Consider the following 56,688-nt stretch of genomic DNA (forward strand, 5'->3'; position numbering starts at 1 on the left):
GGAGCTGTGCCCGCACTGCCGTACGCCCCGCGAGGCGCAGGCCCCCTTCTGCGAGGAGTGCCGCTACAACTTCCTCACCCAGGCGACGAACCCGTACGCGACCCCGCCCTCGCAGGTCCAGGGCTTCCAGTCGGCACCACCGCCGCCGTCGCGGCCGGCACCGCCGCCGCAGAGCTTCGAGTACCACGGTTCACGCCCGTCCCAGATCAACCGTCCCGCCGAGCCGCTCACCCCGCAGCCGCAGCCGCAGGTCCACACGTTCGGTGAGGACGACTGGGTGCTGTCGCCGCCGAGCGCCCCGTCCGCCGGGCCCTACCGGTACGAGCCGCAGCCGCAGTCCCCGGCCGCCGTCGCCGAGGAGGCTCCGCCGCCGCTGCCGTCGCAGGCATCGCCGCTCGCACCGCCCGCGGGCTGGGTCGCAGTCATCGCGCCGGACCGCGAGTACTTCCGGTCGATGATGAACCGCAGCGGGCCCGAGGCCTCCGGGCTGAACCTCCCCGCGTACTCCCCCGAGCTGCGCCTCCAGCTCAGCGGCCACCAGGTCACCATCGGCCGCCGCCGGCACAGCACCGGCGAGTCGCCCGACATCGATCTGTCCCGGCCGCCGGAGGACCCGGGCGTCTCGCACCAGCACGCCATGTTCGTCCAGCAGCCGGACGGCAGTTGGGCGGTCGTCGACCAGGACTCGACCAACGGCACGACGATCAACGGCTCCGAGGACTCGATCCAGCCCTACGTCCCCGTCCCCCTCCGGGACGGCGACCGGGTACACGTCGGGGCGTGGACCACGATCACGGTCCGGCGGGGCTGACGTCACGTCGACCGGCGAAGGGGCGACGGCGGCCCGGCACCAGGGGGCTGAAACGTTCCTGTAGGGCCCCTTCCGCTACTTGCGGGTAGGGGCCGGTGGTCCTACATCGCCGGTCCTCGGCCGGGCGGTCTGAGACCATGGGAGCGTGAACAAGATTCCACGCGGCACGCTTCAGGAGCAGACCTTCTACGAGCAGGTCGGCGGCGAGGAGACCTTCCGGCGCCTGGTCCACCGCTTCTACCGGGGCGTCGCGGAGGACCCGCTGCTGCGGCCGATGTACCCGGAGGAGGACCTCGGCCCGGCCGAGGAGCGCCTGGTGCTGTTCCTCATCCAGTACTGGGGCGGGCCCCGCACCTACAGCGACAACCGCGGCCATCCGCGGCTGCGCATGCGGCACGCCCCCTTCACCGTGGACCGGGCCGCGCACGACGCGTGGCTGCGGCACATGCGGGACGCGGTGGACGAGCTGGAACTCGCGCCCGCCCACGCCGAGCAGCTGTGGAACTACCTGACCTACGCCGCCGCGTCGATGGTCAACACCGAGGGCTGAGCCCTCAGGCGGGGGTGACGGCGAGGCCGGGAAGGCCACCCGTCCGGACGGCTATCGAGCCGTAGGGGGTGCGCAGCCGCAGCCAGCCGCCCGCCGCGAAGAGGGCCAGCGGCTCCGGATCCAGGACCGTGACCGCACCCGCGCGGGACGTGGCGCCCCGCCCCTGTGCGGCTTCGGCCGCCCCCTGCCGCGCGCTCGGCACGGGCGCGGTGCGCGGGGGCCGCAGGAACCCCAGCGACTGGGCGGCGTGGACCGCGCGCAGCGGCAGCCGGGTGTCGCCGAGGGTGCGGGACCAGATCTCCCGGCCGATGCGGTCCCGCTCGGCACGGGTCCGGTGCTGCTCGGGGAGCGCCTCGTCACGGGCCCGGAACTCGGTGACCGCGGCGGCGACCGCCGCCCGCACGGCGGCCACGTCCGGCAGGCCCGCCACCCGCTGCCAGCCGCCGCGCGGCGGCAGCAGACCGGCCCACGGCGGGCCGGTGACGGCCTCGGGCACGGTGATCTCCGGGCCCTCGGCCACGGCGGCGCGGCCGGCGCCGGCCGCGTCGAGGGCGTCGGCCAGCTGACCGGCCGACACGGTGACGTCCAGCGGGACGTCCTCCGTCAGCCGGGCGGTGCGGATCGCGAGCACCTCGAAGGACGGCGGACGCCCGAAGACGCCGAGCACCCCGCCGCCCGCCTGGAGACGGACGGCGGCGGCACGGTCGTAGTGGATCAGCCGGCCGAGGAAGGCGGCCAGGTCGGCCGCCTCCCCGGCGTCGGCGAAACGCAGCCGCTGACCGTGCCGGTGCTGGGACGCCGTCATACCGCGACGGCCTCCTTCGCGGGGGTGTCCCGCCGCCCGCCCGCCGCGGAAGCCGCCGGCTCCTCGCCCTGGAACTCCGCCAGGAACGCCTTCTCCTCGGCGGTGATCCGCCGCGGCCTGCCCCGCTCGAAGTCGAACGGGACGACGACGGTGGAGGCCCGGACGTACACCTGGTCCGCGTCCTTGACCTCATAGGCGACGGTCAGGGACGCGGCGCCCACCTTGGTCACCCACGTCTCGATGGTCACCGGCTCGTGCCGGTGGACCAGGGGCCGCAGATAGTCGATCTCGTGCCGGGCCACGACGGACCCGCCCTGGAAGGACTCGCTGCCCTCCCCCGGCGCCAGCCGGAACATGAAGTCGATGCGCGCCTCTTCGAGATAGCGCACGAAGACCGCGTTGTTCACGTGGCCGAACGCGTCCATGTCCGACCAGCGCAGGGGGCAGGAGTACAGGTGGCGCGCCACGGTCAGCCCCGGGTCAGCTTCTTGTACGTGGCACGGTGCGGACGGGTCGCGTCCGCGCCGAGCCGCTCGACCTTGTTCTTCTCGTACGACTCGAAGTTGCCCTCGAACCAGTACCACTTGGAGTTGCCCTCGTAGGCGAGGATGTGCGTCGCGACCCGGTCGAGGAACCAGCGGTCGTGGGAGATGACCACGGCCGCACCGGGGAACTCCAGCAGCGCGTTCTCGAGCGAGGACAGGGTCTCGACGTCGAGGTCGTTCGTCGGCTCGTCGAGGAGCAGCAGGTTGCCGCCGACCTTGAGCGTGAGCGCCAGGTTCAGGCGGTTGCGCTCACCGCCGGAGAGGACACCGGCGGGCTTCTGCTGGTCCGGGCCCTTGAAGCCGAAGGCGCTGACGTACGCGCGGGAGGGCATCTCGACCTGGCCGACGTTGATGTAGTCCAGCTCGTCGGAGACGACGGCCCACAGCGTCTTCTTGGGGTCGATGTTGGCGCGGCTCTGGTCGACGTAGGAGATCTTGACGGTCTCGCCGATTTTGATCGAGCCGGAGTCCGGGGTCTCCAGGCCCTGGATCATCTTGAAGAGGGTCGTCTTGCCGGCGCCGTTCGGGCCGATGATGCCGACGATGCCGTTTCGCGGGAGCGAGAAGGAGAGGTCGTCGACGAGCAGCTTGTCGCCGAAGCTCTTGGAGAGGTTGTTGACCTCGACGACGACGGAGCCCAGACGCGGGCCCGGCGGGATCTGGATCTCCTCGAAGTCCAGCTTCCGCATCTTGTCGGCCTCGGCCGCCATCTCCTCATAGCGAGCGAGACGGGCCTTGGACTTGGTCTGGCGGCCCTTGGCGTTGGAGCGGACCCACTCCAGCTCCTCCTTGAGCCGCTTGGCGCGCTTGGCGTCCTTCTGGCCCTCCACCTTCAGACGGGTGGCCTTCTTCTCGAGGTACGTCGAGTAGTTGCCCTCGTAGGGAAGCGCCCGGCCGCGGTCCAGCTCCAGGATCCACTCGGCGACGTTGTTGAGGAAGTAGCGGTCGTGGGTGACGGCGACAACGGCGCCCGCGTACTTCGAGAGGTGCTGCTCCAGCCAGTTCACCGACTCGGCGTCGAGGTGGTTGGTGGGCTCGTCGAGGAGCAGCAGGTCGGGGGCCTCGAGCAGCAGCTTGCAGAGCGCGACACGGCGCTTCTCGCCACCGGAGAGGTTGACGACCGGCCAGTCGCCGGGCGGGCAGCCCAGCGCGTCCATGGCCTGCTCGAGCTGCGCGTCGAGGTCCCAGGCGTTGGCGTGGTCCAAGTCCTCCTGGAGCTTGCCCATCTCATCGAGCAGCGCGTCGGAGTAGTCGGTCGCCATCAGCTCGGCGATCTCGTTGAAGCGGTTGAGCTTCCCCTTGATCTCGGCGACACCGTCCTCGACGTTCTCCAGGACCGTCTTGGCCTCGTCGAGCTTCGGCTCCTGCATCAGGATGCCGACGCTGTAGCCCGGCGAGAGGAACGCGTCGCCGTTGGAGGGCTGCTCCAGCCCGGCCATGATCTTGAGGACGGTGGACTTACCGGCGCCGTTGGGGCCGACCACACCGATCTTCGCACCGGGCAGGAAGCTCAGCGTCACGTCATCGAGGATGACCTTGTCGCCGTGCGCCTTGCGCGTCTTGCGCATGGTGTAGATGTACTCAGCCAAGAGAAACCGTCCGGCAATCGATGAGTGGGCAGATACAACCCATCTTGCCGCACCGGGCGCCCCGGGCGGAAACGGGTTGCGGGCGCGGCCCTCACCTCGGTGCTTACCGCGGTCCTTACCTCGGTCCTGGCCGCAGTCCTCACCTCGACCGGGGCCCGTGCGGCCCGGTCGCCGCCGGGGCCGCCGCCCCGGCCCCAGCGCCGTCACCGGCCCGTCGGCTTGTTCCTGCGGAGGAGGTAGACCGCGCCGCTGCCGACCACGACCAGGGCGATCGCCACGCCCGCGATCTTGGGGGTGGCGGTGCTACCGCCGGTGCTCGCCAGATCACCGGCGGTGGTGCCCTTGCCGCCGGAGCCGTGGGAGCCGCCGGTGGTGCCGGCCGGGGTCCCGCTCGGGCGGGGGGAGGGGGCGGCGGCGGCCGGGCCGCTGTGGGTGCCGATCCGCGACGCCCGGGCGTTCTGCGCGGTCTCGCAGTCCAGGATCCCGGCGAAGGTCTTGGAGGAGCCGTCGGGTCCCTTGATCGTGAACTTGTAGGCCTGGTCCTCGGCCACCTTCACGAGCGTGGTCTCGGAGCCGCCGGGCTTGACGGTGTGCTTCTTGCCTTCGAGCTCGAAGGTGAACGCCTGGTCGCCCCTGTTGTCCGCGGTGATCTCGACACCACCCTTGGCGCAGTTTTTCCTGGCCGACAGCGCGGGTATGGCGCCCTTCTTCGCCCAGTTCGCGGTGGCGGTGGCGGAGACGGTGCTCTCGCTCGAACCGGCCAGGATCTGCGTCTGGGTCTTGGTGTGGTCCCCGAGGAAGACGCGGCCGACCGGGACCTTGGTGGCGGCCGTGGCCTTGAGCGCGATGGTGCCGTCGGCCGCGCCGGAGGGCACGTCGAGGAAGAGCCGGCCGCCGTTGCGGGTGGTGGTGACCGGTTTACCGGCCTTGTCCACGAGTTTCACGCCCTTGCCCGCGGCGTCACCGGCGAGGGCCACGGAGACGCTGCCGGCGTTGGTGTGCACGGTGACGGGGCCGAGCTTCTGCCCGCTCTTCCCGGAGACGGCCGACGGGGAGAGCGTGAGGGACGCCTTGGGCTCCTCGACGTCCTCGGCGCTCTTGTGGAGGTAGTCGGCGAGCTTCTGCGCCGCCGGGTTCTTGGCGTCGACCTTGACGTGGTCCGAGTAGCGCCAGATCGCGACCTGGGTGCCCGCCGCGGCGGTGTTCGCGTCGAGGGGGCCGGTCCCGGCGTCCTTGGCGAGGGCGGCGAGGTCGTTCACCTGGGGGTAGGAGTGCTGCAGGATCCAGCGGATCCGGCCCGCGTCCTTGTTGCCGTGCAGGGACGACTCGCTCCAGCCCGTCTCCTTGTACCGCGCGCCCTCCACCGTGTTGGTGCGGATGTCGACGCAGTAGGTCTGCAGCGTGCCGCCGCCGTCGACCTTCATCTCGAACAGGCCGGCCTGGACGCTCCCGGTCTTGCGGGCGTCGCGCACGACGGCTTCGGAGCCGGCCGTGATCCGGCCGAGCGAGGCGCTGACGCCGCCCGCGTTCTGTGGCACGTCGTCCGCCGCGGCGGGGATCGCGACGGCTATCGCCCCCGTCACCGCCATTCCGGAGGCCAGGACCACTGCGGTGAGGCGGGCAGCTCCGCGCCTCATGACAGAAATCATCGATTTCCCTTCAGGCGAGCGTGGATCGACCCAGATCGGTGCGGCTCGCCGGCGAACTCAAAACTCAGAAGCCCTCGTTGATACGAACGGGATCCTAAGGAGCGGCCGCGGGCCGATGCCCACCCATGCGTGCGCTCAACCGATCCGAATCGGAATCGTTACCGGGAAGGCTCATTCGTCCCGGCATTATCGATAAATCACCGGGACAAAGCCCGCATTTCACAGGGCGGTTACCGCCCCCGCGGGTTCGCGCGCGGCGAGGGGTTCGCCGGTGTCGGCCGGGCTCGCCGGCCCGGTCATCCGCACGGGTTCGAGCGGCAGCGGCCGGGCGGGCGAGACCCGCCGGAACGCGGAGGTGCCGCGCGCGAGATCGTGCCCGATCGACGTGGCGTCAATGTCCGCCGACAGCCACCGTTTCCCCTCACGCTCCCGTTCCCGGATTCTCAACCGCCCCTGTACGACGAGCGGTTCGCCGATGGTCACCGAGGCGACGACATTGGCCGCCAGGGTTCTCCACGCCCACACGGTGTAAAAGCTCGTGTAGGCGTCCGCCCATTCCTCGCGCCCGCGGTCCCAACGGCGTACCGTCGCCGCGAGCCGGAACCGTGAGAGTGCCGCCCCGTTCGCCGACTCCCTGAAGTCCGGCTGCGTCGCGACGTTCCCCACGACCGTCACCAGCGTCTCGTTCATACCGACCGCCCCCGAATTCGTTCGTCAGCCCTGTCCTGACCGGTGGTCTCATGGTGCCCCGGCGCGGCGGAGCCCGCCGGGGCCTGTGGACGACCGGCCCGTTGTGGACAAAGCCGTCCCCCACAGGGGTACGGCCGGGCCTCGCCCGTCTACGTCGGCATCTCTCCCGCCACAATCACGAACTGTGTCCGTACCTCCCGGTACCGCAGCAGCTCGGCGACCACCGGTTCCAGCACCCGGGCCCGGCCGCAGCCCGCCGCCGCGCCCCGCAGCCGGCGTTCGGTCTCCGCCCCGTGCCCGCGGGCGGGGCCGCGCGCCGCCAGCCGGCAGGCCCACGCGAGGATCGGACCGCCCACCCCACCAGCCGTGATCAGTAGCCCCGGGGCCCACCACTCCCCGCCGAAGGCCCCCGCGATCGCTCCCACCAGCCACATCACTCCTGCCAGTTGCACGGCCAGCAGCGCGGCCTGGACGACCGCCACCACCGCCCACCACCGGGGTCGCGGGGGGCGGGCCGCTCCGGCCGCCGCCGAAGCCGCCTCGTCCAGCGCCTGGGCCACGCCCTCGGTCCCGCGCCCCGCCGCCTCGCGCACGGCCTGCGCCCAGGGGCCGGGCAGCCCGGCGGAGGCCTCGTAGGCGAGCGTCCGCACGGCCTGCTCGACGAGTGGCCGGGAGGCTGTACGGCGGGGCGGGCCCGGGGTGCCGGGGGCGGCGGAAGTACCGGCCGGGGCGCCGGACGGGGGTCTCCCGCCTCCCGGCGACCCGAAGCCGGGAGCTGGACCGGGACCGGGACCGGGAACAGAGCCCGGCGCGAATCCCGCGGCGGAACCTGACATGACACCTGACACGGCACCAGGGACGGACCCCGGGGCTGAACCCGGGGCGGAGCCATAAACGGAACCCGAAGCGGAACCTGACGCTGGTTCAGCGTCCCAGCCGGGCCCCGGGAACGGGACGGAAACCGGATCCTTGCCCTCCATTCCGGCGCCGGCACCTCGGCGGCTCGCTCCGACCGCCCGCGCCATCGCGTCCGTCCGCGCGGCGCGTGGCACCCGGGTGCCGGCGCCCGCCGCCCCGGCCACGCCCGCCACCCCCGTCGTCCCGGTCTCCACGCCCCGGTCGGCGCCACCCTTGGCCACCGACCGCTTCCGCTCGTACCAGCGGCGCACCGGCGCCCACGCCGTCCCGCACGCCCGCTCCGCGTCCCGCAGCCAAGCCCGTTCCGCCGCCAGACCGGCCGCCTGCGCGCCCACCGCCTCAGCCAACCGGTCCTCGAACTCCTGCCGCGCCCGTTCCGTGAGCCCAGGCCGCCCCTCGGCCATGTACGCCGGGCGCAACCGCGCCGACGCACCGTCCACGTCCGCGGCCAGTCGTAGCTCCGCCGCGCTGCGCCGCGCCGTGAACTGCCCCAGCATCTGCCGCAGCTCGCCGACCCCCTCACCGGTCAGGGCCGAGAGGGCGAGCACCACCGCCCCCGGCTCACCGTGCTCGCCGAGCGCGAGACCGTCCTCGTCCAGCAGCCGCCGCAGATCGTCCAGTACCTGGTCGGCGGCGTCCCCCGACAGCCGGTCCACCTGGTTGAGCACCACGAAGGTCACCTCGGCATAGCCCGCCAGAGGCCGCAGATAGCGCTCGTGCAGCACCGCGTCCGCGTACTTCTCCGGGTCCACCACCCAGATCACCGCGTCCACCAGCCCCAGCAACCGGTCCACCTGCTCCCGGTGGCCCTGCGCCGCCGAGTCGTGGTCGGGCAGATCGAGCAGGACGAGACCGCTCAACCCCGGGTCGTACGGGCGGGACGGCAGTCTGCGCGCCTTCGGGGAGATGCCGAGCCGGTCCAACAGGCCGTCCGCGCGGTCCGTCCACGTACAGGCGACCGGCGCGGCGGTGGTCGGCCGGCGCACCCCGGCCTCCGAGAGCGGCGCCCGGGCGAGCGTGTTGAACAACGTCGACTTGCCACTGCCCGTCGCCCCGGCGAGCGCCACCACCGTCAGATCCAGCGAGTGCCGCTGCCGTGCCTCTGCCTCCTCCAGCACCCGGCCCGCCTCGGCCAGCGTCCGCCGGTCCAGCCGGGCCCGCGACAGGCCGACCAGTTCCCGCAACGCGTCCAGCCGGGGCCGCAAGGCATTGCCGGTAGGGGTCGCGACGCGGCGTTCGGCCGCGACCGGGGGCCGCACGGGCGGCCGGGCGGCCCCCGGTTCGGGACCGCTGTCACCACCGCCGCGCCGCGAGCGCTCCGGCTGCGCACGGCGCGCGATCAATCCGTCGTCCCAGGTTTGCGGCGAACGGTCGGGAAACTGTCGCCGCCCTTGCTCGCGACGCCCTTCCCGCTCGTTACCCCTCTCCCGCTCGTTACCTCGTGCGGTGCGGACTTCGGGTTCGTCGCGGCTGTCGGCGGAGTGCACGGCCGTCACCTTTCCTTCTGCAGTAGGGACAGCGCGGCGATCAGTTCGACCTGGGAGTCGGGGGTCACGTCGAGGGCGTCGAGGGGGGCGGACCGCCGGTCGCGCTCGGCTTCGAGCACCTGCTCCAGACAGCCGGCCAGCAACTGTCCGCCCCGGTCGCGCAGGCGCAACGCGCCCTGCGCCCCCAGCGTCTCGGCGAGCGTCTCCCCGGCCGTACGGGCACGCCGGCCGCCCAACAGCCCCGCGGCGAGGAGGGCCGTGATCCGTTCGGCGTCGAGCGCCGCGCCGCGCTCGAGGGCCCGTACCTCCTCGTCCACGATCTCCTCCAGACAGCGCCGCCAGCGGCGCACGGCCACACCGATCCGGCCGGCGGCGCCGTCCGGGTCACGCGGTGCGAGGACGGCCGCGGCGGCGGGGTCGGGACCACAGGCCGCGGCGATGGCCTCGTCGGCGGCGTCGGCGGCGCAGCACAGGAGGGCGGTGAGGGAGTGGGTGAGGGCGGTGAGCAGCTCGTCCGGGGTGCTGTCGAGCGGCTGGCCGCGCCAATGGGTGAGGGCGTCACCCGCGAGCGCCTCGCCGGCGGCGGTCTCCCGGCGTACGCGCTCGACGGCCCGCCCGTAGGCCTCCTCCACCCGCTGGAGCAGCCGCACGGCCGCCGCGTGCTGCACGGCCGACGCCCCGGCGAGGCCCGGCAGCCGCGACTGGAGCGACGCGAGGACGCCGCAGACGGTGCGGGCGGTGGCCACGGTCCGCGCCGCCGGGTCCTGGGCCCGCTGGGCGAGCCAGGCCCGCAGGCCCTCGACGGCGGTGGCGGGCAGCAGTCCGCTGCCCCCGCCCGCCGACTCGGGCAGCTCCGGGATGGTGAAGTGGGGGACGTCTCCGAGCCCCGCGGCCCCCAGCAGGGCCGCGTACTGCCGGGACACCTCCGCGGACACCTGGTGGGGCACCCGGTCCAGCACGGTGACGAGCGTGACGTCGTACTCCTTGGCGGTCCGCAACAGGTGCCAGGGCACCGCGTCGGCGTACCGGGTCGCGGTGGTGACGAGTACCCAGATGTCGGCGGCGCAGATCAGCTCGGCGGCGAGTTCGCGGTTGCGCGCGACGAGGGAGTCGATGTCCGGCGCGTCGAGAAGGGCGAGACCGCGCGGGAGGGACCGGTCGGTCTCGATCCGCAGAGCGGCCGGTTCGTCGGCCCCGCCGCCGGGGTCGTCCGCCGCCTCCTCGATCCCGTCCGGCCCGTCCCCCTCGAACACGCTGAACGCCTCCCGCACCACGTTGTCCTGGGCCGGCACCCACACCCGGCGCAGCTCCGGCAGGATCCGGGGCCCGGCGAACCAGTGGTGGTCCTCGGGATGACAGACGAGCACTGGCGTACGAGTTGTCGGCCGCAGGACCCCGGCCTCAGTGACCCGACGGCCCACCAGGGAGTTGACCAGAGTGGACTTGCCGGCCCCGGTGGACCCCCCGACGACCGCGAGCAGCGGCGCTTCGGGGGCGCACAGGCGGGGCACGAGGTAATCGTCGAGCTGCGCCAGGAGTTCGGCACGGTTCCGACGGGCGCGGGCCGCGCCGGGAAGGGGGAGCGGGAAGCGTGCGGCGTCGACACGGTCACGCAGTGCGGACAGCGCGTCGAGCAGTCGGGGCCGTACGTCCAAGGTCGCCACACGTGCAGAATGCCCAATTCTGTTGTGTTTTTGAAGCGTATAACCCATGGCGCGCGAGGCGTGGCGAATGAGGCCCAGGCATAACGAGTACACAACACCCGGCGCGTGAGGCGTCAAAAGCGATGCAAAATTCGCACCTGCCTGCGATTATCAGGACCGCTTCACCGAACCTCCACATCGTGTCACGGAGGTGAAGCAACCGGGACGAGGTACGCGGAGCCCTATCCTTGTCCCCGGCAAGGTCACGGCACCACCGAGCCCGGGGCTTCAGCCGTCCGCGACCGCCGCACACACCGGCCCCCGTAGCTCAGTGGATAGAGCAGGCGCCTTCTAAGCGCTTGGCCGCAGGTTCGAGTCCTGCCGGGGGCGCTCCGTTTCCACCGCACGCCCCTCCCCTCGGGAGGGGCGTTCTTGCTGACCGGGGCGGGGGCTAGCTCGGGGTGCGGGCACGGCCCCGCAGGCGCGGGGAGCACTTCGGAGGTTCAAGGTCGTCGTCCGACGTGGAGGGGCCATCCCCGCTGGCGCGGGGAGCACTCTTCTCCGGTCCAGTCTCACGCCCGTGTCATGGGGCCATCCCCGCAGGCGCGGGGAGCACGCTTGATGTCACCGTAGGTGAGGGCCACAGGGGGGGCCACCCCCGCAGGCGCGGGGAGCACCGTCTTCGGCCTCGCACTCTAGCCCCGGCGTCGGCCGCTTTCGCTCACTTCCCGAGGTTCCGGCAAAAGCGCTCTTTTCTGGGTGATCGCCGCAAGCGGCCAGCGAGGTGCAGGGCCAGCCGCAGCCCTTCCGGAGCTTCGGCAGATGCGCGGGCGGGCGCACAACGTGAGCGCACAACGTGAAACGGGCAAATGCCCATGCGGGTTGAAGCAGGGGTGACAGCGGATCATTCTTGTCGCCATGACTCTCGCCTCCACCTCCGTCAACGCGCCCGACTCGCGCGACTACGCCTTCGACTGGGCGTTGGTGGACGTGGAGACATCGGGGCTGGTGGCGCGGCAGCATCGGGTGCTGTCCGTCGCCGTGGTGACGGTGGGGCCGGACGGTGAGCAGACCGGGGAGTTCTCGACCCTGCTGAACCCCGGCTGCGACCCCGGGCCGGTGCACGTGCACGGGCTGACGGCGGACCGGCTGGCGGGTGCCCCGACGTTTGCGCAGGTGGCCGGGCGGATCGGGGCCATGCTGCAGGACCGCGTACTGGTCGCCCACAACGCGCAGTTCGACTACGACTTCCTCGCCCACGAGTTCGCCCGCGCGCGGATGTGGCTCCCCGTCTCCCAGCGGCTGTGCACCCTGGCCCTGAACCGCCGGGTGGACCCGGCGACCGACGATCTGAAGCTCGGCACGCTGGCCGCCCACTACGGCGTTCCCCAGCTCCGCGCGCACGACGCGCTGGACGACACGCGCGTGCTGGCCGGGGTGCTGCGCGCCTCCTTGCGGGAAGCGGCCCGGCTCGATCTGCCGCTGCCCCTGGTGACCTGCCCGCCCCGGCAGGACGCGCAGTTCACCCCCAAGCCGCCCAAGTCACCGTGCGCCTTCCGCAACCCCGGGCCGCTGCCCGCCGGGGGCTCGTTGGCCCAGGGCATGAAGGTCGCCATCACCGGGGAGACGGCCACGTCCCGCGCCGAGCTGGTCGCCCGGTCGGTCGCCGCCGGGTTGAACGTGATGTCCTCCGTCAGCCGGCACACCAGCGTCCTCGTCACCAACGACCAGGCGTCGGGATCCGCCAAGGCGCGGCGTGCCGTCGCCGAAGGGGTGCCCGTCGTCGACGAGCACACCTTCCTGCGCCTGCTGGGCGACGTACGGCCCGGAACGCCGCACGAGCGCCAGGCCGTGGCCGCTCCCCCGGCCGAGCCCGCCGAACCCGCCGAACCCGCCATGGCGCCGGCCGTTCCCCTTCCCGCCGCCCGGGAGCCGGAGGCCACGGCGGCGGATCCGGGCAAGCCGCTGGCGGGGCGGCGTGTGCTCGTGCTGGGCGGTACCCACCCGGCCGCGGCGGCGGCCCGCCTTCGGATCGTCGAGCTGGGCGGGGCCGCGGCGATCAACCTGTCCGCCGGCGTGACCGACGTGGTGCTGCTCGACGGCGGTGACACCGACCGCCGCATGCGCCGGATCACCGCGCTCGAGATCCCCGCCCACGAGTCCGGCTGGCTCGACGAGCCCACCTGCGAGCCCCTCGCGCGGGCCACCGCCCGGCGGCGGGCCCCGCGGGTCCTGCCGAGGGGAGGCGTCATCGATTTGCCGGGCCGTTCGACGGCATCCGCGTGGGCCGTCACCGCCTCCTGGGCCCAGGGGACGACGTCCGAGATCGACCTGGTCGTCCTCGTCGACGAGGACGACCAGGTCTCCCGCGACGAGAACTTCGTCTTCTTCGGCGCGCCGGAGAGCCCCTGCGGGGGCGTGCGGCTCCTCACCGACGGGCCGACGGAGCAGACCATCACCACCGACCTCGCCGCGCTGCCCCCGGCCGTCCGCAAGGTGGTGGTCGCGGCCGCCATCGACGGCGCCCCGACGTTCGGCGACGTGGGCGCGATCCAGGTCACCACCGGCCCCGGCGGCAGCGGCGCGCCCCTCGCCCAGACTGCCCTGGACGCGGCCACCACCGAGCGGACGATGCTCCTCGCGGAGATCTACCGCCGGGGCCCGGTCTGGCGCTTCCGGGCCGTCGGGCAGGGCTACGACCACGGGCTCGCCGCGCTCGCCCGCAGCTACGGCGTCGACGTCGAGGACTGACCGCGGTCACGAGGCGCCGCCCTCCTCATTCCGACGGGCGGTCCTACCGCGGTTCGAGCGGTCCTCCAGGGGCAGCCGCGCATGATGGGCCCCAGGTGCCGGGCCGCCCCGCGGGGCCCGGCGAGCGAGGGAGTGGGGGCAGTGATGAGCAACGATTACCTCGTCCGTGTCGAGCGGGGCCGGGCCAGCGAGGAGGAGGTCGCCGCCCTCACGGCCGTGTTGCTGGCCCGCGCCGCCATAGCCGGGGACGGTGGCCGGGGCGACGGGGGCGGCGGCCACCACGCCCCCTCGGCGCGCTGGCGGCGGCTCGAACGGACGCAGCGCTTCCGCGCCCCGCACAGCTGGCAGCGCTGACGGCGGCTCAGCCGCCTGCCCGGGCGGCGGTGGTGGCGGCGGGCGCGCCGGCCGGGGGCGCACATGCGTGTGGCGCCCGCCGACGAGGTCGGGGGCGCCACACGAAGCGTTCCGGGGCCGGGGCGAAGGGATCGAAGAGAGCGAGCCCCGCCCGGAGCCGCCGGGATCGCTCCCGGCCCGCTTCCGAATCAGGCGTTGACGCAGGTGTTGCCCGACGTCGGGTTCAGCAGGGCGATGATGTCGACGGTGTTGCCGCAGAGGTTGATCGGCACGTGGATGGGCACCTGGATGACGTTGCCCGAGATGATGCCCGGGGACCCGGCGGCGACACCCTTGGCGCCCGAGTCGGCGACGGCGCTGCCGCCGCTGAAGCCAGCGAGAGCGGCGCCCATGGTGGCGGTCAGGACTGCTGCCTTGGCGATACGTGACATGGGGAGACACCTTTGCTTGGTCGTACGGGGAGGAGCTCCCGGCCGGTGACGGTCGGGAGTCGGTAAAACGCCCAAACCTCGCAAAGGTTTCGTACAACGCGCGGACGGGTGACCGAGCCGGGGGCACGCCGCGTGTCGTGACGGCGGCGGACCGGGGCGCGCGCCATCTGTACAGCGCGCGCCGGGCCCCGCTACAACGGGATGCGGGCGAGGCCCCACGGGTCACGGGCGGGGCATCTGACCGGCGGTGCGACCGGAGAAAGCACCGGCAACAGGACCGGCAACGGAGGCAGCGATGCGCAAGATCGCGATCGTCGGAGCGGGGCAGGCGGGACTGCAACTGGCCCTGGGGCTGCGGGCCGAAGGGGCCTACGAGGTGACGGTGGTCTCCGACCGGACGCCGGAGCGGATCCGGGCCGGGCGGGTCATGTCCACGCAGTTGATGTTCGGGCCCGCGCTCGCCCTGGAGCGGGCGGCGGGTCTGAATCTGTGGGACGGCGCGGCCCCGGCCCTGGTGGGCCTGTCGATGGCGTCGATCGACCCGCCGGGCGCCCGGGTCCGCGCCCTGGCCGCGGCCCTCGACGAGCCGGCCCGGTCCGTCGACCAGCGGGTCAAGACGGCACGCTGGCTGGAGTTGTTCGAGGAGCGCGGGGGCCGGGTGGAGTACCGGGCGGTCACCCCGGCGGACCTCGCGGACCTGGCCTCGGCCCATGATCTGACGGTCGTCGCCTCGGGGCGCGGCGCGCTGGCCGAGGTCTTCCCGCGCGACGACCGTCACAGCCCGTTCGACCGCCCCCAGCGCGTCCTGGCCTGCGTCTATCTGCACGGCGTGGGGCACGGACCGGACCTGCCCGGCCCGCACGGGCGGCTGTATTCCGCCGGGGAGGCGGGCGAGTTCTTCGTGCTGCCCGCGCTGGTCGCCGAGGGCCCGTGTCACATCCTCTTCTGGGAGGGGCTTCCCGGCGGGCCGCTGGACTGCTGGCAGGACCGCCCGGATCCGGAGTCGGCGCTGAAACGGTCGCTGGAGCTGCTCCGGCGGTACGCGCCCTGGGAGTACGAGCTGTGTGCGGACGCGGAGCCGACGGACGCGGGCGCGGCGCTCTTCGGTGCCGTCACCCCGACGGTCCGCCGGCCGGTGGCCGAGGTCGCCCCGGGCCGGCTCGTGCTCGGCATGGCCGACGCGGTGGTCCTCAACGACCCGATCACCGGGCAGGGCTCGAACAGCGCGGCCCGCTGCGCGGCGGGCTACCTCCGGTCGGTCGTGGAGCGGGGCGAGGGGGTCTTCGACCGGGCGTGGATGAGCGGCACGTTCGCGGCGTTCTGGGAGCACGCGCGGCACGTCACCGCCTTCACCAATCTGATGCTGGGCCCCCGGCCCGAGCACGTGCGCCGGGTACTGGACGCGGCGGCCGACCACCCGGAGATCGCCCACCGTTATGTGAACGGCTACGCGGACCCGGCCGGGTTGCAGGACTGGCTGACGGACGCCGACCGCGCCGATGCCTATCTGGCGGCCGTCGGGGCCACCGTGGTGCGGCGGTAGCCTGGGCCGCCTGTACCAAGACGGCGGCGCCTGTACCAAGACGGCGGCGCAGAGGGCGGCGAAGGAGGCGGCGGCGGACGTGGACCGGCCCGGACCAGCGGAAACGATCGAGCCGATCGACCCCGACGTCGAAGAGGAAGACCTGCGCGGCACGCTCCGCGAGCACTGGCCGGTGCTCTGCGCGGTGTCGGCGGGTGGTGGGCTGGGAGCCGCCGCGCGCTACGGCGCGGGCCTGTTGTGGCCGACCGCGGGCGACGCCTTCCCGTGGACGACGTTCCTGGTCAACATCGTCGGCTGCGCGCTGATCGGTGTCGTCCTGAGCGTGGTGACCCACCTCGCCGCGCCCCACCCGTTGCTGCGGCCGTTCCTCGCCACGGGGATCCTGGGCGGCTTCACCACGTTCTCCACGTACGCGGTGGACGTGCGGCACCTGCTGGCGGACGACCGCGCGGCGACCGCTCTGGCGTATCTGGCCGCCACGCCCCTCGCCGCGCTGGCGGCGGTCTGGGCGACGGCCACGGCGACGCGGCGGCTGCTCGGCCGGGAGGCGGCGTCATGACGTGGCTGCTGGTCGTCGCGGGTGCCATGGTGGGCGCCCCGCTGCGCTACCTCACCGACCGTGCCGTGCAGTCCCGCCACGCCTCCGCCTTCCCCTGGGGCACGTTCACGGTCAACGTCACCGGCTGCCTGTTCCTCGGCGTCCTCACCGGCGCGACGGCCGATGTCCATCTGGCCCTGGGCACGGGTCTGTGCGGTGCGCTCACGACGTACTCGACGTTCTCCTACGAGACGCTGCGCCTGGCGGAGGAGGGCAAGCGCGCGTACGCGGCGGCGAACGTCGCCGCAAGCGTGGTCTGCGGCCTGGGCGCGGCCTTCGCGGGGGCGGCGCTGGTGGGTGCGGGCTGAGCCCCTCGTCACGCCTCCGGATTCGTCCCCAGGTGCTCCAGCAGCACCCGCCGTAGCTCGCGTGCGGCCCGGGGCGGTGGGGCGTCCTTGCGGTGGGCGATGGCGATCGTGCGGCGCATGCGCGGGTCGTCGAAGGGGGTGACGCGCAGTCCGGAGCGGGCCGCGACCATGCCGGGGACCACGGCGAGGCCGAGGCCCGCGCGGACGAAGCCGAGGACCGCGTCCATCTCGCCGCCCTCGACCGTGAACGACGGCTCGAAGCCGGCCGCGCGGCACGCCGCGGTGGTGATCTCCCGCAGGTCGTAACCGCGGCGGAACATCACCATCGGCAGCCCCCGCAGATCCGCCACCCGCAGCGCCCGGCGCCGGGTGGGGGCGGGTGCGGTGGGGTCGGAGACGGCGACCAGGTCCTCGTGGAGGAGTTCGGTGGTCGCCAGCGCCGGGGCGCCGACGGCCAGCGGGGTGATGATCAGGGCCAGATCGAGGCCGCCGGTGGCGAGGGTACGGACGAGGTCCTGCGAGCCGCCCTCGTCGATGTGGAGTTCGATGCCCGGATAGCGGGCGTGGTAGGTGCGCAGCACGTCCGGCACCAGGCTCGCGCACAGGCTCGGCGGCGCGCCGAGACGTACCCGGCCCCGGCGCAGCTGGGCGACCTCCTGGACCTCGCGGTGCGCGGTCTCCGTGTCGGCGAGGATCCGCCGGGCGAGCGGCAGCAGGGCCTCCCCCGCGTCGGTGAGCGTGATGTTGCCCCGGGCCCGGTGGAAGAGTTCGGCGCCCATTTCCCGTTCGAGGGAGCGGATCTGCTGGGAGAGCGACGGCTGGGCGATGTGCAGCACCTCCGCGGCCCGGGTGAAGTGCCGGACTTCGGCGACGGTGGCGAAGTAGCGGAGCTGCTGGAGTTGCACCCCTCCAGCATAGATAGGCGTTTCCTATGGAAACCAGCTCCATCATGTCTTGGACGGATGGAGCGCGGCTGCCTAGCGTCACACCCATGGCACTGGCGACCCGGGCGGAACGACCCCCGTCCCTCATCGGCACCGTGTGGCACTCGACCGTCGGCAAGAAGGCGGTCATGGCCGTCACCGGTTTGATCATGCTGGCGTATCTGGTGGCCCACATGATGGGCAACCTCAAGGTGTTCTTCGGGGCCGGGGAGTTCAACCACTACGGGCACTGGATCCGCACCGTCGGCGAACCCTTCCTGCACCGGGAGTGGTTCCTGTGGGCGGCGCGGGTGGCGCTCAGCGCCTCCGTCGTCCTGCACGGTGTGGCCGCGGTCCAGCTCAGCCGCCGCGACCGCGCCGCCCGCCCCGCGAAATACCGGCACACGCGGCAGCGCGCGAGCTACGCGACCCGCACGATGCGCTGGGGCGGGGTGATCCTCGCCCTGTTCATCGTCTGGCACATCCTCGACCTCACCACCCTCACCGTGAACCCGAACGCCCAGCAGGGCCGCCCGTACGAGAATCTCGTCGCGTCCTTCGACCGCCCGGCCGTCACGGCGTTCTACATCGTCGCCATGCTCGCCCTCGGTCTGCACATCCGGCACGGCTTCTGGAGCGCCGCCCAGACCCTCGGTGCCAACTCCCCGCGCCGCGACCGGGCGCTGAAATTCCTGGCCAATGCCCTGGCGGCCCTGCTGACCTGCGGCTTCCTCGCCCCGCCCGTCGGCGTCCTGACTGGAGTCGTGAGCTGACCATGACCGAGTACACCCGCTACAGCACCGGCGCCCCCGTCATCGACACCAAGGCCCCCGAGGGCCCGATAGCCGAGCGCTGGGACCGCCGCCGCTTCGAGGCAAAACTCGTCAACCCCGCCAACCGCCGCAAACACACCGTGATCGTCGTCGGCACGGGTCTCGCGGGCGGCGCGGCGGGCGCCACCCTGGCCGAACAGGGCTACCACGTCGTGCAGTTCTGCTACCAGGACTCACCGCGGCGCGCCCACTCCATCGCCGCCCAGGGCGGCATCAACGCCGCCAAGAACTACCGCAACGACGGCGACTCCGTGCACCGTCTCTTCTACGACACCGTCAAGGGCGGCGACTTCCGCGCCCGCGAGTCCAATGTGCACCGCCTCGCGCAGGTCTCCGTCGAGATCATCGACCAGTGCGTGGCCCAGGGCGTGCCCTTCGCCCGCGAGTACGGCGGGCTGCTGGACACCCGCTCCTTCGGCGGCGTCCAGGTCTCCCGCACCTTCTACGCCCGCGGCCAGACCGGGCAGCAGCTCCTCCTCGGCGCCTACCAGGCGCTCACCCGGCAGATCGCGGCGGGCGGCGTCGAGATGCACCCGCGCACCGAGATGCTCGACCTGATCGTCATCGACGGCCGGGCGCGCGGCATCGTGGCCCGCGATCTGGTCACGGGCGAGGTCTCCAGCCACTTCGCGGACGCCGTGGTGCTGGCCTCCGGCGGCTACGGCAACGTCTTCTACCTCTCCACCAACGCCAAGAACTCCAACGCCACGGCCGTCTGGCGCGCGCACCGACGCGGGGCGTACTTCGCGAACCCCTGCTTCACGCAGATCCACCCCACCTGCATCCCCCGCTCCGGCGACCACCAGTCCAAGCTGACGCTGATGAGCGAGTCGTTGCGCAACGACGGCCGCATCTGGGTGCCCAAGGCGGCGGGCGACACCCGCCCGCCGGGAGAAATCCCCGAGGACGAGCGCGACTACTACCTGGAGCGGATCTACCCCGCCTTCGGCAATCTCGTCCCCCGCGACATCGCCTCCCGCGCCGCGAAGAACGTCTGCGACGAGGGCCGTGGCGTCGGGCCCGGCGGGCAAGGGGTCTACCTCGACTTCGCCGACGCGATCGCCCGGATGGGCCGGGCGGAGGTGGAGGAGAAGTACGGCAACCTCTTCGAGATGTACGAGCGGATCACCGCCGAGAACCCGTACGAGGTGCCGATGCGCATCTACCCGGCGATCCACTACACGATGGGCGGCCTGTGGGTCGACTACGACCTCCAGACCACCGTGCCCGGCCTCTTCGCGATCGGCGAGGCCAACTTCTCCGACCACGGCGCCAACCGGCTCGGCGCCTCGGCCCTCATGCAGGGCCTGGCCGACGGCTACTTCGTCCTCCCCGCCACCATCAACGACTACCTCGCCCGCCACCCGCACGAGCCGGTCGACGCCGCGCACCCGGCGGTCACCGAAGCCGTCACCGACGTCACCACCCGGCTGCGGCGCCTGCTGGCCAACGACGGCGACCGCACCCCCGACTCCTTCCACCGCGAGCTGGGCGAGCTTCTGTGGGACGAGTGCGGCATGGCCCGCACCGACAGCGGCCTGCGCAAGGCCCTGGACCGCATCCCCGCGCTGCGGGAGGAGTTCTGGCGCCGGATCAAGGTCCCGGGCACGGGCGAGCAGCTCAACCAGTCGCTGGAGAAGGCGAACCGCATCGTCGACTACCTGGAACTCGCCGAGCTGATGTGCCTGGACGCCCTGCACCGCACGGAGTCCTGCGGCGGTCACTTCCGCGAGGAGAGCGCGACACCGGACGGCGAAGCCGCGCGCAAGGACGAGGAGTTCGCCTATGCGGCCGCGTGGGAGTTCACGGGCCCGGGCACCGCACCCGTACTCCACCGGGAGCCGCTGGCCTTCGAGTACGTCCACCCCACCCGGCGGAGCTACGCGTGACGGCGCCCACCCGGGGGACGCCCCCCGGCACCCCGGCCGAGAACCGGCACCCCGGAACCCCTTGTGCGAGGCATACGACATGAAACTCACCCTGCGCATCTGGCGCCAGAGCGGACCCGATTCGGCGGGCGCCATGACCACCTACGAGGTCACCGGCATCTCCCCCGACATGTCCTTCCTGGAGATGCTCGACCACCTCAACGAGGAACTGATCCTCTCCGGTGACGAGCCCGTCGCCTTCGACCACGACTGCCGCGAAGGCATCTGCGGCGCCTGCGGCATGGTCATCAACGGCCAGGCCCACGGCCCCGAACGGACCACCACCTGCCAGCTCCACATGCGGCACTTCTCCGACGGCGACACCGTCGACGTCGAACCGTGGCGCGCGTCAGCCTTCCCCGTGGTCAAGGACCTGGTCGTGGACCGTTCGGCCTTCGACCGCGTCATCGGCGCCGGCGGCTACGTCTCCGTCCCCACCGGCGCCGCGCCCGACGCCCACGCCACGCCCGTCCCGAAGCCCGTGGCGGACCTCGCCTTCGAGCACGCCGAGTGCATCGGCTGCGGCGCGTGCGTCGCGGCCTGCCCGAACGGCTCGGCGATGCTCTTCACGGCGGCGAAGGTGGTGCACCTGAACGTGCTGCCTCAGGGCGCCCCGGAGCGGGAGTCGCGCGTGCTGGACATGGTCGGCGCCATGGACGACCAGAGCTTCGGCGGCTGCACGAACACCGGCGAATGCGCGACGGCCTGCCCGAAGGGGATCCCGCTGACGTCGATCGCGACGATGAACCGGGAGTATCTGCGGGCGACGCTCAAGGGCGGGGCGCGCCGGTAACTCCGTCGGCGGCCGGAGCACGACCATGCCGGTGCCGTGCCCGGTGGGCGCGTCCCTGACGGCCGGCGGCACGTCCCGCCACAGCGCCCCGTACTTCGTGAATCGCCGCACCCCGCAGCGGCCGCACTCCTGGGCTGCCGCCCGTTCGGGAAATACGTGCGCGCAATAGCGTGCCGCCGCCATCAGTGCACCGCCCGGTGGTGGCGGCCCATGGCCGCGATCCACCCACGCGCGGCGACGCGGTCACCCGCGCGCGACACGAGCGCGTACGCCGCCCTGATCAGACGGCACTCGGGACAGGGCGCGGGGCGCGGCCGCGAGCTGCGGGGCATGGCTGTTTCGGGCATGGGGGTACCTGTGCCTCACGTGTGGGGATGATGACCGTGTGTGCCTCTAGCGTCGCGTTCCGCGAGTACGCTCCGGAAGAGATTCATTTCCCAACCCCAACCTTGGGAAAATGAGGGGGTACGCGCATGGCGCGACGACCACGCGAACTGACACCGGACCGCTCGGCCCGCCACCTGTTCGGCTCCGAGGTCCGCAGACACCGCGAACTCGCGGGCATGAGCCTGGAGAGACTGGCGGAGGTCGTCCGGTACAGCCGCAGTCATCTGTCCCGCGTCGAGGTGGCGGAGCACGTACCGCCACCGGATCTGGCGGCGCGGCTGGATGCGGCGTTCGGGACGGACGGACACTTCGAGCGCCTGTATTCACTGGCTCGGCACGAGGTCCATCCGGACCAGTACCGACGCCGGATGATGCTGGAAACGCAGGCCCGGGTCATCCGGGAGTACTCCGGGTGTTTCGTACCGGGCCTCGTGCAGACGGAGGACTACGCTCGTGCGATCTTCCGCTCGGGCGGACGCAAGCTGGCCGTGAGTCGGATCGACGAGCTGGTCGCGGCTCGAATAGGCCGTCAGGCGTTGCTATGCAACGACTCGCCGCCGGATCTCTCGATCATCATCGACGAATCCGTGTTGCGACGTCCTATCGGCGGACCCGCCGCTTGGCGCGGGCAGTTGGCCGAGTTGGCCGCCCGGGTGGACACCCCGACGTGCGTCGTGCAGGTTCTGCCATTCGAACAAGGGGAACATGGACTGTTGGGCGGCTCGCTGTCCCTCCTCACCATGGACGACGGCACCACGGTTGCCTACGAGGAGAGCATCACGACAGGCAAGTTGCTGGAAGATCCGGAGATCGTCAGTAGCTTCCAGCGGACATACGATCTGATCACTGCTTACGCCCTGTCACCAAGCGACACGGCGGCCCTTATCTACACCACCATGGAGGAGCTGCCCTCATGAGTGCCTCTGCGGACCCCTCCGGACTGGAGTGGTTCAAGTCCAGCTACAGCAACAACAACGGTGGCAACTGCCTGGAATGGGCCCCCACTCACATACCCACCGGCATCGTCCCCATACGCGACAGCAAGGACCCGCACGGCCCCGCCCTCCTCTTCCCGACAGGGGCTTGGCAAGCCTTTGTCACGGCGGTCGATGAGGGCTGGATACAGCCCTCATACCCCAGCCTCCCGGGAGGGTAGGCGTACGACGCCCGCGTTAGTGTGGTCCGTCCACAACGTGGGGGAATCGTGCGAACGACAAAGACCGCTGTGACAGCGGCAATGGCATGCGTCGTGGTGGGGGCCACCGTGACCGGCTGCGCGGGCGGCAGCTCGACGGAGGAAGTCTCCGCCGCGCGGATGCTCGATGACGCGAACGACGCGATGCGCAGGCTCCGGTCGGTGACCATCGACGGGGACACCACCTCGACCAACGGGTATTCCAGTCATATGACGACCGATCTCAAGAGCCGGTGTGCGGTCAAGTCGACCTGGGCCAAAGGTGGCACCCTCGAACAGATCCGGATCGACGACGTGGACTACGTCCGCCCGGATCGCGCCTATGTCGGCAAATGGTCGGCCCGGGGCACAGCCGGTATGAAGGGGCGGATCCCCTGGCTCAAGGCCGCTGCCAGTGATGCCGAGCCGGGGGACGGGCTCGCCGAGTGCACCCGGGAGTTCACGTCCTTCGGTAAGGCGACGAAGGGTGAACCGACCGAAGTCAACGGCATCGCGGCGATTCCGCTGAGGGTGACCGTCGAGACGGAGAAGGGAGCTTCCTATACCTACTACGTCGCCACCGTTGGCACCCCGTACATCCTCAAGGTCGTCTACAAGGGGCCCGACTACCGGACCACCACCTCGTTCAGTGCCTTCAACAAGCCACTGGACATCCGCGCCCCGGCCGAGGCCGAGGTGCTGGAGGAACAGGGCTGATCACGCTCGGCACGAGCGAGTCACCGCAACGTGCCCGGGATCGGGGGTCGCTGGATGTCGGGGGGACGGGGCAGATCGGGTGGTTCGGGGGCGCGGTCGACGTCATAGGCGCTGGGAGAGGCGTCCGCGTCGGGGGTTCGCACCGTCTGGTCGACCTCGAACGCTCCTATGACGGCGAGGGCCACCACCACGACGATGGCGGCCAGCATGACGGTGACTCCGATTCCCCACGCCGCACCCGGGGACTTCCGCACCACACCCGCTCCTCAGCTCGCGTCCATCCGACGGGGCCTTCCGTCCGAGGCCAGGCCAACACCCCGCGGCAGGGCCGGCACGCGGCAGGAATCACCCCTGGGCCACGGATACTGCTGGTGTGCGCGCATGTATAGAGGTGCCTGGCCGGTTGTTCCTGCGCCCGTGGTCGTCGCGGGACCGCGACAGCCTGTTGGCGGCCTTCGCCGAGCCGGAGATGGCCCGCCAGCCTGAAAGCCCGCCGGAACGTGCGGGACTACGAGTGGTGTCTATTCCTCGTAGTCGTGGCCGATCAGGCCGGCGAGCAGAGCCTCCACCACATCCTCCTCAAACGGGCGCGACGCCTCCCTGACCACCGCGCCCGCCCACGGACCGACGCTGCTCGGCTTGATGGTGACGACGTTGATGTCGTCCGCGCTGGTGTTGCCCGAGGAGAGGACGGACACGGGCACGCGCTTGGCGTTGACCAGGTCCAATACGTCGGCGGCGTGAGCCGGTGCGGTCGCCGCCAGCAGAATGCCGGTTGCGGCGGCCACACCGAGACTGCGCGAGATCATCTTCATGGCCTGTGTAACGACCGGATTATCCGTTCGTCACCCGCCGATGCCCGCCCGGCGACTGAGGACACCACCCGCAGGGGCCCGCCACCGCAGGCGGCCCGTGCGATGCCTCAGCCGGCCAGGCGCAGCGTCTTCTTGGCCAGTTCGTACGCCGGGAGCATGTCCTTGTACTCGTTGCCGTCGAACGCGGTGAGGTGCAGGACCACCGTGCCCTTCGGGGTCGTCAGGGCGAGGGCCCGCTGCGGGGACGGTTCGTCCAGCAGGGGGCTCGTCTCCTTGTAGGAGACTTCCGCGGCGGGCAGGCCGCCGGCCTTCGTCTCGGTGTATTCCGGCTCGATGACGCGCTTCTCCTCGGCCATGAACGCGTCCAGGACCTCGCGCGGCGACTTCTCGGTCCGTCCCGCGGTCCATACCCGCATGTTGCCGAGCAGGCCGGCCGGCTTCGCGTCGACCACGCAGGCGGCCGTGACCGACGTACGGTCGTTCAGCTTGGCGAGCATCTTCGCCTCCTCGGCCGAGGACGCCGACGGCTTCCACCCCTTCGCCACCTCGAACGACACCGGCAGCGCGCAGGCCGTCCCGGCGTTCCCGATCCGGGCGTCGTCCTTCTTCCCGACGGCCTTCCCGGTGTCCTTCTTCCCGGTGTCCCCGGTCTCCCCGGTTCCCTTCGTCGCGCCGGCCGAGGCCTTCGCGTCGCCGCCCTTGTCGTCAGCGGACGAGCAGCCGGTCAGCAGACCGACCGCCAACGCGGCGGACACCGCGCCCGCACCCCACACCAGTTTGCGCATTAAACATTTCCTCGCCGATCGGATGAATCGCATCAATCTAGCCGCAGTGGCACACCGCGCCCAAACCGCTTTCCGGGGCCGGGACAACCCCGTCGACACCGCGCCGCTCCCCCGGGGAGGATCGGCCCATGGTGAACCCGAACTCTCTCAGCAAGCGCGCCGAAGAGGCCGTGGGCCTCGCGACCAGGGCCGGGCGGCGGCTGGGGCTGCGGGCGGACGAACCGCGCGTGCTGCACGACGTCTTCAACGTACTGGTCCATCTCGCCCCGGACCCGGTCGTCGTGCGGGTGCCCACCCTGGCGCTCGCGTCCCTGGAGGAGCAGGCGGTCAAGCAGCGGCGTGAGCTGGCCGTGGCGGGGTGGCTGGCCGACAGCGGTGCCCCGGTTGTGCGGCCGAGTCCGCTCGTGCCGCGCGAACCGGTCGAGTTCGAGGGCAGGTCGCTGACCTTCTGGGAGTTCGTCAGCGAGAGCGACGCTCCCGAGGACCAGGCCCTGGAGGACCGCTTCGTCGAGCAGACCGGCTGGGCCGCCCGCTTGCACGGCCTGCTGGCCGGATATCCGGGCGAGCCGCTGCCGCTGCTGTCACCCCTGGTGCCGCCCCTGAAGCCCGCGCTCGCCGAGCTGGCGAAGCGGCCGCAGTCGCTGACGACGGCGGAGCTGGACCGGGCCGAGCGGGAGTACGCGGTGCTCGAAGCGCTCGTGGCCGATTTTCCCGGGTACTTCCCCGCCGCCCGTGTGCAGACGCTGCACGGAGACTCGCCGTGCTACAACGTCCTGCGGACGGCCGACGGCTATGTCTTCAACGACTTCGAGGACGTCACCCGGGGGCCCGTGGAGTGGGACCTGACGCTCGCCGGTCCGCGCGGGGTCGAAGCGTACGAGAGGGCGGGCGGCACCCGGGTGGACCGGGGTTTGCTCGACGTCATGGAGGGCGCGCGGCTGCTCCAGGTGGTGAGCGCCCTGTCGCTCGTGCCGCGCATGCCGGAGCTGGGGGCGATGCTCGAACCCGTCGTCGGCCTGTGGCGGGCCCGGTCCCCGCTGACCCTCCCCGGGCGCGGCTGACGCGCCGCGACGGCGGGGGCGTCGCCCGACTCCGTGAAGCCCTGTCAGGTCAGGGAAGCGGCCACGGAAAGAAGCGGTCGGTCGCATTCCGCTCAGTTGCGGTCAGGACCGTAAGCTCGGGGGCATGACCTGGTCGAAGGCGCTGAAGGACACCGTCCGCACCGGGCTGACGGTCGAGCGGACCAAGTTGCAGCCGCTGGTCGCGGTGCGGGGTGCGGCCGGGGTGGCGATCGTCATCGGGGTCGTGCTGTGGCTCGCCACGCCGACGCTGGCGGTGTCGTCGGCCTTCGGGGCGTTCGCCTCCGCGCTGGTGACCTTCCAGCGGAGCTGGCGGCCACGGCCCGTGCTGGCCCTGGCGGTGGCGGCGGGGCTCGCGATCAGCACGTTCCTGGGGTACATGGCCGCCGCCGACCATGTCGTCTTCGCCGTGCTGCTGGTCGTCTGGACACTGTTCGCCGGGATGGCGTGGGCGGTCGGGCCGGTGTCGGGGATGGTCGCGACGCAGACCGTCGCGGTCATGCTGATCACCGTCACCCTGCCCACCTCCGTCGCGGGGGCGCTGCTGCACGCCGGGATCATCGTCTGCGCGGGCGTGGTCCAGGCCGCGCTGATCGTCGTCTTCCCGATCAGACCCTGGGGGCTGCAGCGCGACGCGCTCGCGGACGCGCTGGCCGCCGTGGCGGACTACGCGCGCAGGCTGCGGCACGACCCGGTGGCGCGGTTCGACGCGCAGCCACTGATGGACGCCCGCAGCGCCGCCGAACTGACTCCCCGGCAGGCCCGGAACCGGCCGCGTCAGCTGGGCGGGCCGCGCGGGGTCGCGGAGCGGCTGCGGCCGGTGCTGGCCTCGCTCGCCGACCCCGTCGTGGGCGCGCCCGCCGAGGGGCCGGAGCGGGGCCACGTACGGGATCTGCTGGCCGCCGCCGGGACCGTGCTGGACGCGGTGGCGCGGTCGATCCGCTGGGGCAGGCCGATACGGCTGCCGGCGGAGGCGATGGCGGTCCTGGAGGGTTCCGAGTCCGGTTCGATGCTCACGGGGCCCGCCCGTCGTTCGGCGCTGCGGCTGATCGCGCTGCTCGCGGACGCCGTCGAGGCCACCGACGAGCCCGTCAAGGAAACCCCTCCGGCGGGCGGGGAGCCCAAGGACGTCAAGGCCCCCGAGAAGCGCGGGGAGAAGGAGCCGTACCGCCATCTGCTGCGGCCCACCGTGCCCCGGCTGGTGCCGGTGGGGCTGCGGGCGCTGCGCCGGGAGGCGCGCTGGTCCTCGGCGATCGGGCGGCACGCGGTGCGGGTCGCGGGCGTCTCGCTGGCCGGGTACGCACTCGGCAGCGCGCTGCCGCTGGGGCACGGCTACTGGGCGCCGATGACGTCGGTCATGGTCATGCGGCCCGACTTCGGCCAGACGTACTCGCGCGGGGTCGCGCGCTTCGTCGGGACGCTCGTCGGGGTGTTCATCGGCGGCCTGGTGATGGCCCTCGCCCACCCCGGGCCGTGGGTGTGCGCGGGCCTCGCCGTGGTCTGCATCGCCCTGATGTACCTGCTGATGCGCACCGGTTACAGCGTGGCGTCGGCGTGCATCGCCGCGTACGTCGTCTTCCTGCTCGGCATCGCGGGCGGGGGCTGGTCGCAGACCGTGGAGGAACGGGTCATCCTCACCCTGCTGGGCGGGCTGCTGGCGATGGCGGCGTACGCGCTGTTCCCGGCGTGGGAGACGCCCAAGCTGCGCGACCGGCTCGCCGACTGGCTGGCGGCCAACGGCCGCTACTCCCTCGCCGTCCTCGACGCGTTCGCCCGGCCCGCCGACCGCAAGCCGCGCCGGGTACGGGAGTCCCTGCTCGACTCCCGGGCCGCGCGCCAGGCCTGGGAGGACACGGTGGCCCGCGCCCAGCGGGAGCCCGTGCGGCACCGGGGGCTCTCGCGCAGCGCGGAGCGCGGCGCGGAGGCGGCACTGGCCACGATGGGCCGGGCGACGATGCTGATGGAGGCCCACCTCCCGGACCGCGACGCCGCTCCCTCCAAGGAGGCCGACGACTTCGCGGCGGCCCTGCGCGCGGCCCTGCCGGACGCCGTCGCCGCCATCCGGGAACGGCGGGACCTGGACTGGTCCGGCCCCCTCCAGGCCTACGCCGCGTGGCAGGCACGGGTGGACGACGAGGGGGTGGCGGTGCGCGCCGCGGAACTCCTGGTCGACGCGCTGGACGAACTCGCGGGCGTCCTCTCCCGAGGACCGGGGGGCCGAAACCGGGCCGCTCGGCGCTGAGCCTTTGCCGTTGCCTTTGCCCTTGCCGTTGCCCTTGCCGGGCGTGCGCTTGGCCCTGCGGGCCGTGGGTGCGCACCTCCGCTGCGCGGAGGTTGTCCTCAATCGCCGGACGGGCTTGAAAATCAAGCCCGTCCGGCGATTGAGGACGCGCCCGCAGGGCGCCAGCCGCCGCAGGCGGCCAAGACGGCCCGCAGTCAAGGACCCGCCGGCCAGGCGAGAGGCGCCACGCCGCCGCAGGCGGCACGGGCCGGCCCGCGGCCGAAACACCGGCGGCCAGGCGAGAGGCGGCCAAGACGCCCGCCGGCACCGGCTACACGGTGAACAGCCCCTCCAAATGCGCATCCAGCAAGCGCAGCGCCCCCGGTCCGGACGTCACCTCCAGCAGCGTGTAGTTCGTCAGCCCGTCGATCAGCGCGATCAGCAGCATCGCTTCCGTGTCGGGGTCGCGGTCGGCGGGGATTTCGCCTCGGGTGATGGCCTGCCGGATCTGGGTGGCGAAGAGGGCGCGCAGGGCCGGGATGCCCTCCTTGGCGTGGCGGCGCAGGCGGTCGTCGTGGACGGCCCGGACGAAGTAGGCGATCTGGACGAGGTTGCCGGTGCGGCTCTCGTCGTCCAGGGGCAGCATCTCGACCGCCATCTCGCGCAGGATGTCGCGCGGGGCGGGGGCCTCGGCCAGGGCCTGGACGCGTTCGCCGACGCGGCGGGCCGCGAGGGCGCTGATGTGGTCGAGGGCGAAGACGAGCATCTCGTCCTTGCTGGAGAAGTAGTGCTGCAACTGCCCGAGCGAGATGCCCGCTTCGGCCGCGACGTCCCGCAGGCTCGCCCCGTCGAGACCACGCTCGCACGCGATCCTCCAGAGGGCCTCCGCGATCCTCCGGCGGCGTTCCTCGTGGTCCACCCGCTTGGGCACGTGGCGCCCCTCCTCGCTTTTACAGGTCGTTTGTATTGCTATACCTTAACCCCTGCCAATACGATTGACTTGCGAAAAGATCCGGGGGCGGTCATGGTCGGACACCGGCACCACACGCGCGTCAGGCTCCGGCCGCCGCGCAACAGCGTCGATCCCCGCGCCCGGCGGTGGTGGACCGTGCAGTCGCTGGTCACCGTCAGCGGGCCCGTGCTGCTGACCGCCCTGGCGCTGTTCGCCCTGTCCCTCCTCTTCTTTCCCGGGGCCCTGCCCTGGCTCGGTCCGCTGCTGCTGGTCGTCCTCGTGCTGCCCGCCCTGGCGTACACGCTGGCCATGCCGGCCATGCGGTACCGCGTGCACGCCTGGGAGCTGGGGGAAAACGCGGTCTACGCCGCGAGCGGGTGGTTCTGGCAGAAGCGGCGGATAGCCCCGCTCTCGCGCGTCCAGACCGTCGACACCGGACGCGGGCCGATACAGCGGTACTTCGGGCTCGCCACGGTCACCGTCACCACCGCTTCCACGGCCGGTGACGTGAAGATCGCGGGGCTCTCCGACGCCGACGCCCGGCTGCTGGCCGAGCGCATCACCGCCGCCACCGGCACCGTCCCGGAGGACGCCGCGTGACCGGGCCGGGCCCGGCCGGGCCGGGACGCGACGGCTGGCGGTCGCTCGCCCGCCGCACCCTCCTCGTGCACTGCACCTGGATGGCCGCACCGCTGGGCTCGCTGGCGCTCGCCGCGCTGGCCACCGGGGGCCGGCTCGACGCCCGGGGGTGGGTCACCCTCGGGGTCATCGGAGTCGTCTTCGCCGTCGTCACCACCGCCGGCCTCGTCACGTGGTCGCGCACCCGCTACCGCGTCACCGACGACTCCCTCGAACTGCGCACGGGCCTGTTCACCCGGCGGCTGCGGTCGATCCCGCTGCACCGCGTGCGCAACGTCGACCTGACCGCCAACCCCGTCCAGCGGGTCCTGGGGCTCACGGTGCTCCGGGCGGGCACGGCCGGTTCGGCGGGCGGACGCAGCGAGCTGTCCCTGGACGCCCTGGCCAGGGCCGAGGCCGTGCGGCTGCGGGCCGAACTCCTCGCGCGGGCGGGGGCCGTGAGCGGCCGGGACCCGGTGCTCGCCACCACCGATCCGCGCCGGCTGCGCTACGCGCCGCTCACGTTCTGGGTCTTCGGAGGCGTCTTCGCCGCGCTGGGCGCCGTGTGGAGGGTGTTCGACGGGATCGGGGTCAAGCCGTGGCGGATCGGCATCGTCCGCCGGTCGTTCGAGGAGTTCGGCCACAGCGCCCTGTGGCTCACCGTCCCGCTGGCCCTGCTCGCGGTGGTGGTGACCGGCGTGCTCGGCTCGGTGCTTCTCTACGCCGAGAACTGGGGGCGGTACCGCCTGGAGTGGACCGACGAGGCGACCCTCGGCATCCGCCACGGCCTGCTGACGACCCGTTCCGTTTCCATCGAGCGGGCCAGGCTGCGCGGAGTGGCCCTGCGCGAGCCGCTGCTGCTGCGCGCGGGCGGCGGCGCGAGCGTACGGGCGGTCGCCGGCGGCCTCGGCAACCGCGAGGAGAACCGCAAGCGCAGCGCCCTCCTGCCACCCGCCTCCCGCGCCGAGGCGCTGCGGGTGTGCGCGGGGGTGCTGGGCGAGGAGGTCGACACGGACGCGCTGCGCCCGCACCCCCGGGTGGCCCTGCGGCGCCGGATCGTGCGCGCGCTGATGTGGGGCGTCCTGCCGCCGACGGCGGTGCTGGCCCTGCTGGGGTGGCTGCTCACCCCCGTGCTGCTGTACTGCGCGGCGGGTTACGCGCTGCTCGCGGCCCCGGTCGCCTGGGGCCTCGCGCACGACGCCTACCGCGCGCTGGGGCACGCGGTGCGGGGCCGCCATCTGATCGTGCGGTCCGGCACCTTCGGCCGGGAGACCGTCACGCTGCGCCGGGACGCGGTGCTGGCGTGGACGTTCTCGGACACGCCGTTCTCCCGCCGGGCGGGCGTCGTCACCGTCACGGCCGGGGTCGCGGCCGGCGAGGACGGATACCGCATCCGGGACATGTCGGCCACGGAGGCGGCGGACTTCGCGGACCTCGCGACGCCGGGCATCGTGACGGAGTTCCTGGACGGATCACCGTCCGCCCCGCACCCCCGCAACCCGGGTGACGAGAGGCGCATTTAGGGCACACCGGTGCAGTCGAGACGCACGTGAGGTGCTTCACACCGGGCCCGCGCCGGACCGGTCCGGGTCCCGGCCCGGGGCCCGGCCCGACGCGCTGCCGATCTTCCGGAAACCCGCTCTGAGCTGGCCGTTCGCCGACTGTTTCCGCACGGGCCCAGCCATCGGGGGCCGGGCGCCGCCACCCCCGCCCACCCGCCGTCCCGATCTTTTCCCCCGAACCGATCTCCACTTTCTTGTTATTGGATGAGCGCCTTCGGGTCTCCCATGTGTCGGGACGGCAATCGACTCAGGTGCGGAAAGAGGTGGGCGGGACGTGCGGAACGACAGCGTGACCGTGGCCGTGATCGAGGCAGCGCGCGCCGGGAACACCGCCGCGCAGGACGAACTCGTCGCCGCGTACCTGCCGCTGGTCTACAACATCGTCGGCCGCGCGCTGAACGGGCACGCGGACGTCGACGACGTGGTCCAGGAGACCATGCTCCGCATGATCAACGGCCTTGACGGGCTGCGGGATCCGGCCTCCTGCCGGTCCTGGCTCGTCGCGATCACGATGAACCAGATACGCGGCCACTGGCGGGACGGACAACGCGAGGAGACCCCCGTGGGCGGACTCCAGGAGGTCGGCCGCGAAGTGCCGGACACCGGTGCCGACTTCGTGGACATCACGATCATGCGGCTGGGCCTGTCGGGCCAACGCCGCGAGGTCGCGGAAGCCACCCGCTGGCTGGACGACGGGGACCGCGACGTGCTGTCCCTGTGGTGGCTGGAGGCCGGGGGCGAGCTGACCCGCGCCGAGGTCGCCACCGCACTGGGCCTCTCCCCGCAGCACACCGCCGTGCGCGTCCAGCGCTGCAAGGCCCAGCTCGACATCGCCCGGGGCGTCGTCCGGGCCCTGGCCGCCGACCCGCGCTGCCGGGAACTCGCCGAACTCGTCGCGCCCTGGGACGGCACCCCCTCCGCGCTGTGGCGCAAGCGCCTCGCCCGGCACACGCGGGGCTGCGCGGACTGCGGCGGCGCCGGGACGTCCCTGGTCCCCGCCGAGGGGCTGCTCGCCGGTCTCGGCCTGGTGCCCGTCACGGGCGCGCTGCTCGGGTGGTGGGGCGGCGGCTCCGTGCTCGACACCCAGCCGGTGGCGTACGCCTCACCCCCGGGCCCCGCACCCGCTCCGGCCCCCGACCCGTACGCCGATCCGCACGACTGCGTCCCCGCCTCCCCGACACCGGAACCGTCCCCGATACCGAATCAGGCCGCTATGCCGAATCGTTCCTCCATACCGAACCAGCCCTCCGCTCCCCGCAGCCACCGCGCCCGCGGCAACCGCACCGCCGTACGCGCGGGGATCGGGGCCGGAGTGCTCGCCCTGATCGGCGGCGGCGTGCTGGGCGGCCCGTACCTCTTCTCCGACTCCTCCGAGAGCACCGAGCCGAAGGCCGCGAGTGCCCCCGGGCAGGCCGTGCCCTTCGGGGACCGCACCCCCTCACCGATCGAGACCTCCGCCACGGCGTCCGCCAAGCCCTCGTCCAGCGGCAGCCCGTCGGCGTCGGCATCGGCGTCCAAGAAGCCCTCCCCCAAGGCCTCCGCCTCGGCGAAGTCCTCGGCCCCCGAGGCGAGCGCGACGACGTCGAAGCCCCGGCGTGATGCCGCGCCGGCCCGCCCGAAGCCGAAGCCGCCCACCGGCAACGCGGGTGGCGGCAGCACCGCGCAGCAGGTCATCGCCCTCGTCAACGACGAGCGGGCCAAGGCGGGTTGCTCGCCGCTGACGAGCAACTCGCAGCTGACCACGGCCGCCCAGCGCCACTCCGACGACATGGCCGCCCGCGACTACATGGACCACACCAACCCCGACGGCCAGGGCCCCGGCGAGCGCATCACCGCCGCCGGGTACCGGTGGAGCACGTACGGCGAGAACGTCGCCGCCGGGCAGAGCGGCCCGGCGGCCGTCATGAACTCCTGGATGAACAGCTCCGGCCACCGCCAGAACATCCTCAACTGCGCGTTCAAGGAGATCGGCGTAGGAGTCACCTCCGACTCCGGCGGCCCGAAGTGGACACAGGTCTTCGGGGCGCGTTAGTCCTTGGGCTTTGCTTTGGCCGATGGGGACGGCCTCAGCCGAATCAAGCCCGTCCGGCGATTGAGGACGCGCCCGCAGGGCGCCCGCCGCCGCAGGCGGCCACGACGGCCCGCAGCCGAAGAGCCGTCCGTCAGGCGAGAGACGGCACAACCGGCCACGTCATCGCCAACGGCCGCTCTTGCGACCGCACTTGCCGACCCGCTAAACAGAGGCGTGAAGCCCACCCCGCGCAGCCCGGCCGCAGGCCAACGCCGCGCGTGGGTCGTGTTGCTCCTGGTGTCCCTGTTTGGCGGTGTGGCCGCCATGGGCGCGTTCGGGATCCACGCGCGGCTATCGGCCGAGGCCATCCTGCCCGCCTCGGCCCAGTCCGTCCGCGCCGACGCCGCCCTGGTCTCCCGCTTCGGTGCCGGGGAGCCGCATCTGACGCTGCTCGCCACGGCCCCCGGCTCGGGAAACGGCTCGGGGACGGTCGACGAGACGCGAGCCACAGCCTACGGCCGAAGGCTCACCGCCCGGCTCGCGGCCGACCCCCGCACCGCCTGGGTCCGTAGTTACTGGCCCCGGCGTGTCCCCGAGCTGCGTACGGCCGACGGGCACCGTGCCCTGGTGCTGGTGCGGTTCCGGGGGGACGAACGCGCCTCCCGCGCCGCCGGTGACGACGTCGTCGCCCGGTACACCGGGAGGTCCGGGCCGCTGCGCGTCTCCGCCGCCGGCCGGCTCGCCGTCCTCTCCGAGAGCGACCGCCTCAGCGAGCGGGGCCTGCGTCTGGCCGAGATCGTCGCCATGCCGCTGGTGCTGCTGGTCCTGCTGTGGACGTTCGGGAGCGCGGTGGCGGCGCTGATCCCGGTGGCGGTGGGCGTGCTCGCGGTCGTCGGCACCACGGCGTTCCTGCGCCTGCTGACCGAGGTGACCGCCGTGTCGGCGTTCGCTCTCAACATCACCACCGCCCTGGGTTTCGGACTCGCCGTGGACTACTGCCTGTTCCTGGTCAGCCGTTTCCGTGCGGAACTGGAGCGGGGGGCGGCATCCGGCCCGGCCGTGCGGGTGACGCTGCGGACGGCCGGGCGGGCCGTGGTGTTCTCCGGGGCCATCGTCGCCGTGTGCCTGTGCACGCTGCTCGTCTTTCCGCTCCCCCTGGTCCGGTCGATCGCCTATGGCGGTGTCGCGGTGGTGCTGGCCTCCGTCGCGGGGGTGCTGCTGGTGGTTCCCGCGCTGCTGGTGCTGCTCGGGGAGCGCGTCAACCGGTGGGACGTCTTCGCCCGGCTGCGGCCGCGTCGCAGGGCGCTCACCGCCGAGGGGGCGGGCGCCTGGTACCGGCTGGCGATCTGGGTGACGCGGAGGCCGGCGGCGGTCGCGGTGGGCGTGCTGCTCCTGCTCGGGCTCCTGGCCGCGCCGTCCGCCCTGACGAAGTTCGGCATGTACGGCGACCGGCTGCTCCCCCGGTCCTCCCCCGTCGCCCGGACGTCCCAGGAGGTGCGGGACGCCTTCGCGGCGACCGTGTCGGACCGGCCGTCCGTCGTTCTGCTCGGCCCGCGTGCCACGCGTTCCGGGGACGCGCTCGACGGCTTCGCCCGCCGCCTGTCCCACGTGCCGGGTGTGGAGCGGGTGGACACGGCCACCGGTGCCTACCGGCGGGGACGGACGTCGGCGCTCCCGCCCGGTGCGGCGGAGCGGTTCACGACCGGTGGCGCCACATGGCTGTCGGTCCTCCCTTCCGCCACGAGACCCTCCGCCCCCTCGGCGGGGCCCCTCCCGCTGGACGGGCTGACGCCGCAGGGCAGCCGGCTGGCCGCGCGGCTGCGCGCGGTCCCCGCCCCGGCGGCGGTGCTCGTGGGCGGGGCGGGTGCGCAACTGGACGACGTCGAGCGCGCGTTGGCCTCCCGGCTGCCCCTCGCCGTCGGTTTCGCCGCCTGCGCCACCTTCGTGCTGCTCCTGCTGTTCACCCGCAGCCTCCTCATCCCGGTCAAGGCGCTGCTGTTGAACGCCCTGAGCCTGCTGGCGACGTTCGGGATCCTGGTCGCCGTCTTCCAGGAGGGGTGGTCGTCCGGGCCGTTCTTCGGGCCCCAGGGCGCGGGGGTCACCGATGTGATCGCTCCGTTGATGTTCTCGGTCGCGTTCGGTCTCTCCATGGACTACGAGATGTTCCTGTTGTCGCGCATCGTCGAGGAGCACCGCCGGGGAGCGTCGACGTCGGTGGCCGTTGCCACCGGACTGCAGCACAGCGGGCGGCTGTTCACCTCGGCGGCCGTCGTGTTCGCGACCGTGATGGCCTCGCTCGCGCTGTCGGACCTGCTGCACCTCCAGGTCGTCGGCACCGGGCTGGCGGTGGCCGTCCTGCTGGACTGCACCGTCATCCGGGCGCTGCTCGTGCCCGCCGTGATGCAGCTCGCGGGCCGGGCGAACTGGTGGCTGCCCGGGCCGGGCGCGTGGCCGGGCCGTCAGGCGAGGAAGACCGGCAGGGACCGTACCCCGTAGACGATGGACAGCTGCCGGAAGTCCAGGCCGTCCGGCTCGACCGCCAGTCGCGCGGCGGGGAACCGGCGTATCAGCGCGGGGTAGGCGGCCCGTAGCTCCATCCTCGCCAGTTCCGCGCCGATACACCGATGGACGCCGTGACCGAAGGCCAGGTGGGGCGCGACGGGCCGGGCCGGGTCGAATTCCGTCGCGCCGGGGCCCGGGGGCCCGGCGCGGTTGGCGGCACTGAGGGAGCACAGCACCACGTCCCCCTTGGCGATGCGCACGCCGGAGACGACGACGTCCCGCCGGGCGAATCGCGGGAACGCCACCTGGACGACCGAGAGGTGGCGCAGGAGTTCCTCCACCAGGCCGTCGACGGCCGCCTCCCCGTCCCGGACCCGGCGGCACAGCGCGGGGTTCCCCAGCAGGACGAGGAATCCCAGGGCCAGCATGCTCGCCGTCGTCTCCAGCCCGCCGGTCAGCACCCCGTCGGCCAGCCCGGCGAGTTCCCGGTCGTCGATCTCGTCGCCGTGCTCGCGTACGAGCATGCCCAGCAGACCGTCACCGGGGGACGCCCTTTGCTGTCGCACCCATTCCGTCAGCTGCGCCAGGGACGCGGAGGTGGCGCCGAACAGGCCGTCCAGCCCGGTTGAGGCGTCGAAGTGGGCCACGCTCAGTTCCTGGAATTCCGGGCGGCTCGCGTGCGGCACCCCGAGCAGTTCGCAGAGCGTCAGGGCCGGGACGGGCAGCGCGAACGACGTCACCAGGTCGACGGGGCCCGGCTGGGCCGCCATCGCGTCGAGCCGGGCCCCGATGATCTCGTCGATGACGGGGGCGAGCCTGCCGAGCCGCCGCACGGTGAACTCCGGTGTCAGCAGGCGGCGCAGCCTCGTGTGCTCGGGCGGGTCGCTGAATCCGAGCCCCCCGGGGTGCTGTCCCGCCTTGACGCCCGCCTTCCCCACCAGACCGGAGAAGTCGCTGCTGAACGCGTCCGCCCCGCCGAGGACCGCCTTGACCTCCTCGCGGCCGGTGACGAGCCAGACGTCGACGCCGAACCGTCCCGCCACCCTGGTGATCGGCTCGGCCCCGTTCTCGCGCCCCCGGCCGACGACGGGGTCCAGCCCCTCCCGCCGCAGGGCGACCAACACCGAGTCCGGCAGCGACGATCCGGGGGAACGGCCCTTGCCGGCGCGCGCTCGCGCGAGGGGGATACGGGACAGGAGCGAGACGACGGGGCAGCGGCGACCGCTCATGCCGGGACCATACCGTCGGGCCGTCTTCCCCATGCGGGCCGCGCCTCCGATTCCACCGAACCGGTGAGAAGGGGGCGGCACCACGGAAGCGGGGGGCCGGTCGCCCGGTTACCGCCCCGCCCACCGGCCGAGCGTCGTCTCGGCGCGGGTGCGGGCCTCGGGTGTCAGATCCGTCAGGTGTGCGCGGTGGTCGGCCGCCCGCGCCGTGGGGACCAGCGGGCCGGCGAGCAGACCCAGGGGTGACGAGGCGGCGGAGCGTCCGGGTGCGCGTGGGGGTGCGTGTGGAGTCCTTCATGCCCGCCGGTCAACCGGCCGGGCCCGGCCGGCCGGACCCCCCGGCGCGCGTGAGCGGTCTCCCCCGCGTGGGGGAGACCGCCGGGCGGCGGGTCAGCGGTGGCTGGGGAAGCCCAGGTCGACGCCGCCGTCCTCCGGGTCCGGCCAGCGCGTGGTGACGACCTTGCCCCGGGTGTAGAAGCGGACACCGTCGTTGCCGTAGATGTGGTGGTCGCCGCAGATCGAGTCCTTCCAGCCGCCGAAGGAGTGGTAGCCGACCGGCACCGGGATGGGGACGTTGACGCCCACCATGCCCGCCTCGACCTCCAGTTGGAAGCGGCGGGCCGCGCCGCCGTCGCGGGTGAAGATGGCGGTGCCGTTGCCCCAGGGCGAGGAGTTGATCAGGGCGATGCCCTCCTCGTAGGTGGCAGCGCGCAGCACGCACAGGACGGGGCCGAAGATCTCGTCGCGGTAGGCGTCCGCGTCGGTGGACACCTTGTCCAGCAGGGAAAGGCCGATCCAGTGGCCGTCCTCGTGGCCCTCGACGGTGAAGCCCGTGCCGTCGAGGACGACCTCGGCGCCCTGGGCGGCCGCGCCGTGCACGTAGGAGGCGACCTTGTCGCGGTGGGCCTTGGTGATCAGCGGGCCCATCTCGGACGTGGGGTCGCTGCCGGGACCGATCTTGATCTTCTCGGCGCGGTCGCGGATCTTCGCTACGAGCGCGTCACCCGTGTCGCCCACCGCGACGACCGCCGAGATCGCCATGCAGCGCTCACCGGCCGAGCCGTAGGCGGCCGAGACGGCAGCGTCGGCGGCGGCGTCGAGATCGGCGTCGGGGAGGACCAGCATGTGGTTCTTGGCGCCGCCGAGGGCCTGGACGCGCTTGCCGTGGGCCGTGGCCACGCCGTGGATGTGACGGGCGACGGGCGTGGAGCCGACGAAGGAGACCGCCGCGACGTCCGGGTGTTCCAGCAGCCGGTCGACGGCGGCCTTGTCACCGTGCACGACGTTCAGCACACCGTCCGGCAGCCCGGCCTCGGCGGCGAGTTCGGCCAGGCGCAGCGCGGCGGAGGGGTCCTTCTCGCTGGGCTTGAGGACGAAGGTGTTGCCGCAGGCGATGGCGAGCGGGAACATCCACATCGGCACCATGGCCGGGAAGTTGAACGGGGTGATGCCCACGACGACGCCGAGCGGCTGACGGATCGAGGCGACGTCCACGCCGCCGGACACCTGGGTGGACAGCTCGCCCTTGAGCTGGAGGGTGATTCCGCAGGCCAGCTCGACGATCTCCAGGCCGCGGGCGACCTCGCCGAGCGCGTCGGAGTGCACCTTGCCGTGCTCGGCGGTGATCAGCTCGGCGAGTTCGTCGCGGTGGGCGTCGAGCAGGGCGCGGTAGCGGAAGAGTACGGCGGTGCGCGCCGCCAGCGAGGACGTGCCCCAGGTGCCGAACGCGGCCTTGGCCGCCGCGACGGCCGCGTCGACCTCCTCGGCGGACGCGAACGCGACCCGGGTGGTGACGGCACCGGTGGCCGGGTCGGTGACCTGGCCGAACGCGCCGGAGGCACCCTCGACGGACGTGCCGCCGATCCAGTGGTTGACGGTCTTCATCTGCTGCGACCTCTCTTACGTTCCCAGGTGACGGCGGCGGGCGGCGGCGTGACGCTCGTACACGCGGCGGGCCGCGACGGCCGCCGGGCGGGTCGCGGTCTCGGCGACAGGCACATCCCACCACGCCTGGGCGGGGGGCGCCCCGGACACACTGTCGGCTGTTTCGGTCTCCACGTAGACACATGTGGGCCGGTCCGAGGCGCGTGCCTGCGCGAGTGCCGTGCGCAGCTCACCGGCCGTGCGGGCGCGCAGTACGACCATGCCGAGGGAGGCGGCGTTGGCGGCCAGGTCCACGGGCAGCGGGTCGCCGGTGTACGTGCCGTCGGCGGCCCGGTAGCGGTAGGCCGTGCCGAAGCGTTCGGCGCCGACCGCCTCCGAGAGGCCGCCGATGGAAGCGTAGCCGTGGTTCTGGATCAGGACGACCTTGATCGGCAGGTTCTCCTGGACGGCGGTGACGAGTTCGGTGGGCATCATCAGGTACGTGCCGTCGCCGACGAGCGCCCATACGGGCCGGTCGGGGGCGGCCAGCCGGACGCCGATCGCGGCGGGGATCTCGTAGCCCATGCAGGAGTAGCCGTACTCCAGGTGGTACTGGCGGCGGGAGCGGGCCCGCCACAGCTTGTGCAGATCGCCGGGGAGCGAGCCCGCCGCGTTGACGATCACGTCGTCGTCGCCGACGACGGCGTCCAGCGCGCCCAGTACCTGGGCCTGGGTGGGGCGGGCGCCCGGGTCCGGCACGGCGTACGCGCGCTCGACCTCCGCTTCCCAGGAGGCCTTCCCGGCGGCGTACTCCCTCGCGTACGGGGCCGGCACCCGGTACCCGGCCAGGGCCTCGGTGAGGGCCTCCAGTCCGGTGCGGGCGTCGGCGGTCAGCGGCAGGGCGGCGAGCTTGTGGGCGTCGAAGGAGGTGATGTTGAGGTTGACGAAGCGGACGCCGGGCGCGAAGAGGGTCGCGGAGGCGGTGGTGAAGTCGCTGTAGCGGGTGCCGACGCCGAGGACCACGTCGGCGGTGCGGGCCAGTTCGTCGGCGACGGCCGTGCCCGTGTGTCCGATGCCGCCGACGTCGGCCGGGTGGTCGTGGCGCAGCGCGCCCTTGCCCGCCTGGGTCGAGGCGACGGGGATGCCGGTCGCCTCGGCCAGGGCGCGCAGGGCGTCCTCGGCCTCGCTGTGGTGGACGCCGCCGCCCGCGACGATCAGGGGGCGCCGGGCGGCCCGCACGACGGCCGCCGCCCCGGCGGTCGCGGCCGGGTCGGGCGCCGGGCGGCGCACGTGCCAGACGCGGTCGGCGAAGAACTCCTCGGGCCAGTCGTACGCCTCGGTCTGGACGTCCTGCGGCAGGGCGAGGGTGACGGCCCCGGTCTCGGCGGGGTCGGCCAGCACCCGCATGGCCGTCAGGGCGGCGGGGATCAGCGCCTCGGGGCGGGTGATCCGGTCGAAGTAGCGGGAGACGGGGCGCAGACAGTCGTTGACGGAGACGTCGCCCGCGCCGGGGTGTTCGAGCTGCTGGAGGACGGGGTCGGCGGGCCGGGTGGCGAAGGTGTCGCCGGGCAGCAGCAGGACGGGCAGCCGGTTGACCGTGGCGAGCGCGGCACCGGTGACGAGGTTGGTGGCGCCGGGGCCGATGGACGTGGTGACGGCGTGCGCGGCGAGCCGGTCGCGCTGGCGGGCGTAGCCGACGGCGGCGTGCACCATGGCCTGTTCGTTGCGGCCCTGGAGGTAGGGCAGGGCGCCCTCGGACTCCAGCAGGGCCTGCCCGATGCCGGCGACGTTGCCGTGGCCGAAGATCCCCCAGCAGGCGCCGATCAGCCGTTGCCGCCGGCCGTCGCGCTCGGTGTACTGGTGGGCGAGGAAGGCGACGAGGGCCTGGGCGACCGTGCGGCGTCGGGTGGTCATCGGGCGTCTCCCTGGGCGGGTTCCCGGCGGGCGGGGTAGAGGGGCAGTCGTGGGTCCACGGGCCGCTCGGGCCAGGTGTCGCGGATCCAGGCGTGGTCGGGGTGGTCGCGGATCAGCCACTGCCGCTCGGCGCCCGGCCCGGCCATGACGTTGAGGTAGTACATGTCGTGGCCGGGCGCGGCCATGGACGGGCCGTGCCAGCCGTCGGGGATCAGCACGGTGTCACCGCCGCGGACTTCGGCGAGGACATCCGTCCCCTTCTCCCTCGACGGCGACACCCGCTGGTAGCCCAGGCCGCGGTCGCCGGCGATCTCGAAGTAGTAGATCTCCTCCAGCTCCGCTTCGACACCGGGGTGGTGCTCGTCGTGCTTGTGCGGCGGGTAGGAGGACCAGTTGCCGCCGGGGGTGAGCACTTCGACGGCGATGAGCCGGTCGCACGCGAAGACGTCCGCGGCGGCGAAGTTGTTGACCTGCCGGGAGCAGTTGCCGGTGCCGCGCAGTTCGACGGGCACACCGGAGGCGGGCCCGTAGCGGGCGGGCAGCCGGCGCTCGCAGCGCGCCCCGGTGAGGGCGAAGCGGCCGCCGGCCGGGGAGGTGACGGTGACGTGCGTGTCGCGGGGGACGTAGGCGAAGTCGGTGACGGCGGTGAAGACGCTGTCCCGGCCGTGGAGGTCGAAGGTCTCGCCGCCGTCGATGGCGACCGCGCAGCCGCCGCCGAGGGGGAGCACGATCCATTCGCTGTCGCCGGTGGGGAAGGTGTGGCTGCCGCCGGGGGGCAACTCCAGTACGCGCAGGGAGGAGTAGCGCCAGCCGGCGCGCTCGGGGGTGACGTCGAGGGCGTAGTCGGTGCCGGTCGCCGTGCCGGCGGGGAGGTGGTGCGCTGCGGAGGTCATACGGTCCTCGTCTCGTGTCGTTCCAGCCCGTCCCGCGATTGAGGACACCGCGCGTAGCGCGGCTGGGGGGCAACGGCGTGCAACCGGCACAACCCCTCCCGGCGAAGGCGAACCGTCACAGCAGCCCCACCGCGGTGTCCACCGCACCCGCCACATCCCCGTCGGAGGGATACAGCAACGCCCGCCCCACCACCAGCCCCTGCACGGTCGGCAGACGCAGCGCGCCCCGCCATCTCTCGTACGCCGCCTCCTGGTCGTCGCCCACGTCGCCGCCGAGCAGCACGGTGGGGAGGGTGGAGGTCTCCAGCACCCGCGCCATGTCGCCGGCGTCGTCGGTGACCGGCACCTTGAGCCAGGTGTAGGCGGAGGTGCCGGCCAGCCCGGAGGCGATGACGATGGACTTGGTGACGGCCTCGGCGCTGAGATCGTTGTGGACCTTGCCCGCGACGCGCCGGGAGAGGAAGGGTTCGACGAACACGGGCAGCCGGTGGGCGGCCATGTCGTCGATGGCGCGCGCGGTGGCGACCATCGTGCGCAGCGAGCCGGGGTCGTCGTAGTCGATGCGCAGCAGCAGCTTGCCCGCGTCGAAGCCGAGCCCGGCCAGGTCGGCGGCGCGGTGGCCGGTGAAGCGGTCGTCCATCTCGAAGGCCGCGCCGGCGAGTCCGCCGCGGTTCATGGACCCCATGACGACCTTGTGTTCGAGGGCGCCGAGCAGCAGCAGGTCGTCGAGGATGTCGGCGGTGCCGAGGACCCCGTCCACGCCGGGGCGCGAGAGCGCGAGGCACAGTCGTTCCAGCAGGTCGGCCCGGTTGGCCATGGCGTGGGCGCGGTCGCCGACGGCGAGGACGCCGCGCGCGGTGTGGTCGGCGGCGACGATCAGGAGCCGGCCGCTGTCGCCGACCAGCGGGCGCCGGGCCCGGCGGGCCGCCGCCTCGGCGACGGCCTCGGGATGCCGGCTCCGCACCTTCACGAGGTCGGGGATACCGATGGTGCTCAACGGGTGCCCTCTTTCACTGGCGGGGGTCCTGGGCGGGGACGGGGATCAAGGGCCGCAGGGGCGCGGGTGGTCGCCCGGGCGGGCCAGGAGTGCGTCGATCTCGGCCGGGGTGGGCATCGCGGCCGAGCAGGAGAGCCGGGAGGCGACGAGCGCCCCGGCGGCGTTGGCGTACCGGATGACGCGTTCGAGGTCCCAGCCGGCGAGCAGCCCGTGGCACAGCGCGCCGCCGAACGCGTCACCCGCGCCGAGTCCGTTGACGACCTCGACCGCCACCGGTGGCACCTCGGCGACGGTGCCGTCCCGGTGCGCGGCGAGCACCCCTTCGGGGCCCCTCTTGACGACGGCGAGTTCGACCCCGGCGGCCAGCAGGGCCCGGGCGCACTCGCCCGGATCGCGGAGGCCGGTGGCGATCTCGCACTCGTCGAGATTGCCGACGGCCACGGTCGCGTGGGCGAGCGCCTTCGCGTACCAGGGGCGGGCCCTGCCGGGCATCTCCCGGCCCCCCTCTCCCCAGAACACCGGCCGCCAGTCGAGGTCGAAGACGGTGACGCCCCCGGTCCGGGCGGCCGTACGTGCCTCCAGAGCGGCGAGCGTGGCGGAGCGGCTCGGCTCCTCGGCGAGGCCGGTGCCGGTCATCCAGAAGATCCGGGCCCCGCACACCGCGTCCAGGTCGAGTTCACCGGCGCGCAGCTCCATGTCCGGTGCCTTGGGCCGCCGGTAGAAGTAGAGGGGGAAGTCGTCGGGCGGGAAGATCTCGCAGAAGGTGAGCGGGGTGGGGTACGCGGGGGTGGTGGTCACCAGCCGGTCGTCGACGCCGAATTCGCGCAGAGCCCGGTGGACGTACTCGCCGAACGGGTCCTGCCCCGTACGGCTGATGAGGGCCGTACGCCGTCCCAGCCGGGCGGCGGCGACCGCGACATTGGCGGGCGAGCCGCCCAGGAACCGCCCGAAGGTCTCCACCCGTTCCAGCGGCACACCGGTTTCGAGCGGGTAGAGGTCGACCCCGACGCGGCCCATCGTGAGCAGGTCGTACGGCGCGGGCGGCTCGTTCGGCGCGGGCGGCCCGGCCGGTTCGCTCATGTCTGCCATCTCCGTCCTTCCGCCGCACGGATCCGGTCCGGTCGGCTCCGGTCAGGTCTAGCCGGGCACACGTGCCCTGTCAAGGATTTGTCCTTACATATGGACGTCCCCCGAAAGGCATTGACTGTACGTCCATATGTCCGGACGAAGCCTTGACACCCCGTCGGCCCGGCGGGGAAGCTACCGGACAACCCCGCCCCTTGCCCTTCGGCACGGGAGAACCAGCCCTTGACCGGTCACCGCCGACCGGCGAGAGGAGAGCCGCCGCATGCCCGCCGCCCACTCCCCTTCTCCCTCCTCCTCGGCCTCCGGTTCCCCGGCCCCCGGCTCCCCCGGCCGGATCCGGGTCGGCTCCGCGCCGGACTCGTGGGGCGTCTGGTTCCCCGACGACCCGGTGCAGATTCCCTGGCACCGCTTCCTCGACGAGGTGGCCGAGGCGGGTTACGCGTGGATCGAACTCGGCCCGTACGGCTACCTCCCCACCGATCCGGCCCTGCTGCGCGACGAGACCCAGCGGCGCGGTCTGCGCGTCTCCGCCGGCACGGTGTTCACGGCCCTGCACCGGGGCCCGGCGACCTGGGACGCCACCTGGGCCCACGTCGCGCGGGTCGCCGAGCTGACCCGGGCGACGGGCGCGGGCCACCTCGTCGTCATTCCCTCCTTCTGGCGCGACGACAAGACCGCCGAGCCGATCGAGAGCCCCGAGCTGACCGCCGAGCAGTGGCGTCACCTCACCAGCGGCACGGAACGGCTGGCCCGCGAGGTGCGCGAGCACTACGGGCTCGACATCGTCGTCCACCCGCACGCCGACACCCACATCGACACCGAGGCGCACGTCGAGCGCTTCCTCGACGCCACCGACCCCGCTCTGGTGAACCTGTGCCTGGACACCGGGCACTACGCCTATTGCGGCGGGGACAGTGTCAAGCTCATCGAGACCTACGGCGAGCGGATCGGCTACCTCCACCTCAAGCAGGTGGACCCGGTGATCCTCGCGGACGTCCTCGCCGAGGGCACCGCCTTCGGTCCCGCCGTCCGGCGCGGGGTGATGTGCGAACCGCCGCGCGGGGTACCGGCCCTGGAACCCGTCCTGGCCGCCGCCCGCACGCTCGACGCCGACCTCTTCGCCATCGTCGAACAGGACATGTACCCCTGCCCCCCGGACCGTCCGTTCCCCATCGCCCGCCGCACCCGCGGCTACCTGCGCACGTGCGGCGTGTAGACCACAGCCCGCCCGGCGCTGAGGGCACAGCACAGCAGCCCGCCCGGCGCTTGAGGACAGAACACACCAGCCCGTCCGGCGCTTGAGGACACAGCACAGCAAGCCCGTCCGGCGCTTGAGGACAAAACGGTGGGCGAGCCGCCGGCTAAAGACGGCCGGACGAAGAGAACGAGGAAAGCCATGACGCAGCGAGGAACACTCGGCGTAGCCGTAATCGGTACGGGCAGGATGGGCGCGGACCACGTCCGCCGGCTCGACGAGGTCGTCGGCGGGGCCCGGGTCGCCGCCGTGGTGGACATCGACGGCGACCGCGCCGCGCGGATCGCCGAAGCCCTCGACGGCGCCACCGCCTACACGGACCCGGCCGCCGCCATGGCCGCCGACGACGTGGACGCCGTCCTCATCGCCTCGCCCGGCCCGGCCCACGAGGCCGCGCTGCTCGAAGCGCTCGACCGCGATCTGCCGGTGCTGTGCGAGAAGCCGCTCACCCCGGACGCCGCGTCCGCGCTCCGCGTCCTGGAGGCGGAGACCCGGTTGGGTCACCGGCGGGTGCAGGTCGGCTTCATGCGCCGCTACGACGCGGAGTACACGCGGCTGAAGTCGCTGCTGGACGCGGGCGGGCTCGGCCGGACGCTGATACTGCACTGCCGCCACCGCAATACGTCCACGCCGCCCGGCTTCACCGAACAGATGATGATCAACGACTCGGTGGTGCACGAGATCGACGCCACGCGCTGGCTGCTCGACCAGGAGATCACCGCCGTCACGGTCCACAGGCCCGCCCCCTCCTCGGTGGCGCCCGGCGCGCTGGGCGATCCTCAGTTCGTCCTCTTCGAGACCTCCGGCGGCGCGCTCGTCGACGTCGAGATCTTCGTCAACTGCGGCTTCGGCTACCAGGTGCGCTGCGAAGCGGTCGGCGAGCGGGGCACGGCGGTGATCGGGGACGCGCACGGGCTGACCGTGCATGCCGACGGCCGGTGGGGCGGGGAGATCGCGCCGGACTTCCGTCAGCGCTTCGAGGACGCGTACGACCGCGAGGTCCGCCACTGGGTCGACGCCACCCGGCGCGGCCTGGTCGAGGGCCCCGGCGTCTGGGACGGCTACGCGGCCGCGGTGGTCTGCGAGGCGGGCGTGCGGGCGCAGGCCACGGGGGCGCGTGTGACGGTGGAACTGCCGGAACGCCCGGCGCTGTACCGCTGACGTACCGGGCCCCCACCTCGGGGCGGCGGCGCCGCAGGCCCACACCCGCCGCCGGCCCACCCGCAGACGAAACGGAGGCACCCCCATGCGGATCGGACTCCTGGGAGCGGGCCGCATCGGCACGTTTCACGCCACCGCGCTGGCGCGGACCGACGGGGTCGACGCCCTCGTCATCGCCGACGCCGATCCGGCGCGGGCCGCCGCGCTCGCCGAGCGGACCGGCGGCCGGGCGGCCGCGACCACCGAGGCCGTCCTCCGGGACGTGGACGCCGTGGTGATCACCACGGCCACGGCCGCGCACGCCGATCTGATCACGGCCGCGGCCCGCCACGCCCTGCCCACGTTCTGCGAGAAGCCGATCGCCCTCGACCTGGACCGCACGGTCCGCGCGCTGCGCGAGGTCGAGGCGGCGGGGACGCTGTTGCAGATGGGATTCCAGCGGCGCTTCGACGCCGGGTTCCGGGCCGCCCGGGAGGCGTTGCGGTCCGGGCGGCTGGGCCGGGTGCACACGATCCGGGCCGTCAGCTCGGACGCGGCGCCGCCACCGGCGGAGTTCCTGCCGCTGTCCGGCGGGCTGGTCCGCGACTGTCTCATCCACGACTTCGACACCGTGCGCTGGCTGACGGGCCGTGAAGTGCGGGAGGTCTACGCGCGGGGCACGGACCACGGAGCGGCGTTCTTCCGCGAGGCCGGTGACGTGGACACGGCGGCCGTGCTGCTCACCCTGGACGACGACACGCTCGTCACCGCGACCGCCACCCGTTACAACGGCGCCGGGTACGACGTGCGGACGGAGCTGTCCGGCGAGCGCGACCAGTGGGTGGTCGGGCTCGACGCCCGTACGCCCATGAGATCGGCCGAGCCGGGCGGCCCGGGGGCGCCCGAACGGCCGTGGCGCGGCTTCCTGGAGCGGTTCGAGGGCGCGTACCGCGCCGAGCTGGCCGCCTTCGTCCGGGCGGCACGTGGCGAGGTGCCCAACCCTTGTTCCGGAGAGGAGGGGCTGCGCGCGCTGGTCGTCGCGGAAGCGTGCGAGCTGTCCCGGCGGGAGGGCCGGCCCGTACGGCCGGCGGAGGTGGCCGAACGGGCGGGGATCCCGTTCCCCTGACGCTGCCCGCAGCCCTTCTCCCGGCCGCTCCCCTGCCCCTGGCCGAGCCATGCTTACCCCAGAGCATGACTGACTCCGTGTCACCTCTTCGTCACAGCGGTCACGCTTACATGCCCCTTCCGTCACAGGCGCACGACAGCCCCGCTCGCCCCGTCACTCTGCGTCGTTCATTGGGGGCAGGCTCAGTGATCAAGCAGGCCGCGCCGCAGCTTCCCGACGGATCCCCCCTCCGTGGCTGCGGCGCAGCGGAGAGGCGCGACAGATGACCGACCGTCGGCTCTGGTCCTACAAGGAAATCGCGGCGCACATCGGAGTGCAGACCGACACCGTGCGGTCCTACCGCAAGCACGGACTGCTCCCCGCGCCCGACCTCACCGAGGGCGGCAAGCCCTACTGGTTCGCGGACACGATCCGCGCCTGGGTCGCCCGGCGGCCCGGCAACCGTTCCCGGCGCGGACCGAAGGACTGACCCCTCCATCACCACTCCCACCCCCTCACCCGCCCCTCACCCCCACCCCACAAGCCGGGCCCCAGGTCGAGCTCCCCCTCGATCTGGGGCCCGTTCCGTTGGGGGCGCGGGCGGGCGCACGGGCGGGTGCGGGCGGAGCGCGGGCAGGTGCGGGCGGGTGCACGGGCGGGTGGAAAACTCCGGTACCGGCCCTCGAAGGAATACCCCTAGGGGGTAAGGTGTTGATGTAGTCGAGTTGACCGAAACCTACCGAGGAGCCACCACCATGACCTCCGGGACGAACACCGCCTCCACCACCGTCTACCGCGTCACCGGCATGACCTGCGGCCACTGCGAGTCCGCGGTGACCAGCGAACTCACCGCCCTCCCGGGCGTCACCTCCGTCCAGGCCGTCGCCGCCACCGGCCAGGTCACCGTGACCGCCACCGCCCCGCTGGACGACGACGCCGTCCGCGCCGCCGTCGACGAGGCCGGTTACGAACTGACCGGCCGCGTCTGACCCGCCCGTATCCCCGCCCGCCCGCCAGGAGCGACGCGATGACCAGCCCGCCCCCCACCCGCACGACGACCACCCCGACGACACCGCCCACCACCGAGGTGGAACTGACCGTCGGCGGCATGACGTGCGCGTCGTGTGCCGCCCGCGTGGAGAAGAAGCTCAACCGGATGGACGGGGTCGAGGCCACCGTCAACTTCGCCACCGGGCGGGCACGGGTGGCCTTCGGGCCGGGGGTGGACGTCACCGACCTCATCGCGACCGTCGAGAGGACGGGTTACACCGCCGAGGTGCCCCGCCCGCCGGAGCCGGAGGCCGCCGCGGCGGTCCACAGCGACGGCGGCGGGGAGGCGGGCGGCCCGCGGCAGCGGCTGGCCGTCTCGCTGGCGCTGTCCGTCCCGGTCGTCCTGATGGCGATGGTCCCCGCGCTGCAGTTCGACAACTGGCAGTGGCTGTCGCTGACGCTGGCCTCCCCCGTCGTCGTCTGGGGCGGACTTCCCTTCCACCGGGCGGCCTGGACCAACGCCCGGCACGGCACGGCCACCATGGACACCCTCGTGTCGATCGGCACCCTGGCCGCCTTCGGCTGGTCCCTGTGGGCGCTGTTCCTCGGCACGGCGGGCATGCCGGGCATGCGGCACGGCTTCGACCTCACCGTCTCGCGGACGGACGGCTCGTCGGCCGTCTATCTGGAGGCGGCGGCCGGGGTGACCACGTTCATCCTCGCCGGGCGCTTCCTGGAGGCCCGCTCCAAGCGGAGGGCGGGGGCCGCGCTGCGGGCGCTGCTGGAGCTGGGCGCCAAGGACGTGAGCGTGCTGCGCGACGGGCGGGAGCGGCGGGTGCCAGTCTCCCGGCTGGCGGCCGGTGACCGGTTCGTCGTACGGCCCGGGGAGACGATCGCCACCGACGGCACGGTCATCGAGGGCGCCTCGGCGGTCGATGTCTCGATGCTCACCGGTGAGTCGGTGCCCTTGGACGTTACCGTCGGCGACCCGGTGACCGGCGCGACGGTGAACGTCTCCGGGCGCCTCGTCGTCGAGGCCGTCCGGGTCGGCTCGGACACCCAGCTGGCCCGGATGGCCAAGCTCGTCGAGGACGCGCAGAACGGGAAGGCCGAGGTGCAGCGCCTCGCCGACCGCGTCTCCGGCGTCTTCGTCCCCGTGGTGCTGCTGCTCGCGCTCGGCACCCTGGCCGGCTGGCTGCTGGTCGGCTCCGGCGCCACCGCGGCCTTCACCGCCGCCGTGGCCGTACTGATCATCGCCTGCCCCTGCGCCCTGGGCCTCGCCACGCCCACGGCCCTGATGGTGGGCACCGGCCGGGGCGCGCAGCTCGGCATCCTCATCAAGGGGCCGGAGGTACTGGAGTCCACCCGCCGGGTGGACACGGTCGTCCTGGACAAGACCGGCACGGTCACCACCGGCCGCATGGGCCTCCATGACGTAGTGCCCGCACCGGGCGTGGACGCACGCGAGCTGCTCCGGTACGCCGGGGCGCTGGAGCACGCCTCCGAGCACCCGGTCGCACGGGCCGTGGCACAGGCCGCCGCCGGGCGGGTCGGCACGCTGCCGGCGCCGGAGCGGTTCGAGAACGTGCCGGGGCTCGGCGTGCACGGCGTCGTCGAGGGCCGCGAGGTGCTGGTCGGCCGCGAGGCACTGCTCACCCGGCGGGGCATCGAGCTGCCCGACGAGCTGGCGCGGGCGGTGTCCACCGCGCGGCACGCGGGCCGCACGGCGATGCTGGTCGCCTGGGACGGGCGGGCACGCGGTGCCCTCGCCGTCGCGGACACCGTCAAGGACACGAGCGCCCGGGCCGTGGCCGAACTGCGGGCGCTCGGGCTGACGCCGGTGCTGCTGACGGGCGACAACAAGGCGGTCGCCGATGCGGTGGCGGCCGAGGTCGGCATCGACGAGGTGATCGCCGAGGTCATGCCGCAGGACAAGGTAGACGTCGTGCGGCGGCTCCAGGCCGGGGGCCGTACGGTCGCGATGGTCGGCGACGGCGTCAATGACGCGGCGGCCCTGGCCGCGGCCGATCTGGGCCTGGCGATGGGCACGGGCACGGACGCCGCCATCGAGGCGGGCGATCTCACGCTCGTCCGGGGCGATCTCCGCGTGGCCGCGGACGCGATCCGGCTCGCGCGCCGGACGCTCGCGACCATCAAGGGCAACCTCTTCTGGGCCTTCGGCTACAACGTCGCCGCGCTGCCGCTGGCGGCGGCCGGGCTGCTGAACCCGATGATCGCGGGAGCGGCGATGGCCTTCTCGTCGGTATTCGTGGTAACGAACAGCCTGCGGCTGCGGCGGTTCTCCTGACCCTTGGCCGTCTGCGACGGCGGGCGCCCTGCGGGCGCGTCCTCAAGCTCCCCCAGCTACCGCCGGGAGGTGCCCCGGACGGGCTGGGTTTCCCAGCCCGTCCGGCGCTTGAGGACACAGCACAGCAGCCCGTCCGGCGCTTGAGGACACAGCACAGCAGCCCGTCCGGCGCTTGAGGACACAGCACAGCCACATAACCGACACAACACCCCCACAGCGCCGCAGGCAATTGGCGGGCGGGAGGCTTGCCCTTTTACGTCCAGTTATGGCAAGAGACCTAGATCACAGCAATATGCAGGTAACCATTGAGGGGGGTGAATGGTCTAACCATGCAGTGCTGGATCGTCTTGGGGGACGAAACCGGCCACGCGTGGCCGGGGCACGTACCTGGGGAGCTTTGAGCGGCCCTCCCGTACGCGTCCCGGCAGATCGCGTCCGCCGGTGCCACGCGCCCGGCACGCCGAGGCGCCCGGCCGGATCCCGTGGGGGGAATCCGAACCGGGGAACGGAAGGCGCCCCGGCTCCGACCCGTGGGGGGATCGGAGCCGGGGCGCCTTCTCGTTGGTCCATACAACGGGAAGGCGCCCCACCCCCGAAGGGGCAGGGCGCCTTCCCGTGCGGCTACGAACCGACTACGTACCGGCCTGGACGGGCGTCAGCGCTGCTCGACCGGGATGAAGTCGCGCTCGACGACGCCGGTGTAGATCTGGCGCGGGCGGCCGATGCGGGAACCCGGCTCCTTGATCATCTCGTGCCACTGGGCGATCCAGCCGGGCAGCCGGCCGAGCGCGAAGAGCACGGTGAACATCTCGGTGGGGAAGCCCATCGCCCGGTAGATCAGACCGGTGTAGAAGTCCACGTTCGGGTAGAGGTTGCGCGAGACGAAGTAGTCGTCGGAGAGCGCGTGCTCCTCCAGCTTGAGCGCGATGTCCAGCAGCTCGTCGGACTTGCCGAGGGCCGAGAGGACGTCGTGCGCCGCAGCCTTGATGATCTTCGCGCGCGGGTCGAAGGACTTGTACACCCGGTGGCCGAAGCCCATCAGGCGGACGCCGTCCTCCTTGTTCTTCACCTTGCGGATGAAGGAGTCGACATCGCCGCCGTTGGCCTTGATGCCCTCGAGCATCTCCAGGACCGACTGGTTGGCGCCACCGTGCAGGGGGCCCCACAGGGCGCTGATGCCGGCGGAGATCGAGGCGAACATGTTCGCCTGCGAGGAGCCGACCAGGCGCACGGTCGACGTGGAGCAGTTCTGCTCGTGGTCGGCGTGCAGGATCAGCAGCTTGTCGAGCGCGCTGACGACGACCGGGTCGAGGTCGTACTCGGCGGCGGGCACCGAGAAGGTCATGCGCAGGAAGTTCTCGACGTAGCCGAGGTCGTTGCGCGGGTAGACGACCGGGTGACCGATCGACTTCTTGTACGCGTACGCCGCGATCGTCGGGAGCTTGGCCAGCAGCCGGATCGTCGACAGGTGGCGCTGCTGCTCGTCGAAGGGGTTGTGGCTGTCCTGGTAGAACGTCGACAGCGCGCTGACGACGGACGACAGCATCGCCATCGGGTGGGCGTCACGCGGGAAGCCGTCGTAGAACCGCTTGACGTCCTCGTGCAGCAGCGTGTGCTGGGTGATCTCACCCTGGAACGCCGCCATCTCGTCGACGGTCGGCAGTTCGCCGTTGATCAGCAGGAACGCCGTCTCGAGGAACGTGCTGCGCTCGGCGAGCTGCTCGATCGGGTAACCGCGGTAGCGCAGGATGCCCTGCTCACCGTCGAGGTAGGTGATCGCGGATTTGTAGGCGGCGGTGTTGCCGTAACCGGAGTCCAGGGTCACCAGACCGGACTGGGCGCGGAGCTTGCCGATATCGAAGCCCTTGTCGCCGACGGTGCTGTCGACCACCGGGTAGGTGTATTCGCCGTCCCCGTACCGCAGTACTACAGAGTTGTCGCTCACGTCATCCCTCACCGACGTTGTGCCTCTTCTTCGAGGTGCCCTGACTACCCCTACCTTCCCCCATTTGGACGATGCACGTGCACTCGGGGTCGGCCATAGGGCCTAAAGGCGGCACTCAGTGCCGCCCAGCCTGCCCATCCTGCCCCCTTCGCCCGGATTAATAAACTCAGCCGAGACGAACACCACCTCCGAGCCGGTGATCCAGCGCCGTGCAGCGCTTACCGGCCGACACCGTGCGTACCGCCTGCCCGAGCGCCTTCCGCGAGCCCACCAGCACCACCAGCCGCTTTGCCCGGGTTACCGCGGTATAGAGAAGATTGCGCTGGAGCATCATCCAGGCCCCGGTGGTGACCGGGATCACCACCGCGGGGTACTCGCTGCCCTGTGACCGGTGGATGGTCACCGCGTAGGCGTGGGCGAGTTCGTCGAGCTCGTCGAAGTCGTAGCCGACCTCCTCGTCCTCGTCGGTGCGCACGGTCAGCCGCTGCTCGTCGGCGTCGAGGGCGGTGACCACCCCGACCGTGCCGTTGAAGACGCCGTTCCGCCCCTTCTCGTAGTTGTTGCGGATCTGGGTGACCTTGTCGCCGACCCGGAAGACCCGGCCGCCGAAGCGCCGCTCCGGCAGGTCGGGGCGGGCGGGGGTGATGGCCTGCTGGAGCAGACCGTTGAGGGTGCCGGCGCCGGCCGGGCCGCGGTGCATCGGGGCCAGCACCTGGATGTCGCGGCGGGGGTCGAGGCCGAACTTCGCGGGAATGCGCCGGGCCGCCACGTCGACGGTGAGCCGGCCCGCCTCCTCGGTGTCCTCCTCGGGGAAGAGGAAGAAGTCCGCCAGCCCCTGAGTGATGGGCGGCACCCCGGAGTTGATGCGGTGGGCGTTGGTCACCACGCCGGACTGCTGCGCCTGCCGGAAGATCCGGGTGAGCCGGACCGCGGGCACGGGGCCGCCCGGGGCGAGGAGATCGCGGAGCACCTCGCCCGCGCCGACCGAGGGAAGCTGGTCGACGTCCCCGACGAGCAGCAGATGGGCGCCCGGCGGCACGGCCTTGACCAGCTTGTTGGCGAGCAGGAGGTCGAGCATGGAGGCCTCGTCGACCACCACCAGATCGGCGTCCAGCGGCCGGTCCCGGTCGTAGGCGGCGTCTCCGCCGGGCTTGAGCTCCAGCAGCCGGTGCACGGTGGAGGCCTCGGCGCCGGTCAGCTCGGACAGCCGCTTGGCGGCCCGCCCGGTGGGGGCGGCGAGCACCACCTTGGCCTTCTTGGCGCGGGCCAGCTCGACCACGGACCGCACGGTGAAGGACTTGCCGCAGCCGGGGCCACCGGTGAGGACCGCGACCTTCTTCGACAGGGCCAGCCGGACCGCCTGCTGCTGCTCCGGGGCGAGTTCGGCGCCGGTGCGGTCGGCGAGCCAGGCCAGGGCCTTGTCCCACTCGACGTCCTGGAAGACGGCGAGCCGGTCCTCCTCGGTCCGCAGCAGCCGGGTCAGCTGCCCGGCGAGCGACAGCTCGGCACGGTGGAAGGGGACGAGATAGACGGCGGTGACGGGCGCCCCGCCCTCGGGCCCGGGGACCGGCTCGCGGACCACGCCCTCCTCGTCGGCGGCGAGTTCGGCGAGACAGTCGATGACGAGCCCGGTGTCGACCTGGAGCAGCTTCACGGCGTCCGCGATCAGCCGCTCCTCGGGGAGGTAGCAGTGGCCCTGGTCGGTCGACTGGGACAGGGCGTACTGGAGACCGGCCTTGACCCGCTCGGGGCTGTCGTGCGGGATCCCCACGGACTGGGCGATGCGGTCGGCGGTCAGGAAGCCGATGCCCCACACGTCGGCGGCCAGGCGGTAGGGCTGGTTGCGGACGACGGAGATCGAGGCGTCGCCGTACTTCTTGTAGATCCGCACGGCGATGGAGGTGGAGACGCCGACGCCCTGGAGGAAGACCATGACCTCCTTGATGGCCTTCTGCTCCTCCCAGGCGGCACCGATGGACTCGGTGCGCTTGGGGCCGAGCCCGGGCACCTCGATGAGGCGCTTCGGATCCTCCTCGATGATCTCCAGGGTGTCCGTGCCGAAGTGCGTGACGATGCGGTCGGCGATCCTCGGGCCGATGCCCTTGATGAGGCCGGAGCCCAGATAGCGGCGGATGCCCTGGATCGTGGCGGGCAGCACCGTCGTGTAGTTCTCCACGGTGAACTGCCGCCCGTACTGCGGGTGGGAGCCCCAGCGGCCCTCCAGTCGCAGCGACTCGCCGGGCTGGGCACCGAGCAGGGAGCCCACGACGGTGAGGAGATCGCCGCCGCCACGGCCGGTGTCGACCCGGGCGACCGTGTAACCGCTCTCCTCGTTGGCGTAGGTGATCCGCTCGAGGACCCCTTCGACCACTGCCAGTTGCACCATGTCCCGAAGGTACCGCCCGGGTCCGACAGGCGTTCGGGCCCGTGGATAACTCTTGCTTCGGCCCACCCACCGCTTCGGGCCACCGCTTCGGCCCATCGTTTCGGACCGCCGTTTCGGACCGTGGCGGAAAAAAATTCGAGGGGCCCGGTCCGACGACCGGGCCCCTCGCGTTCCCCCCAGAATCGGCTTCCCCGAATCCCCCCGGATCCCTCCCCGGGAAGCCCGATGCCATGTACGACTCCCCCGGGCGCCGTAGGGTTGCAGTGATTTCGAGGAGTTATCGTTCCGTTACCGATCGCGACGGACCGTGACCGAAGTGACGTCTCTGCTCACTCACAGCACATGTTCGCGGTAGCGCTTCAGCACCTCCGCGAGGACCTCGGATCCCTCGCGGGCCCAGAGCGCGGGACGGAAGATCTCGACCTCGGCGGCCCCGGTGTACCCGGCGTCGGTCACGCGTTCGCGGAACCAGCGCAGATCCACGCACCCGTCCCCCAGTTGCCCGCGCCCCAGCAGGGCCCCCTCGGGCAGCGGGGTGACCCAGTCGGCGAGCTGGAACGCGGCGATCCGGCCGCCGCCGCCCGCCCGCGCGATCTGTGCGGCCACCGTGTCGTCCCACCACAGGTGGTAGGTGTCCACCACGACCCCGACCTGCCGGGCCGGGAACCGCTCGGCGAGGTCGAGGGCCTGACCGAGCGTCGAGACCACACAGCGGTCGGCGGCGAACATCGGGTGCAGCGGTTCGACCGCCAGCCGCACCCCGTGCCCGGCCGCGTACGGGCCCAGCTCGGCCAGCGCGTCGGCGATCCGCTCGCGGGCCCCGGCCAGGTCCCGGCTGCCCGGCGGCAGCCCGCCCGCGACCAGTACGAGGGTGTCGGTGCCGAGCACGGCGGCCTCCTCCACCGCGACCCGGTTGTCGGCGAGGGCCGCCGCCCGCCCGGCCGGGTCGGGGGCGGTCAGGAAACCGCCCCGGCACAGGCTGGTGACGGTCAGTCCCCCGTCCCGCACGAGCCGGGCGGCGGCCCGGACGCCGTACTCCCGGACCGGTTCGCGCCACAGCCCCACGTGCCGCACCCCGGCCGCCGCGCAGCCCGCCGTCAGCTCCGGGAGCGACCACTGCCGGACGGTCTGCTGGTTGAGGCTGAAGCCCGGCGGGGCGGCAGGGGCGGCGGGGCCGCTCACCGCTCCACCCCGTGCACCGCCAGCAGCCGCGCCATGCGGTCCTCGGCCAGCCCCGGATCGGGGAACAGCCCCAGGCCGTCGGCGAGTTCGTAGGCACGCGCCAGGTGCGGCAGGGAGCGGGCCGAGTGCAGCCCGCCCGCCATCGCGAAGGCGTCCTGGTGACCGGCCAGCCAGGCCAGCAGCACCACGCCCGTCTTGTAGAACCGGGTGGGCGGCTCGAAGAGGTGCCGGGCGAGGGCCACGGTGGGGTCCAGGAGGGCGCGGAAACCCCGCCGGTCACCGGAGTCCAGCAGCCGCGCCGCACGGCCCGCGAGGGGCGCCAGCGGGTCGAAGACGCCGAGCAGGGCGTCGCTGTGGCCCTGGGCGTCGCCCTCGATGAGCCGGGGGTAGTGGAAGTCGTCGCCCGTGTAACAGCGCACCCCCGCC

At 72.7% G+C, this 56,688-nt stretch carries 48 protein-coding genes, 1 tRNA gene and 1 pseudogene (2 of these 50 cut by a window edge); 26 read left to right on the plus strand and 24 right to left on the minus strand.

The features are described 5' to 3' along the window. Together ACZ6MA_RS03820 and ACZ6MA_RS03825 are read left to right on the plus strand one after the other, a co-directional pair. Positions 1-811 carry the 3' portion of an FHA domain-containing protein gene (locus tag ACZ6MA_RS03820; protein ID WP_469430779.1) on the plus strand. Its footprint begins 260 nt before the window's first position, so 811 of the gene's 1,071 nt are visible here — the last part of the coding sequence; its start codon lies off the left edge, out of view; its stop codon occupies positions 809-811. A gap of 145 nt (positions 812-956) precedes the next feature. After that, positions 957-1,361, plus strand: coding sequence for a globin (locus ACZ6MA_RS03825; RefSeq protein WP_469430781.1), 405 nt, complete (start codon positions 957-959; stop codon positions 1,359-1,361). Positions 1,362-1,365: 4 nt separating this feature from the next. Here ACZ6MA_RS03825 and ACZ6MA_RS03830 read toward each other — a convergent pair whose 3' ends face one another. From ACZ6MA_RS03830 to ACZ6MA_RS03860, 7 genes are all read right to left on the minus strand, one after another. Continuing rightward, the gene (locus ACZ6MA_RS03830; protein WP_469430782.1) at positions 1,366-2,166 is read right to left on the minus strand and encodes a DUF8010 domain-containing protein; all 801 of its coding nucleotides are present in this window, start codon (positions 2,164-2,166) and stop codon (positions 1,366-1,368) included. Beyond that, a complete protein-coding gene (locus tag ACZ6MA_RS03835; protein ID WP_469430783.1) occupies positions 2,163-2,633 on the minus strand; it encodes an acyl-CoA thioesterase in 471 nt (156 codons plus the stop codon). Before ACZ6MA_RS03835 ends, ACZ6MA_RS03830 begins: the two co-directional genes overlap by 4 nt. A gap of 2 nt (positions 2,634-2,635) precedes the next feature. Next, positions 2,636-4,300 (minus strand): energy-dependent translational throttle protein EttA, encoded by a 1,665-nt coding sequence (gene ettA, locus ACZ6MA_RS03840; RefSeq protein ID WP_469430784.1) that lies wholly within the window; start codon positions 4,298-4,300, stop codon positions 2,636-2,638. A 203-nt stretch (positions 4,301-4,503) separates the two neighbouring features. Beyond that, positions 4,504-5,949, minus strand: a complete 1,446-nt coding sequence (locus ACZ6MA_RS03845; RefSeq protein WP_469430786.1) for a Cys-Gln thioester bond-forming surface protein — start codon at positions 5,947-5,949, stop codon at positions 4,504-4,506. 219 nt (positions 5,950-6,168) lie between these two features. Beyond that, the gene (locus ACZ6MA_RS03850) at positions 6,169-6,639 is read right to left on the minus strand and encodes a single-stranded DNA-binding protein (RefSeq protein WP_469430787.1); all 471 of its coding nucleotides are present in this window, start codon (positions 6,637-6,639) and stop codon (positions 6,169-6,171) included. Positions 6,640-6,788: 149 nt separating this feature from the next. After that, on the minus strand, positions 6,789-9,053 hold the full coding sequence (locus ACZ6MA_RS03855; protein WP_469430788.1) for a YfjP family GTPase: 2,265 nt from the start codon (positions 9,051-9,053) through the stop codon (positions 6,789-6,791). Then, positions 9,050-10,699, minus strand: coding sequence for a dynamin family protein (locus ACZ6MA_RS03860; RefSeq protein ID WP_469431194.1), 1,650 nt, complete (start codon positions 10,697-10,699; stop codon positions 9,050-9,052). Before ACZ6MA_RS03860 ends, ACZ6MA_RS03855 begins: the two co-directional genes overlap by 4 nt. Positions 10,700-11,004: 305 nt before the next feature. Here ACZ6MA_RS03860 and ACZ6MA_RS03865 point away from each other — a divergent pair. From ACZ6MA_RS03865 to ACZ6MA_RS03875, 3 genes are all read left to right on the plus strand, one after another. Continuing rightward, positions 11,005-11,077, plus strand: a tRNA-Arg gene (locus tag ACZ6MA_RS03865). 528 nt (positions 11,078-11,605) lie between these two features. Continuing rightward, on the plus strand, positions 11,606-13,438 hold the full coding sequence (locus tag ACZ6MA_RS03870; RefSeq protein WP_469430789.1) for a TerD family protein: 1,833 nt from the start codon (positions 11,606-11,608) through the stop codon (positions 13,436-13,438). Positions 13,439-13,582: 144 nt separating this feature from the next. Then, on the plus strand, positions 13,583-13,792 hold the full coding sequence (locus tag ACZ6MA_RS03875; RefSeq protein WP_469430790.1) for an acyl-CoA carboxylase subunit epsilon: 210 nt from the start codon (positions 13,583-13,585) through the stop codon (positions 13,790-13,792). 188 nt (positions 13,793-13,980) lie between these two features. Here the strand turns inward: ACZ6MA_RS03875 and ACZ6MA_RS03880 are convergent, their stop codons facing one another. Next, entirely contained in the window at positions 13,981-14,223 is a 243-nt protein-coding gene (locus tag ACZ6MA_RS03880) for a chaplin (RefSeq protein ID WP_469430791.1), read from the minus strand. Between the two features lie 295 nt (positions 14,224-14,518). On the opposite strand from ACZ6MA_RS03880, the gene ACZ6MA_RS03885 reads away from it, so the two are divergent. The 3 genes from ACZ6MA_RS03885 to crcB (ACZ6MA_RS03895) all read left to right on the plus strand — a co-directional run bounded on the left by ACZ6MA_RS03885 (position 14,519) and on the right by crcB (ACZ6MA_RS03895) (position 16,672). Next, positions 14,519-15,766, plus strand: coding sequence for a styrene monooxygenase/indole monooxygenase family protein (locus ACZ6MA_RS03885; RefSeq protein ID WP_469430793.1), 1,248 nt, complete (start codon positions 14,519-14,521; stop codon positions 15,764-15,766). 79 nt (positions 15,767-15,845) lie between these two features. Next, a complete protein-coding gene (gene crcB / locus ACZ6MA_RS03890; protein ID WP_469430794.1) occupies positions 15,846-16,325 on the plus strand; it encodes a fluoride efflux transporter CrcB in 480 nt (159 codons plus the stop codon). Next, positions 16,322-16,672, plus strand: a complete 351-nt coding sequence (crcB, locus tag ACZ6MA_RS03895) for a fluoride efflux transporter CrcB (RefSeq protein ID WP_469430796.1) — start codon at positions 16,322-16,324, stop codon at positions 16,670-16,672. The genes crcB (ACZ6MA_RS03890) and crcB (ACZ6MA_RS03895) overlap by 4 nt, the downstream gene beginning before the upstream one ends. An 8-nt stretch (positions 16,673-16,680) precedes the next feature. On the opposite strand, the gene ACZ6MA_RS03900 is transcribed toward crcB (ACZ6MA_RS03895), so the two are convergent. After that, positions 16,681-17,577, minus strand: coding sequence for a LysR family transcriptional regulator (locus tag ACZ6MA_RS03900; RefSeq protein ID WP_469430798.1), 897 nt, complete (start codon positions 17,575-17,577; stop codon positions 16,681-16,683). An 86-nt stretch (positions 17,578-17,663) separates the two neighbouring features. Between ACZ6MA_RS03900 and ACZ6MA_RS03905 the strand changes: the two genes are divergently transcribed. From ACZ6MA_RS03905 to ACZ6MA_RS03915, 3 genes are all read left to right on the plus strand, one after another. Further along, entirely contained in the window at positions 17,664-18,368 is a 705-nt protein-coding gene (locus ACZ6MA_RS03905) for a succinate dehydrogenase cytochrome b subunit (protein ID WP_469430799.1), read from the plus strand. A gap of 2 nt (positions 18,369-18,370) precedes the next feature. Next, positions 18,371-20,317: a fumarate reductase/succinate dehydrogenase flavoprotein subunit gene (locus tag ACZ6MA_RS03910; RefSeq protein WP_469430800.1), complete on the plus strand. Its 1,947-nt coding sequence runs from the start codon at positions 18,371-18,373 to the stop codon at positions 20,315-20,317. 79 nt (positions 20,318-20,396) lie between these two features. Then, positions 20,397-21,149, plus strand: a complete 753-nt coding sequence (locus tag ACZ6MA_RS03915; protein WP_469430802.1) for a succinate dehydrogenase/fumarate reductase iron-sulfur subunit — start codon at positions 20,397-20,399, stop codon at positions 21,147-21,149. 54 nt (positions 21,150-21,203) lie between these two features. Here the strand turns inward: ACZ6MA_RS03915 and ACZ6MA_RS03920 are convergent. Then, positions 21,204-21,332, minus strand: a pseudogene (locus ACZ6MA_RS03920) (DUF6255 family natural product biosynthesis protein); the annotation flags it as partial. Between the two features lie 290 nt (positions 21,333-21,622). On the opposite strand from ACZ6MA_RS03920, the gene ACZ6MA_RS03925 reads away from it, so the two are divergent. From ACZ6MA_RS03925 to ACZ6MA_RS03935, 3 genes are all read left to right on the plus strand, one after another. Then, positions 21,623-22,453 (plus strand): helix-turn-helix domain-containing protein, encoded by an 831-nt coding sequence (locus tag ACZ6MA_RS03925; protein WP_469430804.1) that lies wholly within the window; start codon positions 21,623-21,625, stop codon positions 22,451-22,453. Next, positions 22,450-22,692, plus strand: a complete 243-nt coding sequence (locus tag ACZ6MA_RS03930) for a DUF397 domain-containing protein (RefSeq protein WP_469430806.1) — start codon at positions 22,450-22,452, stop codon at positions 22,690-22,692. The genes ACZ6MA_RS03925 and ACZ6MA_RS03930 overlap by 4 nt, the downstream gene beginning before the upstream one ends. 69 nt (positions 22,693-22,761) lie before the next feature. Continuing rightward, positions 22,762-23,427 carry a hypothetical protein gene (locus tag ACZ6MA_RS03935; RefSeq protein WP_469430807.1) on the plus strand — a complete coding sequence of 222 codons (666 nt, stop codon included), beginning with the start codon at positions 22,762-22,764 and terminating at the stop codon, positions 23,425-23,427. Between the two features lie 20 nt (positions 23,428-23,447). Here ACZ6MA_RS03935 and ACZ6MA_RS03940 read toward each other — a convergent pair whose 3' ends face one another. The 3 genes from ACZ6MA_RS03940 to ACZ6MA_RS03950 form a co-directional block, all read right to left on the minus strand. Continuing rightward, positions 23,448-23,684: a hypothetical protein gene (locus ACZ6MA_RS03940; RefSeq protein ID WP_469430808.1), complete on the minus strand. Its 237-nt coding sequence runs from the start codon at positions 23,682-23,684 to the stop codon at positions 23,448-23,450. Between the two features lie 264 nt (positions 23,685-23,948). Further along, the gene (locus ACZ6MA_RS03945; RefSeq protein ID WP_469430810.1) at positions 23,949-24,242 is read right to left on the minus strand and encodes a hypothetical protein; all 294 of its coding nucleotides are present in this window, start codon (positions 24,240-24,242) and stop codon (positions 23,949-23,951) included. 107 nt (positions 24,243-24,349) lie between these two features. Further along, positions 24,350-25,027 (minus strand): lipoprotein, encoded by a 678-nt coding sequence (locus ACZ6MA_RS03950; protein WP_469430812.1) that lies wholly within the window; start codon positions 25,025-25,027, stop codon positions 24,350-24,352. A 128-nt stretch (positions 25,028-25,155) separates the two neighbouring features. On the opposite strand from ACZ6MA_RS03950, the gene ACZ6MA_RS03955 reads away from it, so the two are divergent. Both ACZ6MA_RS03955 and ACZ6MA_RS03960 read left to right on the plus strand, forming a co-directional pair. Then, the gene (locus ACZ6MA_RS03955) at positions 25,156-26,088 is read left to right on the plus strand and encodes a phosphotransferase (RefSeq protein ID WP_469430813.1); all 933 of its coding nucleotides are present in this window, start codon (positions 25,156-25,158) and stop codon (positions 26,086-26,088) included. A 124-nt stretch (positions 26,089-26,212) separates the two neighbouring features. Then, complete coding sequence (locus tag ACZ6MA_RS03960) at positions 26,213-28,348, plus strand: FUSC family protein (RefSeq protein WP_469430814.1); 2,136 nt, start codon at positions 26,213-26,215, stop codon at positions 28,346-28,348. Positions 28,349-28,658: 310 nt separating this feature from the next. On the opposite strand, the gene ACZ6MA_RS03965 is transcribed toward ACZ6MA_RS03960, so the two are convergent. Next, positions 28,659-29,258: a TetR/AcrR family transcriptional regulator gene (locus ACZ6MA_RS03965; RefSeq protein ID WP_469430815.1), complete on the minus strand. Its 600-nt coding sequence runs from the start codon at positions 29,256-29,258 to the stop codon at positions 28,659-28,661. A 93-nt stretch (positions 29,259-29,351) separates the two neighbouring features. Between ACZ6MA_RS03965 and ACZ6MA_RS03970 the strand changes: the two genes are divergently transcribed. The 4 genes from ACZ6MA_RS03970 to ACZ6MA_RS03985 all read left to right on the plus strand — a co-directional run bounded on the left by ACZ6MA_RS03970 (position 29,352) and on the right by ACZ6MA_RS03985 (position 35,966). Next, positions 29,352-29,879 carry a PH domain-containing protein gene (locus ACZ6MA_RS03970; RefSeq protein WP_469431196.1) on the plus strand — a complete coding sequence of 176 codons (528 nt, stop codon included), beginning with the start codon at positions 29,352-29,354 and terminating at the stop codon, positions 29,877-29,879. After that, on the plus strand, positions 29,876-31,420 hold the full coding sequence (locus ACZ6MA_RS03975) for a PH domain-containing protein (protein ID WP_469430817.1): 1,545 nt from the start codon (positions 29,876-29,878) through the stop codon (positions 31,418-31,420). The genes ACZ6MA_RS03970 and ACZ6MA_RS03975 overlap by 4 nt, the downstream gene beginning before the upstream one ends. A gap of 313 nt (positions 31,421-31,733) precedes the next feature. After that, positions 31,734-33,491 carry a sigma-70 family RNA polymerase sigma factor gene (locus ACZ6MA_RS03980; RefSeq protein ID WP_469430818.1) on the plus strand — a complete coding sequence of 586 codons (1,758 nt, stop codon included), beginning with the start codon at positions 31,734-31,736 and terminating at the stop codon, positions 33,489-33,491. Positions 33,492-33,767: 276 nt separating this feature from the next. Then, positions 33,768-35,966 (plus strand): MMPL family transporter, encoded by a 2,199-nt coding sequence (locus ACZ6MA_RS03985; RefSeq protein WP_469430821.1) that lies wholly within the window; start codon positions 33,768-33,770, stop codon positions 35,964-35,966. On the opposite strand, the gene ACZ6MA_RS03990 is transcribed toward ACZ6MA_RS03985, so the two are convergent. From ACZ6MA_RS03990 to iolC, 6 genes are all read right to left on the minus strand, one after another. Continuing rightward, a complete protein-coding gene (locus ACZ6MA_RS03990; protein WP_469430823.1) occupies positions 35,930-37,201 on the minus strand; it encodes a cytochrome P450 in 1,272 nt (423 codons plus the stop codon). The two genes, ACZ6MA_RS03985 and ACZ6MA_RS03990, sit on opposite strands and share 37 nt — an antisense overlap. Before the next feature lie 387 nt (positions 37,202-37,588). Next, positions 37,589-39,082 carry a CoA-acylating methylmalonate-semialdehyde dehydrogenase gene (locus ACZ6MA_RS03995; protein WP_469430824.1) on the minus strand — a complete coding sequence of 498 codons (1,494 nt, stop codon included), beginning with the start codon at positions 39,080-39,082 and terminating at the stop codon, positions 37,589-37,591. Between the two features lie 15 nt (positions 39,083-39,097). After that, on the minus strand, positions 39,098-40,975 hold the full coding sequence (gene iolD, locus ACZ6MA_RS04000) for a 3D-(3,5/4)-trihydroxycyclohexane-1,2-dione acylhydrolase (decyclizing) (RefSeq protein ID WP_469430825.1): 1,878 nt from the start codon (positions 40,973-40,975) through the stop codon (positions 39,098-39,100). After that, positions 40,972-41,868 carry a 5-deoxy-glucuronate isomerase gene (gene iolB / locus ACZ6MA_RS04005; protein WP_469430827.1) on the minus strand — a complete coding sequence of 299 codons (897 nt, stop codon included), beginning with the start codon at positions 41,866-41,868 and terminating at the stop codon, positions 40,972-40,974. The genes iolD and iolB overlap by 4 nt, the downstream gene beginning before the upstream one ends. 115 nt (positions 41,869-41,983) lie before the next feature. Further along, the gene (locus tag ACZ6MA_RS04010) at positions 41,984-42,865 is read right to left on the minus strand and encodes a Cgl0159 family (beta/alpha)8-fold protein (protein WP_469430828.1); all 882 of its coding nucleotides are present in this window, start codon (positions 42,863-42,865) and stop codon (positions 41,984-41,986) included. Positions 42,866-42,910: 45 nt separating this feature from the next. Next, positions 42,911-43,954: a 5-dehydro-2-deoxygluconokinase gene (gene iolC, locus ACZ6MA_RS04015; protein WP_469430830.1), complete on the minus strand. Its 1,044-nt coding sequence runs from the start codon at positions 43,952-43,954 to the stop codon at positions 42,911-42,913. Between the two features lie 259 nt (positions 43,955-44,213). On the opposite strand from iolC, the gene ACZ6MA_RS04020 reads away from it, so the two are divergent. The 6 genes from ACZ6MA_RS04020 to ACZ6MA_RS04045 all read left to right on the plus strand — a co-directional run bounded on the left by ACZ6MA_RS04020 (position 44,214) and on the right by ACZ6MA_RS04045 (position 50,749). Further along, on the plus strand, positions 44,214-45,167 hold the full coding sequence (locus tag ACZ6MA_RS04020) for a sugar phosphate isomerase/epimerase family protein (RefSeq protein ID WP_469430831.1): 954 nt from the start codon (positions 44,214-44,216) through the stop codon (positions 45,165-45,167). A 180-nt stretch (positions 45,168-45,347) separates the two neighbouring features. Next, the gene (locus ACZ6MA_RS04025) at positions 45,348-46,367 is read left to right on the plus strand and encodes a Gfo/Idh/MocA family protein (RefSeq protein WP_469430833.1); all 1,020 of its coding nucleotides are present in this window, start codon (positions 45,348-45,350) and stop codon (positions 46,365-46,367) included. Positions 46,368-46,452: 85 nt separating this feature from the next. Next, the gene (locus ACZ6MA_RS04030) at positions 46,453-47,472 is read left to right on the plus strand and encodes a Gfo/Idh/MocA family protein (RefSeq protein WP_469430834.1); all 1,020 of its coding nucleotides are present in this window, start codon (positions 46,453-46,455) and stop codon (positions 47,470-47,472) included. Between the two features lie 262 nt (positions 47,473-47,734). Continuing rightward, positions 47,735-47,941: a helix-turn-helix transcriptional regulator gene (locus ACZ6MA_RS04035; RefSeq protein WP_466915451.1), complete on the plus strand. Its 207-nt coding sequence runs from the start codon at positions 47,735-47,737 to the stop codon at positions 47,939-47,941. Between the two features lie 265 nt (positions 47,942-48,206). Then, a complete protein-coding gene (locus tag ACZ6MA_RS04040) occupies positions 48,207-48,440 on the plus strand; it encodes a heavy-metal-associated domain-containing protein (protein ID WP_469430836.1) in 234 nt (77 codons plus the stop codon). Positions 48,441-48,478: 38 nt separating this feature from the next. Continuing rightward, complete coding sequence (locus tag ACZ6MA_RS04045) at positions 48,479-50,749, plus strand: heavy metal translocating P-type ATPase (RefSeq protein ID WP_469430838.1); 2,271 nt, start codon at positions 48,479-48,481, stop codon at positions 50,747-50,749. 655 nt (positions 50,750-51,404) lie between these two features. Here the strand turns inward: ACZ6MA_RS04045 and ACZ6MA_RS04050 are convergent. From ACZ6MA_RS04050 to ACZ6MA_RS04065, 4 genes are all read right to left on the minus strand, one after another. Continuing rightward, the gene (locus tag ACZ6MA_RS04050) at positions 51,405-52,694 is read right to left on the minus strand and encodes a citrate synthase (RefSeq protein ID WP_469430840.1); all 1,290 of its coding nucleotides are present in this window, start codon (positions 52,692-52,694) and stop codon (positions 51,405-51,407) included. Positions 52,695-52,860: 166 nt separating this feature from the next. Further along, entirely contained in the window at positions 52,861-55,080 is a 2,220-nt protein-coding gene (recD2, locus tag ACZ6MA_RS04055; RefSeq protein WP_469430842.1) for an SF1B family DNA helicase RecD2, read from the minus strand. 333 nt (positions 55,081-55,413) lie between these two features. Next, complete coding sequence (locus ACZ6MA_RS04060; protein ID WP_469430843.1) at positions 55,414-56,262, minus strand: sugar phosphate isomerase/epimerase family protein; 849 nt, start codon at positions 56,260-56,262, stop codon at positions 55,414-55,416. Further along, positions 56,259-56,688: the 3' portion of a dihydrodipicolinate synthase family protein gene (locus tag ACZ6MA_RS04065; RefSeq protein WP_469430845.1), read on the minus strand. It continues 728 nt past the right edge of the window; only the last 430 of its 1,158 coding nucleotides appear in the window; its start codon lies off the right edge, out of view; its stop codon occupies positions 56,259-56,261. The genes ACZ6MA_RS04060 and ACZ6MA_RS04065 overlap by 4 nt, the downstream gene beginning before the upstream one ends.

The sequence above is a fragment of the Streptomyces sp. NPDC042259 genome (assembly GCF_055582085.1).

What these genes read in the sequence shown, in the direction of transcription:
- ACZ6MA_RS03830 (WP_469430782.1), bottom strand. Translation starts at nt 2,166, where the DNA reads ATGACGGCGTCCCAGCACCGGCACGGTCAGCGGCTGCGTTTCGCCGAC.
- ACZ6MA_RS03845 (WP_469430786.1), bottom strand. Translation starts at nt 5,949, where the DNA reads ATGATTTCTGTCATGAGGCGCGGAGCTGCCCGCCTCACCGCAGTGGTC.
- ACZ6MA_RS03850 (WP_469430787.1), bottom strand. Translation starts at nt 6,639, where the DNA reads ATGAACGAGACGCTGGTGACGGTCGTGGGGAACGTCGCGACGCAGCCG.
- ACZ6MA_RS03870 (WP_469430789.1), top strand. Translation starts at nt 11,606, where the DNA reads ATGACTCTCGCCTCCACCTCCGTCAACGCGCCCGACTCGCGCGACTAC.
- ACZ6MA_RS03875 (WP_469430790.1), top strand. Translation starts at nt 13,583, where the DNA reads ATGAGCAACGATTACCTCGTCCGTGTCGAGCGGGGCCGGGCCAGCGAG.
- ACZ6MA_RS03880 (WP_469430791.1), bottom strand. Translation starts at nt 14,223, where the DNA reads ATGTCACGTATCGCCAAGGCAGCAGTCCTGACCGCCACCATGGGCGCC.
- ACZ6MA_RS03885 (WP_469430793.1), top strand. Translation starts at nt 14,519, where the DNA reads ATGCGCAAGATCGCGATCGTCGGAGCGGGGCAGGCGGGACTGCAACTG.
- crcB (WP_469430796.1), top strand. Translation starts at nt 16,322, where the DNA reads ATGACGTGGCTGCTGGTCGTCGCGGGTGCCATGGTGGGCGCCCCGCTG.
- ACZ6MA_RS03905 (WP_469430799.1), top strand. Translation starts at nt 17,664, where the DNA reads ATGGCACTGGCGACCCGGGCGGAACGACCCCCGTCCCTCATCGGCACC.
- ACZ6MA_RS03910 (WP_469430800.1), top strand. Translation starts at nt 18,371, where the DNA reads ATGACCGAGTACACCCGCTACAGCACCGGCGCCCCCGTCATCGACACC.
- ACZ6MA_RS03915 (WP_469430802.1), top strand. Translation starts at nt 20,397, where the DNA reads ATGAAACTCACCCTGCGCATCTGGCGCCAGAGCGGACCCGATTCGGCG.
- ACZ6MA_RS03925 (WP_469430804.1), top strand. Translation starts at nt 21,623, where the DNA reads ATGGCGCGACGACCACGCGAACTGACACCGGACCGCTCGGCCCGCCAC.
- ACZ6MA_RS03930 (WP_469430806.1), top strand. Translation starts at nt 22,450, where the DNA reads ATGAGTGCCTCTGCGGACCCCTCCGGACTGGAGTGGTTCAAGTCCAGC.
- ACZ6MA_RS03945 (WP_469430810.1), bottom strand. Translation starts at nt 24,242, where the DNA reads ATGAAGATGATCTCGCGCAGTCTCGGTGTGGCCGCCGCAACCGGCATT.
- ACZ6MA_RS03950 (WP_469430812.1), bottom strand. Translation starts at nt 25,027, where the DNA reads ATGCGCAAACTGGTGTGGGGTGCGGGCGCGGTGTCCGCCGCGTTGGCG.
- ACZ6MA_RS03955 (WP_469430813.1), top strand. Translation starts at nt 25,156, where the DNA reads ATGGTGAACCCGAACTCTCTCAGCAAGCGCGCCGAAGAGGCCGTGGGC.
- ACZ6MA_RS03960 (WP_469430814.1), top strand. Translation starts at nt 26,213, where the DNA reads ATGACCTGGTCGAAGGCGCTGAAGGACACCGTCCGCACCGGGCTGACG.
- ACZ6MA_RS03970 (WP_469431196.1), top strand. Translation starts at nt 29,352, where the DNA reads ATGGTCGGACACCGGCACCACACGCGCGTCAGGCTCCGGCCGCCGCGC.
- ACZ6MA_RS03990 (WP_469430823.1), bottom strand. Translation starts at nt 37,201, where the DNA reads ATGAGCGGTCGCCGCTGCCCCGTCGTCTCGCTCCTGTCCCGTATCCCC.
- ACZ6MA_RS03995 (WP_469430824.1), bottom strand. Translation starts at nt 39,082, where the DNA reads ATGAAGACCGTCAACCACTGGATCGGCGGCACGTCCGTCGAGGGTGCC.
- iolD (WP_469430825.1), bottom strand. Translation starts at nt 40,975, where the DNA reads ATGACCACCCGACGCCGCACGGTCGCCCAGGCCCTCGTCGCCTTCCTC.
- iolB (WP_469430827.1), bottom strand. Translation starts at nt 41,868, where the DNA reads ATGACCTCCGCAGCGCACCACCTCCCCGCCGGCACGGCGACCGGCACC.
- iolC (WP_469430830.1), bottom strand. Translation starts at nt 43,954, where the DNA reads ATGGCAGACATGAGCGAACCGGCCGGGCCGCCCGCGCCGAACGAGCCG.
- ACZ6MA_RS04020 (WP_469430831.1), top strand. Translation starts at nt 44,214, where the DNA reads ATGCCCGCCGCCCACTCCCCTTCTCCCTCCTCCTCGGCCTCCGGTTCC.
- ACZ6MA_RS04025 (WP_469430833.1), top strand. Translation starts at nt 45,348, where the DNA reads ATGACGCAGCGAGGAACACTCGGCGTAGCCGTAATCGGTACGGGCAGG.
- ACZ6MA_RS04030 (WP_469430834.1), top strand. Translation starts at nt 46,453, where the DNA reads ATGCGGATCGGACTCCTGGGAGCGGGCCGCATCGGCACGTTTCACGCC.
- ACZ6MA_RS04035 (WP_466915451.1), top strand. Translation starts at nt 47,735, where the DNA reads ATGACCGACCGTCGGCTCTGGTCCTACAAGGAAATCGCGGCGCACATC.
- ACZ6MA_RS04040 (WP_469430836.1), top strand. Translation starts at nt 48,207, where the DNA reads ATGACCTCCGGGACGAACACCGCCTCCACCACCGTCTACCGCGTCACC.
- ACZ6MA_RS04045 (WP_469430838.1), top strand. Translation starts at nt 48,479, where the DNA reads ATGACCAGCCCGCCCCCCACCCGCACGACGACCACCCCGACGACACCG.
- recD2 (WP_469430842.1), bottom strand. Translation starts at nt 55,080, where the DNA reads ATGGTGCAACTGGCAGTGGTCGAAGGGGTCCTCGAGCGGATCACCTAC.